Annotated in this window: 50 protein-coding genes, 3 tRNA genes and 1 pseudogene (2 of these 54 cut by a window edge); 32 read left to right on the top strand and 22 right to left on the bottom strand. The window is 70.1% G+C overall.

The features are described from left to right. Positions 1-354 carry the beginning of a hypothetical protein gene (locus GA0070619_RS27455; RefSeq protein ID WP_088950698.1) on the bottom strand. It extends 459 nt beyond the left edge of the window, so 354 of the gene's 813 nt are visible here — the first part of the coding sequence; the start codon lies at positions 352-354; the stop codon falls past the left edge of the window. An 84-nt stretch (positions 355-438) separates the two neighbouring features. On the opposite strand from GA0070619_RS27455, the gene GA0070619_RS27450 reads away from it, so the two are divergent. Together GA0070619_RS27450 and GA0070619_RS27445 are read left to right on the top strand one after the other, a co-directional pair. Next, complete coding sequence (locus GA0070619_RS27450) at positions 439-969, top strand: peptidylprolyl isomerase (RefSeq protein ID WP_088950697.1); 531 nt, start codon at positions 439-441, stop codon at positions 967-969. 100 nt (positions 970-1069) lie between these two features. Then, positions 1070-1981: a rhomboid family intramembrane serine protease gene (locus GA0070619_RS27445; protein ID WP_088950696.1), complete on the top strand. Its 912-nt coding sequence runs from the start codon at positions 1070-1072 to the stop codon at positions 1979-1981. Between the two features lie 4 nt (positions 1982-1985). Here GA0070619_RS27445 and GA0070619_RS27440 read toward each other — a convergent pair whose 3' ends face one another. Then, positions 1986-2450: a PH domain-containing protein gene (locus tag GA0070619_RS27440; RefSeq protein WP_088950695.1), complete on the bottom strand. Its 465-nt coding sequence runs from the start codon at positions 2448-2450 to the stop codon at positions 1986-1988. A 76-nt stretch (positions 2451-2526) separates the two neighbouring features. On the opposite strand from GA0070619_RS27440, the gene GA0070619_RS27435 reads away from it, so the two are divergent. The 6 genes from GA0070619_RS27435 (at position 2527) to GA0070619_RS27410 (ending at position 8286) form a co-directional block, all read left to right on the top strand. After that, positions 2527-3699, top strand: coding sequence for a thiolase family protein (locus GA0070619_RS27435; RefSeq protein ID WP_088950694.1), 1173 nt, complete (start codon positions 2527-2529; stop codon positions 3697-3699). Positions 3700-3755: 56 nt separating this feature from the next. Next, positions 3756-4769, top strand: a complete 1014-nt coding sequence (locus GA0070619_RS27430; RefSeq protein ID WP_088950693.1) for a phosphotransferase — start codon at positions 3756-3758, stop codon at positions 4767-4769. 111 nt (positions 4770-4880) lie between these two features. Further along, complete coding sequence (locus GA0070619_RS27425) at positions 4881-5393, top strand: hypothetical protein (protein ID WP_088950692.1); 513 nt, start codon at positions 4881-4883, stop codon at positions 5391-5393. A gap of 85 nt (positions 5394-5478) precedes the next feature. Next, complete coding sequence (locus GA0070619_RS27420) at positions 5479-6171, top strand: response regulator transcription factor (protein ID WP_088950691.1); 693 nt, start codon at positions 5479-5481, stop codon at positions 6169-6171. Next, positions 6164-7630 (top strand): sensor histidine kinase, encoded by a 1467-nt coding sequence (locus tag GA0070619_RS27415; protein ID WP_088950690.1) that lies wholly within the window; start codon positions 6164-6166, stop codon positions 7628-7630. The genes GA0070619_RS27420 and GA0070619_RS27415 overlap by 8 nt, the downstream gene beginning before the upstream one ends. Before the next feature lie 56 nt (positions 7631-7686). After that, positions 7687-8286: a hypothetical protein gene (locus tag GA0070619_RS27410; protein ID WP_088950689.1), complete on the top strand. Its 600-nt coding sequence runs from the start codon at positions 7687-7689 to the stop codon at positions 8284-8286. Between the two features lie 39 nt (positions 8287-8325). Here the strand turns inward: GA0070619_RS27410 and GA0070619_RS27405 are convergent, their stop codons facing one another. Both GA0070619_RS27405 and GA0070619_RS27400 read right to left on the bottom strand, forming a co-directional pair. Beyond that, positions 8326-9927, bottom strand: coding sequence for a ricin-type beta-trefoil lectin domain protein (locus GA0070619_RS27405; protein WP_088950688.1), 1602 nt, complete (start codon positions 9925-9927; stop codon positions 8326-8328). A gap of 164 nt (positions 9928-10091) precedes the next feature. Continuing rightward, a complete protein-coding gene (locus tag GA0070619_RS27400) occupies positions 10092-12350 on the bottom strand; it encodes an ArnT family glycosyltransferase (protein WP_172862129.1) in 2259 nt (752 codons plus the stop codon). A 125-nt stretch (positions 12351-12475) separates the two neighbouring features. On the opposite strand from GA0070619_RS27400, the gene GA0070619_RS27395 reads away from it, so the two are divergent. After that, positions 12476-13183 carry a glycosyltransferase family 2 protein gene (locus GA0070619_RS27395; RefSeq protein WP_088952086.1) on the top strand — a complete coding sequence of 236 codons (708 nt, stop codon included), beginning with the start codon at positions 12476-12478 and terminating at the stop codon, positions 13181-13183. On the opposite strand, the gene GA0070619_RS27390 is transcribed toward GA0070619_RS27395, so the two are convergent. Beyond that, positions 13169-14062, bottom strand: a complete 894-nt coding sequence (locus GA0070619_RS27390) for a transketolase family protein (RefSeq protein WP_088952087.1) — start codon at positions 14060-14062, stop codon at positions 13169-13171. The genes GA0070619_RS27395 and GA0070619_RS27390 overlap by 15 nt on opposite strands. Before the next feature lie 5 nt (positions 14063-14067). After that, positions 14068-14763, bottom strand: coding sequence for a hypothetical protein (locus GA0070619_RS27385; protein WP_088950687.1), 696 nt, complete (start codon positions 14761-14763; stop codon positions 14068-14070). Between the two features lie 47 nt (positions 14764-14810). On the opposite strand from GA0070619_RS27385, the gene soxR reads away from it, so the two are divergent. Beyond that, positions 14811-15284, top strand: a complete 474-nt coding sequence (gene soxR / locus GA0070619_RS27380; RefSeq protein WP_088950686.1) for a redox-sensitive transcriptional activator SoxR — start codon at positions 14811-14813, stop codon at positions 15282-15284. 12 nt (positions 15285-15296) lie between these two features. Here soxR and GA0070619_RS27375 read toward each other — a convergent pair whose 3' ends face one another. Beyond that, a complete protein-coding gene (locus GA0070619_RS27375) occupies positions 15297-16271 on the bottom strand; it encodes an NAD(P)H-quinone oxidoreductase (RefSeq protein WP_088950685.1) in 975 nt (324 codons plus the stop codon). Between the two features lie 163 nt (positions 16272-16434). Here GA0070619_RS27375 and GA0070619_RS27370 point away from each other — a divergent pair. Beyond that, positions 16435-16524, top strand: a tRNA-Ser gene (locus GA0070619_RS27370). 92 nt (positions 16525-16616) lie between these two features. Here GA0070619_RS27370 and GA0070619_RS27365 read toward each other — a convergent pair. Both GA0070619_RS27365 and GA0070619_RS32585 read right to left on the bottom strand, forming a co-directional pair. Continuing rightward, positions 16617-17801: a low temperature requirement protein A gene (locus GA0070619_RS27365; protein WP_088950684.1), complete on the bottom strand. Its 1185-nt coding sequence runs from the start codon at positions 17799-17801 to the stop codon at positions 16617-16619. A 51-nt stretch (positions 17802-17852) separates the two neighbouring features. Beyond that, positions 17853-18008: a hypothetical protein gene (locus GA0070619_RS32585; RefSeq protein ID WP_157744092.1), complete on the bottom strand. Its 156-nt coding sequence runs from the start codon at positions 18006-18008 to the stop codon at positions 17853-17855. A gap of 143 nt (positions 18009-18151) precedes the next feature. Here GA0070619_RS32585 and GA0070619_RS27360 point away from each other — a divergent pair, with 143 nt between their 5' ends. Next, a complete protein-coding gene (locus GA0070619_RS27360; RefSeq protein WP_088950683.1) occupies positions 18152-18694 on the top strand; it encodes a YbhB/YbcL family Raf kinase inhibitor-like protein in 543 nt (180 codons plus the stop codon). Between the two features lie 62 nt (positions 18695-18756). Here GA0070619_RS27360 and GA0070619_RS27355 read toward each other — a convergent pair whose 3' ends face one another. Next, complete coding sequence (locus GA0070619_RS27355) at positions 18757-19467, bottom strand: class I SAM-dependent methyltransferase (protein ID WP_088950682.1); 711 nt, start codon at positions 19465-19467, stop codon at positions 18757-18759. A 213-nt stretch (positions 19468-19680) separates the two neighbouring features. On the opposite strand from GA0070619_RS27355, the gene GA0070619_RS27350 reads away from it, so the two are divergent. Continuing rightward, entirely contained in the window at positions 19681-21510 is a 1830-nt protein-coding gene (locus tag GA0070619_RS27350; RefSeq protein ID WP_231927172.1) for a glycosyltransferase family protein, read from the top strand. A 174-nt stretch (positions 21511-21684) separates the two neighbouring features. On the opposite strand, the gene GA0070619_RS27345 is transcribed toward GA0070619_RS27350, so the two are convergent. Then, complete coding sequence (locus GA0070619_RS27345; RefSeq protein ID WP_088952084.1) at positions 21685-22461, bottom strand: hypothetical protein; 777 nt, start codon at positions 22459-22461, stop codon at positions 21685-21687. A 331-nt stretch (positions 22462-22792) separates the two neighbouring features. Here GA0070619_RS27345 and GA0070619_RS27340 point away from each other — a divergent pair, with 331 nt between their 5' ends. After that, the gene (locus tag GA0070619_RS27340) at positions 22793-24322 is read left to right on the top strand and encodes a peptide deformylase (protein ID WP_088950681.1); all 1530 of its coding nucleotides are present in this window, start codon (positions 22793-22795) and stop codon (positions 24320-24322) included. Positions 24323-24390: 68 nt separating this feature from the next. On the opposite strand, the gene GA0070619_RS27335 is transcribed toward GA0070619_RS27340, so the two are convergent. Next, on the bottom strand, positions 24391-25506 hold the full coding sequence (locus tag GA0070619_RS27335; protein ID WP_088950680.1) for a globin domain-containing protein: 1116 nt from the start codon (positions 25504-25506) through the stop codon (positions 24391-24393). A 144-nt stretch (positions 25507-25650) separates the two neighbouring features. Between GA0070619_RS27335 and GA0070619_RS27330 the strand changes: the two genes are divergently transcribed. Continuing rightward, positions 25651-26421, top strand: a complete 771-nt coding sequence (locus GA0070619_RS27330; RefSeq protein ID WP_088950679.1) for a CPBP family intramembrane glutamic endopeptidase — start codon at positions 25651-25653, stop codon at positions 26419-26421. A 4-nt stretch (positions 26422-26425) separates the two neighbouring features. Here the strand turns inward: GA0070619_RS27330 and GA0070619_RS33625 are convergent, their stop codons facing one another. Next, the gene (locus GA0070619_RS33625) at positions 26426-27766 is read right to left on the bottom strand and encodes a hypothetical protein (protein WP_231927171.1); all 1341 of its coding nucleotides are present in this window, start codon (positions 27764-27766) and stop codon (positions 26426-26428) included. A gap of 145 nt (positions 27767-27911) precedes the next feature. Between GA0070619_RS33625 and GA0070619_RS27320 the strand changes: the two genes are divergently transcribed. The 5 genes and pseudogenes from GA0070619_RS27320 (at position 27912) to GA0070619_RS27295 (ending at position 31473) form a co-directional block, all read left to right on the top strand. Beyond that, positions 27912-28002, top strand: a tRNA-Ser gene (locus tag GA0070619_RS27320). 36 nt (positions 28003-28038) lie between these two features. After that, positions 28039-28111 (top strand) — tRNA-Arg (locus GA0070619_RS27315). A gap of 412 nt (positions 28112-28523) precedes the next feature. After that, positions 28524-28733, top strand: a pseudogene (locus GA0070619_RS27305) (IS5/IS1182 family transposase); the annotation flags it as partial. 324 nt (positions 28734-29057) lie between these two features. Then, a complete protein-coding gene (locus GA0070619_RS27300) occupies positions 29058-30242 on the top strand; it encodes a glycosyltransferase family 2 protein (protein ID WP_157744091.1) in 1185 nt (394 codons plus the stop codon). Positions 30243-30255: 13 nt separating this feature from the next. Further along, positions 30256-31473, top strand: coding sequence for a glycoside hydrolase family 16 protein (locus GA0070619_RS27295; protein WP_157744090.1), 1218 nt, complete (start codon positions 30256-30258; stop codon positions 31471-31473). Between the two features lie 535 nt (positions 31474-32008). Here GA0070619_RS27295 and GA0070619_RS27290 read toward each other — a convergent pair. From GA0070619_RS27290 to GA0070619_RS27270, 5 genes are all read right to left on the bottom strand, one after another. Next, complete coding sequence (locus GA0070619_RS27290) at positions 32009-34957, bottom strand: DUF4132 domain-containing protein (RefSeq protein WP_088950675.1); 2949 nt, start codon at positions 34955-34957, stop codon at positions 32009-32011. Between the two features lie 691 nt (positions 34958-35648). Next, positions 35649-36308: a dihydrofolate reductase family protein gene (locus GA0070619_RS27285; RefSeq protein WP_088950674.1), complete on the bottom strand. Its 660-nt coding sequence runs from the start codon at positions 36306-36308 to the stop codon at positions 35649-35651. Positions 36309-36366: 58 nt separating this feature from the next. Next, positions 36367-37095 (bottom strand): helix-turn-helix domain-containing protein, encoded by a 729-nt coding sequence (locus GA0070619_RS27280; protein ID WP_088952082.1) that lies wholly within the window; start codon positions 37093-37095, stop codon positions 36367-36369. Positions 37096-37981: 886 nt separating this feature from the next. Next, entirely contained in the window at positions 37982-38452 is a 471-nt protein-coding gene (locus GA0070619_RS27275; RefSeq protein ID WP_088950673.1) for a TspO/MBR family protein, read from the bottom strand. 91 nt (positions 38453-38543) lie between these two features. Beyond that, positions 38544-39482, bottom strand: a complete 939-nt coding sequence (locus tag GA0070619_RS27270; RefSeq protein ID WP_088950672.1) for an AraC family transcriptional regulator — start codon at positions 39480-39482, stop codon at positions 38544-38546. Positions 39483-39554: 72 nt separating this feature from the next. Between GA0070619_RS27270 and GA0070619_RS27265 the strand changes: the two genes are divergently transcribed. The 3 genes from GA0070619_RS27265 (at position 39555) to GA0070619_RS27255 (ending at position 42253) form a co-directional block, all read left to right on the top strand. Next, on the top strand, positions 39555-40394 hold the full coding sequence (locus GA0070619_RS27265) for an NAD(P)H-binding protein (protein WP_088950671.1): 840 nt from the start codon (positions 39555-39557) through the stop codon (positions 40392-40394). A 5-nt stretch (positions 40395-40399) separates the two neighbouring features. Continuing rightward, positions 40400-40900, top strand: coding sequence for an anthrone oxygenase family protein (locus GA0070619_RS27260; RefSeq protein ID WP_088950670.1), 501 nt, complete (start codon positions 40400-40402; stop codon positions 40898-40900). A gap of 117 nt (positions 40901-41017) precedes the next feature. Then, positions 41018-42253, top strand: coding sequence for an MFS transporter (locus tag GA0070619_RS27255; RefSeq protein WP_088950669.1), 1236 nt, complete (start codon positions 41018-41020; stop codon positions 42251-42253). A 9-nt stretch (positions 42254-42262) separates the two neighbouring features. Here the strand turns inward: GA0070619_RS27255 and GA0070619_RS27250 are convergent, their stop codons facing one another. Beyond that, entirely contained in the window at positions 42263-43030 is a 768-nt protein-coding gene (locus tag GA0070619_RS27250) for a class I SAM-dependent methyltransferase (RefSeq protein WP_088950668.1), read from the bottom strand. A gap of 643 nt (positions 43031-43673) precedes the next feature. Here GA0070619_RS27250 and GA0070619_RS27245 point away from each other — a divergent pair. The 7 genes from GA0070619_RS27245 to GA0070619_RS27215 all read left to right on the top strand — a co-directional run bounded on the left by GA0070619_RS27245 (position 43674) and on the right by GA0070619_RS27215 (position 53429). Further along, positions 43674-45215, top strand: a complete 1542-nt coding sequence (locus tag GA0070619_RS27245; protein ID WP_088950667.1) for a non-reducing end alpha-L-arabinofuranosidase family hydrolase — start codon at positions 43674-43676, stop codon at positions 45213-45215. 240 nt (positions 45216-45455) lie between these two features. Further along, positions 45456-45710: a hypothetical protein gene (locus GA0070619_RS27240; protein WP_088950666.1), complete on the top strand. Its 255-nt coding sequence runs from the start codon at positions 45456-45458 to the stop codon at positions 45708-45710. Next, positions 45707-47035 (top strand): type VII secretion integral membrane protein EccD, encoded by a 1329-nt coding sequence (gene eccD / locus GA0070619_RS27235; protein WP_088950665.1) that lies wholly within the window; start codon positions 45707-45709, stop codon positions 47033-47035. Before GA0070619_RS27240 ends, eccD begins: the two co-directional genes overlap by 4 nt. A gap of 295 nt (positions 47036-47330) precedes the next feature. Beyond that, positions 47331-48134: a MinD/ParA family ATP-binding protein gene (locus tag GA0070619_RS27230; RefSeq protein ID WP_197699575.1), complete on the top strand. Its 804-nt coding sequence runs from the start codon at positions 47331-47333 to the stop codon at positions 48132-48134. Between the two features lie 14 nt (positions 48135-48148). Then, on the top strand, positions 48149-52108 hold the full coding sequence (gene eccCa / locus GA0070619_RS27225) for a type VII secretion protein EccCa (protein WP_088950663.1): 3960 nt from the start codon (positions 48149-48151) through the stop codon (positions 52106-52108). Further along, positions 52108-52467: a hypothetical protein gene (locus GA0070619_RS27220; RefSeq protein ID WP_088950662.1), complete on the top strand. Its 360-nt coding sequence runs from the start codon at positions 52108-52110 to the stop codon at positions 52465-52467. Before eccCa ends, GA0070619_RS27220 begins: the two co-directional genes overlap by 1 nt. After that, positions 52464-53429 carry a DUF6177 family protein gene (locus GA0070619_RS27215; RefSeq protein ID WP_197699574.1) on the top strand — a complete coding sequence of 322 codons (966 nt, stop codon included), beginning with the start codon at positions 52464-52466 and terminating at the stop codon, positions 53427-53429. The genes GA0070619_RS27220 and GA0070619_RS27215 overlap by 4 nt, the downstream gene beginning before the upstream one ends. Positions 53430-53513: 84 nt before the next feature. Here GA0070619_RS27215 and GA0070619_RS27210 read toward each other — a convergent pair whose 3' ends face one another. After that, the gene (locus GA0070619_RS27210; protein WP_088950660.1) at positions 53514-54443 is read right to left on the bottom strand and encodes an RNA polymerase subunit sigma-70; all 930 of its coding nucleotides are present in this window, start codon (positions 54441-54443) and stop codon (positions 53514-53516) included. Between the two features lie 136 nt (positions 54444-54579). On the opposite strand from GA0070619_RS27210, the gene GA0070619_RS27205 reads away from it, so the two are divergent. Beyond that, a complete protein-coding gene (locus tag GA0070619_RS27205) occupies positions 54580-55287 on the top strand; it encodes a DUF899 family protein (RefSeq protein WP_088950659.1) in 708 nt (235 codons plus the stop codon). A 112-nt stretch (positions 55288-55399) separates the two neighbouring features. Continuing rightward, entirely contained in the window at positions 55400-55585 is a 186-nt protein-coding gene (locus GA0070619_RS32580) for a hypothetical protein (RefSeq protein ID WP_157744089.1), read from the top strand. Between the two features lie 159 nt (positions 55586-55744). Here the strand turns inward: GA0070619_RS32580 and GA0070619_RS27195 are convergent, their stop codons facing one another. Further along, positions 55745-56080 carry a toxin-antitoxin system YwqK family antitoxin gene (locus GA0070619_RS27195; protein ID WP_088950657.1) on the bottom strand — a complete coding sequence of 112 codons (336 nt, stop codon included), beginning with the start codon at positions 56078-56080 and terminating at the stop codon, positions 55745-55747. 100 nt (positions 56081-56180) lie between these two features. After that, positions 56181-56436 carry the 3' end of a hypothetical protein gene (locus tag GA0070619_RS27190; RefSeq protein ID WP_088950656.1) on the bottom strand. 440 nt of this gene lie beyond the right edge of the window, so only the last 256 of its 696 coding nucleotides appear in the window; its start codon lies beyond the right edge, outside the window — the gene reads right to left on this strand; it ends in the stop codon at positions 56181-56183.

Raw genomic sequence — 56436 nt, 5'->3', positions numbered from 1 at the left:
CTGCTTCTTCTTACCGGTGATCCGCATGGTCTTCGACTTGGCCTTCCTGGTCAGCGGCCCTGCCTGCGCGGCGCCGTCACGGGCCGCCGCGGCCAGCGGTGCCAGCGTGGTGAGTGTCGTCCCCCAGCCGGTCGACGCGCGGTCGCGCACCTTCACTGCGGTCGGTGCCACGTAGCCCCGGGCCACCTGGACCCGCGGACCGACGGTTGCGCCAGCGCCCTTGGCTGCGTGGTTGGCTGCCTGCATCAGGTGGCTGATGCTCTGGTTCAGCTCGGCCTTCGCCAGCTGCCCCTGGGACTTACGCCGCCCGAATCCAAACACGGTCCTACCTCCTGGGAGTTGTTCCTTCGTCATCCTCCACCTTCGGATGCCTCCGCGATGCCAGATCGGGCACATGGGAGGATCCGCATGGAACTGACCAACAAGTGAGGAGTACCCGTGGCCGAGGCTGTCTACGCCACCCTGCACACCAACGCTGGCCCGATCCGGCTGGAGCTCTTCCCGAACCACGCGCCGAAGACGGTCCGCAACTTCATCGACCTGGCTGAGGGCAACCGGGAGTACACCGACCCGCGCACCGGTCAGCCGGGCAGTGGGCCGTACTACGACGGCACCATCTCGCACCGCGTGATCAGCGGATTCATGGTCCAGATGGGCGACCCGACCGGCACCGGCCGGGGCGGACCGGGCTACAAGTTCGCGGACGAGTTCCACCCGGAGCTGCGCTTCGACCGGCCGTACCTGCTGGCGATGGCGAACGCCGGACCGGGCACCAACGGTTCGCAGTTCTTCATCACCGTGTCGCCGACGCCGCACCTCAACAACCGGCACACCATCTTCGGGCAGGTCGCCGACGAGCAGTCGGTGAAGGTCGTCGACTCGATCGCCAGCACCCCGACCGGCCCGAGCGACCGTCCGCTCCAGGACGTCGTCATCGAGCGGGTCGAGATCGAGCGGTCTGCTTCCTGACCAACGGGCGAGGTACCTTTGCTCGCATGATTGAGCGCTCCGGAGCACCGCACCGGCCTGCGCCGGTGGTTCGCGCGGCGGTGGACGGAGGGTCGGCCCGGTGAGCGAGTCTCCGCCGACCACCCCGGTCTGCTACCGGCATCCCGGCCGGGAGACCTATGTCCGGTGCAGCCGCTGCGACCGGCCGATCTGTCCGGACTGCATGCGCGATGCGTCGGTCGGGCACCAGTGCCCGGAGTGCGTCAACGAGGGTCGTCGCAGTGTCCGGCCGGCGCGTACCGCCTTCGGTGGTGGTACGGCCGGCCGGCACGGCTATGTCACGAAGACCCTGATCGCGGTGAACGCGCTGCTCCTGCTGGTCTCCATCGCCTCGGCTCGGGGTGGGGACGCGGCGATGGGGGGCTCCGGTTTCGGCGGCCTCATGGGTGGCAGCACGCCGCTGACCGAGTGGGGTGCGGTGCTCGGCCGGGCGTACCTGTCCGACTACACGCTCGGTGGGATCGCCGAGGGCCAGTGGTACAGGCTGGTCACCGCGATGTTCCTGCACTACGGCGTGCTGCACCTGCTGCTCAACATGTGGGCGTTGTGGGTGCTCGGTCGGTCGCTGGAGGCCAACCTCGGGCGGGTCCGTTTCGCCGCGCTCTACCTGATCGCCGGTCTGGGCGGCAACGTGGCCGCCTATCTGTTCAGCAGCCCGCGGGCCGCCACCGTCGGGGCGTCGACAGCCGTCTTCGGTCTCTTCGCCGCACTGATCATCATCGAACGCAAGCTGGGTCGGGACATCTCCCGGATCATCCCGATCCTGGTGATCAACCTGGTGTTCACGCTGGCGGTGCCGGGCATCTCGATCCCCGGGCACCTCGGTGGGCTGGTCGTCGGCGCGCTGATGGCGTTGGTGCTCGCGTACGCGCCTCGTGGCCGGCGGACGCTGGTGCAGGTCGCCGGCGCGGCGATCATCCTGGTGGTCCTGCTCGCGCTCGTGCTCTTCCGGACCGCCCAACTGCTCGGCTGACAGCTCAGGGGTTCGGGCGGGCGGCACGCAGTGCGGTGGCGACCTCTTCCGGGGTGGCTCCCAGGTCGTAGCGGCCGAAGAGGTGCAGCGAGTTGCCCGCGTCGATCTCCAGGGTCTCGCTGGTCAGCCCCAACCGTGGCCGACGGTCGACGGTGATCGCCTCGACCGTCGACCAGGGCAGCAGCCGCCGGCCCGCGAACCCGTGGATGACGGTGAGCCCCGCCGGGTCCACCGCCAACCGGACCGGCACGACCAGGTCGCGTACCGCCCAGACGGCCACCGTGACCGCGGCCAGGACGGCCACCACCAGGCGGACCGGGTCGCCGTCGGCGAAGAGCAGCCCGAGGGCGACGAGCAGGACGGCGCCGGCCAGCTTCGCCGCTGGCAGACTCGACGGCACTCGCCACTGCCGGGCCCCGGTGATCTCATCCACCCGCCCAGCATGCCAGCGGCCGTCGGATTCCGGCATCTCGTGATGGTGGGGCCGGACGGTCGGTCCTGGGACGACGTAGGATCGGGACAGCCCAAGTTACCGGGGAGTAAACATGAGTGACGCGGTCATCGTCGGCGCGGTACGTACCCCGGTCGGGCGGCGCAAGGGCAGCCTCGCCGGCGTCCACCCGGTCGATCTCTCGGCGCACGTGCTGCGCGCCCTCGCCGAGCGCACCGGGCTCGACCCGGCGCAGGTCGACGACGTCTTCTGGGGCTGCGTGTCCCAGGTCGGCGAGCAGTCGTGGAACATCGCCCGCAACGGCGTGCTCGCCGCCGGCTGGCCCGAGACGGTCCCCGGCACGACGCTGGACCGGCAGTGCGGCTCCAGCCAGCAGGCGCTGCACTTCGCCGCCGCCACGGTGCTCTCCGGCCAGGCTGACCTGGTGGTCGCCGGCGGGGTGGAGTCGATGACCCGGGTGCCGATGGGCTCCAGTGTGGCCGGCGGCATGCCGTTCAGCGACCAGCTCCGGGACCGTTACCGGGGTGTCGAGGGCTTCGCCGACGACGCGCCACTGCCGTTCAACCAGGGCGTCGGTGCCGAGCTGATCGCCCGGCGGTGGCGCCTCTCGCGTACCCAGCTCGACGAGTTCGCGCTGGCCAGCCACGAGAAGGCAGCCGCCGCACAGGACGCTGGCGCGTTCGACCCGGAGCTCACGCCGGTGCCACTCGGCGATGGTGGCAAGTTCGCCGCCGACGAGGGCATCCGCCGGGACACGACCCTGGCCAAGCTCGGCGAGCTGGCCACGCCGTTCCGTGCCGACGGCGTGGTGACCGCCGGGTCCGCGTCCCAGATCTCCGACGGCGCCGCGGCCCTCGCGGTGACGACCTCCGAGTGGGCCAGCCGGCACGGCCTTCGGCCGCTTGCCCGGATCCACACCGCCGTGGTCGCCGCCGACGACCCGGTCACCATGCTCACCGCCCCCATCCCGGCCACCGCGAAGGCGCTGCGCCGCGCGGGGCTGGGCATCGAGGAGATCGGTGTGTACGAGGTGAACGAGGCGTTCGCCCCGGTGCCACTGGCCTGGCTGGCCGAGACCGAGGCGGACCCGGAGCGGCTCAACCCGCGTGGTGGGGCGATCGCACTCGGTCACCCGCTCGGCGGCTCCGGTGCCCGGATCATGACCACGATGCTCCAGCACATGCGGGACAACGGGATCCGCTACGGCCTGCAGACCATGTGCGAGGGCGGCGGAATGGCCAACGCCACCATCGTCGAGCTGGTCTGACACCGCTGGGGGAAAACGCCTCGCCCCGGCCCGGGAGGGCCGCCTAAGGTGCCAGCGTGACGACGATCGCCGGTGAGCGTGCCCCCGACTGGTCCAGTGAGCGGTGGCAGGTGCGGGCCCGGTCCTGGGTCGACGCGCGGCTGAGCCAGGCCGGCCGGCGGGTGACGGGTCTGGTGGAGCCTCGGGTGCGCCCGTGGTCGCTGGTCTGGCGGGTGCCCACCGACGACGGCCCGGTCTGGTTCAAGGCCAACAACCCCGGCACCGTGCACGAGGCCGCCCTGATCGCGACGCTCGCCGAGCTGACACCGGAACGGGTGCTGACACCGATCGCGGTGGACCCGGAGCAGGGCTGGTCACTGCTGCCCGACGGCGGCGAGTCGTTGCGCGACGTGCTGGCGCGCGACCCCGATCTGGCGCACTGGGAGCGGGCACTACCCGGATACGCGGCGCTCCAACTGGCCACCGCGCCGCGCGCCGACGAACTGGTCGCCCTGGGCGTGCCGGACCACCGCCCCGAGGCCCTGGCCGGGCTCCTCGCCGAGCTGCTCGACGATCGCGAGGCGCTGCTGATCGGTGCCGAGGGCGGGCTCAGCCCGGACCTGCACGAGCGGCTGCGGGCGGAGCTGCCGTCGTACGCCGAGCGGTGCCGCCGGCTCGCCGACATCGCCATCCCGGCCACCGTGCAGCACGACGACCTGCACGACGGCAACGTCTTCGCGGGCCCGGACGGCTACCGCTACTTCGACTGGGGCGACGCCTCCGTGGCGCACCCGTTCGGCACGCTGCTGGTGACTTTGCGGTCCATCCGGCACGCGAAGAAGCTGGCGGCCGACGACACGGGGGTGGCGCGGCTGCGCGACGCCTACCTGGAGGCGTGGACCGACCGGTACGACCGCCGAACCCTCGTCGAGGCCGCCGACCTCGCGATCGGCCTGGGGCCGGTGAGCCGGTCGCTGTCCTGGCGGCGAGCCCTGGACACCGCAGACGAGTCCCGTGCCGAGTACGCCGACGCGGTCCCCGGTTGGCTGGAGGAGCTGTTCGCCGCAAGCCCCCTTCAATCGGACTCCTGACCACGATCCGTCCAAGTCGGAAGTCGGACAGGCAGTGCGACCTGCGGCGTGGAACTTCCAAAAAACCCGCGTGACCCACGTCACCCCGCCGAAGACGTCGTTGGGCAGGTCATGGACGTCTTCTCCCGAACGTTCCTTCCGGCCGCCGCCGAGGCTGGCCTGGCCGTGCAGACCGTGAGCCGGCACATGCCGGTCTTCCGGCGCTGCGTCGGCTCCGGTGACGCCACCATCCTGGTCACCCGTTGCAGCCGCCCCGACCGCCCGGTCACCGGCGACTATCTGCTGCTGCTCACCCACCGTCGACTGGTGGTCACCCAGCAGACCCGACTACTGCACCGTCTGCGCCTGCATCTCAACACCGAGTTGCGCGAGCTGAGCAACGTCACCTGGAGCCCGGACCCGCGACTCCAGTCGGTCGAGATGGCGGCCACCGCGATCGACGGGATCCGCGAGCGGTTCCTGATCCGCACGAGTCACCCGAAGCAGGTCTGGCAGCTCGATGCGCTGCTCAACCATGCCTTTCGGACCCGCCTGCGGGTGCCCCGTGAGCGCATCCTCGCCACCATCGGTGACGCGCCGGCCGCCGCGCGGCCCAACGCGTTCCGCCCCGCCGTGGTGAGCTGACGCCCGACCGGGCTTTGCGTCGCCTTTACCTGACTCGAACACGCACCGATCGCGCCGGGTCCACCGGGTCGGCAATCATGGGCCGGTGACCGTCGAACCGCCGCACCGCGGGCTCGTCCTCGTGGTCGAGGACGAGCCGGCCATCGCCGACCTGGTCCGGCTCTATCTCACCCGGGACGGCTTCGGCGTCCACCTGGAACGGGACGGCGCGGCCGGCCTGAGCGCCGCCCGCCGGATCCGCCCGGTGGCCTGCGTCCTGGACATCGCCCTGCCGGGCCTGCCCGGCACCGAGATCTGCCGCCAGCTGCGCGAGGCCGGCGACTGGACCCCGGTCATCTTCCTCACCGCCCGCGACGACGAGGTCGATCGGATCGTCGGCCTGGAGTTGGGCGCCGACGACTACGTGACCAAGCCGTTCAGCCCCCGGGAGCTGGTCGCCCGGGTGCGCGCGGTGCTGCGTCGCTCCGCTGGCGGCCCGGAGGGCGCGGACCGGCAGCGCGTCGTCGGCCCGGTGACGCTCGACCCGGCCCGCCGAACGGTCACCGCCGCTGGCGCACCGGTGCAGCTCACCTCCACCGAGTTCGACCTGCTGGCCCATCTGATGGCCCGGCCCGGCCGGGTCTTCACCCGGGAGGAGCTGCTGGCCGGGGTCTGGGGGTACGCGGCGCACGCCGGCACCCGCACAGTCGACGTGCACGTCGCCCAGGTGCGGGCGAAGCTCGGCCCGGCCAGCGTGATCCGGACTCACCGTGGCGTCGGGTACGCGGTCGATGCCTGACCAATCCGGGCGCGCCGGGTCGCCGACCATGTCGCTGCCGGTGGTTGGCACCTCCCCACCCGCCGCACCTCGACGTGGCGGCCTGGGCCGTACGCTCACCGCCCGTGCGGTGCTGGTCACCTGCGCGGTGGCGCTGGTGTCGGTGCTGGTCACCGCGATCGTGGCGGTGCCGTTGGCGATCCGTGGCGCGGAGAGACGCGACCAGGAGGCGCTCGCCGCGCAGGCCCGGCTCGCGGCCGAGGTGCTGCGCACCCGCCTGGACCGGGGTCGCAGCGCCGACGAGGAGCGGCTCATCCAGCAACTGCGCAATCAGGGCATCGACGCGTACCTGATCCGGCGCGGAGCGGTCGACCGGCCGGGCCTGCCACCTCGGGTGGTGCAGCGGATCGGGCAGGGGCGCAACGTGTCGGTCCGGCGGGTCGTCAACGGCGAACGTGCCCTGGTCGAGGGCCGGGCGCTCCCCAACGGCAACGGGGTGGTGCTGTCCCGCCCCTCGGCGAACGGGTTGTGGGCCCGGGTGCTGCTGAGCCTCTGGTTACCGCTGCTGGCCGGGTTGGCCGCCGGCGTCGTGGCCGGGTTGCTGCTGGCCCGCCGGCTGGCCCGGCCGATCCGCGTCGCGGCCACCGCCGCCGCCCGGCTACGCGCCGGCGACCGCGCCGTCCGGGTGCCGGTCGAGTCACCGGACGAGGTCGCCGACCTGGCCGAGGCGTTGAACGGTCTGGCCGGTGCGCTGGCCACCAGTGAGGGGCGGCAGCGGGAGTTCCTGCTGTCCGTCTCGCACGAGCTGCGCACCCCGCTGACCGCGATCCGGGGGTACGCCGAAGCGCTCGCCGACGGGGTGCTCGGCGCGGACGACACCGTCGACACCGGTCGGACGATGCTGGCTGAGGCCCAACACCTGGACCGGCTGATCGGGGACCTGCTGGCGCTGGCCCGGCTGGAGGCCGCCGACTTCCCGCTCGAACCGGTGCCGGTGGACCTCACCCAGTTGGCCGTGGACGCGGAGCCGACCTGGTCCGGCCGGTGCGCGGCGGTGGGCGTGCCGTTCCGGTTGGAGACGCCAGGTCAGCCGGTGCCCGCGTACACCGATCCGGGGCGAATCAGGCAGGTGCTGGACGGGTTACTGGAGAACGCGCTGCGGGTCGTACCCCCGGGGTCGCCGGTGGTGCTCGCGGTCCGGGCGGCGGGTGCGGACCCGGCCTCCGGCGGTGAGCTGGAGGTCCGGGACGGCGGGCCCGGCTTCACCGACGACGACCTGGCGGTGGCGTTCGAACGCGGGGCACTGCACCAGCGTTACCGGGGTGTGCGCAAGGTGGGCAGCGGGCTGGGGTTGGCGCTGGCCGCCGGCCTGGTCCGCCGGCTGGGCGGAGAGATCGCCGCCGGGCACGCGCCGGAGGGCGGCGCGGCCTTCACGGTCCGACTGCCCGGCGATCCTTACCTGGCTCGAACATCGGCCTGACGCTCCGCTCGTCCTCGACGGAGATGCTGAGGGCTCCACGGACGAGAGGGAACGTCATGCCACGTTGGGGATTCGCCACCGGCACCACGGCACTGCTCGCGGCGGTCACGCTGGGCGTCAGCGGCTGTGGCGCGGCCGAGGTGGCCAGCCAGCCCGCCCGGGAGGCCGCCGTCGAGGTCGCCGCCGCGATGGGCGTGGAGGGTCAGGCGCTGACCGCGATGGGCTTCGACGCCGACGACCTGGACGTGCAGACCGTCGCCGCGCCGGCCACCCCGACGCCGGGTGCCTCCCCCACCGCCAGGGACAAGGCCCGGGAGAAGCGCGGCGAGGAGTGGCGCAAGCGCCGCCAGGCCCGGGTGCAGCTGCGCAGGAACACCCTGCACGGTGAGGCGGTCGTGAAGACGAAGGACGGCGGTACGCAGACCGTCGCCGTGCAGCGCGGCGAGGTGACCGCGATCGACGGCGACTCGATGACCGTCAAGTCCACCGACGGCTTCACCATGACCTGGACCTTCGGCGAGGACCTGCGGGTCGTCGAGCGGCGCGCCACAGTGCAGCCGAGCGAGGTGAAGGTCGGCGCGACGCTCGGCGTCGCCGGCGCGAAGGACGGCGACAAGGGCGTGGCGCGACTCGTCCTCATCCCCCGCACGAAGTGAGCGAGGGGCCCCTGAGTCGACCAGGGGCCCCTCCTTCCGTCAGTAGACGCGGGAGCCGATGAAGTCGTCGTGACCGTAGCCGACCGGGTTGGCGGCGGTACGAGCCTCGAACGACCACTGCTGCCGGGTGCTGGTGGAGCAGGTGGCCAACCGCAGCCGGGGAGCGCCCGACGACGGGCTGTCGAACGCCACGCAGAGGTTGCTGGCGGCGGCCGGCTTGAGCTGGTTGCCGACGAAGGTGAACTGCTGGGCGGCAGTGCCGTTGCAGTCGTAGATGTTGACCGCGGTGCCGGCCGTCATCGATGCGCCGGCGACATCGAGGCAACGGTCGTGGGACAGCTCCGAGTGCAGTGACCGCTTGGCCGAGTCGTACCAGAAGCCCTGGTTGCGCCCGCCGTGGCAGCCGTACGACTGCTGGGCGGTGCCGTTGCGGGAGTCGTAACCCTTACCGTCGACGCAGGTGTTGGTGGCAGGGTTGCGCAACTGCTTGAACTGCATCAGGCCCGGGTAGAGCACGCCAGCGCCGGTGCTGGCCGGGTCGACGCAGGTGGCCTGGTTATGTCCGGAGTTCCAGAACTGGGTGATGCACTGGGCGAACATGCCGTGCCCGCGGGCGTTGGGGTGGAACGACTGCCGGGCGGCGTTCTCGTTCCAGATCCCGATCTCGATGTTGAGGCCGCGGACCGAGGTGTTGTCAGTGCACACCTCGTGGCCGTGGAAGAGCCGGCTGGCGTCCAGGTAGCGGGTGCCGGTCTGGGTGGCCGCCGCGCGCAGCGCCGACTCGAACAGCGGCACCGCCTTGTTGCGGGCGAACGCGGCGTCGGCCAGGTAGAGCAGGCAGCCGCCGGAGTACCAGCCGGGGAAGTTCGGGTTGTCCTCCACGTCCGGGCTGGCCGGGCTCGGGTACGACATGAGCACCAGCTCGTAGTCCGTGCGCAGGTAGCCGGCCCTGGTCATGGTCTGTCGGATGTCGGTGAGGGCGTCCGCAACCGCCCGGCGGCTGCCGTCGGTGCGGATCGTCCACTGGTCGGTGTAGTCGGGGTAGCAGTTGCCCTGGAGGAAGACCCGGCTGACAGCGCAGTCGGTGGCGACCGGGCCGAACTGGATGGTGCCGTCTCCGTTCGCGCCGACCACCACCCAGATCAGTTTCACGTGCGTGTTGCGCGCCTTGATGCCCAGGTAGTCGCCCTGGTTCAGCTCGTTGTGCTGGGTCGGGCCGCCGGCGATGAGGTTCCACGGGGTGGCACCGGAGCAGGCGATGTTGTATCTCGCGTCCGACGGGATGCCGGTGCGGAACACCGCCTGGTCGTACGAGCGGTCGCACCAGTTGCCGTCCTGGTGGGTGCCGGGCACGTAGTTGCCGACTCCCTCACCGGAGATCTGGCTGTCGCCCATGGTGATCAGCGCGGTGCGGCGTTGCTCGATCGGGCGGATCGCGGGGGTGCCGTAGAGGGCGGTGGCCTCGGCGGCCCGGATGGCCTCGAGGTTGGCGGGGAGTGGTTGGACGGTTGGACGGTCGGCGGCGGTGGCGGGGGTGGCCGGTCCGGCGAGCATCGGTAGGACGAGGGCGGCGACGGCCACGGCGACGGTGATGGCCCGTCGTCGGGTCGCGCGTTCGGGCCTGGCGGGGATTGCAGGCATCGACGCACTCCTTTCGGCTCAGTCGCGGGACGTCGACTGAGTTACCAGAAGGTAACGTGCGGATCAATGGATGTGAATGCGTCTCGGATCCTTGCGCGCAGGCTGCAGAACCGCCCGGATCGGACTATCCGGGCGATCGAGATGCGCCGAAGCGGACCGCCGGGTCAGCGGCCCGGCGGCAGGGCGTAGCCGACGTAGCCGCGGAACTCCAGCCGCCAGCCGGCCGGGACCAGCTTCGTGCAGGCCGGACGACTGCCGGTGCAGACGATCGCGTCGACCGAGGCAGGGTCCGCCGGCGGTCGCTCCGGCAGCACCGACTGCAACGCCACCAGGTCCGGCGAACCCCCGTCCGGCTGCCGGAGCAGCAGCCACCACGGGTACTCCCAGTTGTCGTTCTGCTGCACCAGCCCGATCCGTCCGGCACCGCTGTCGCGGACCGCCGTCGCCGCCCAGCGGAACTCGTCGGCCCACTGCGGACGCCGCAGGAACCGGGTGTCCCAGTCCGAGGTGGTGAAGACCGAACCGGCACCGACCAGCCGTCGCGGAAAGCCGTACGACAGCGCGAGCACACCGGCCAGCGCCGCGGTGGCCAGCACGGTGACCGCCGTCAGCGTGGCCACCGACCGGCGGGCTCCCGGCCGACCCGGGTTGCCGCGGCGGCGGCGGAAGAGCGCGTCGAGCCAGAGCCCGGCCAGCGGCACGGCCAGCACCACGGCGTAGAGGATCAGCCGGTTGCCCCACGGCTGCCACTTGATCATCGAGGTGTGCAACAGGACGGCGGCCAACACCACCACCGCGTACGCGCGCAGCGGCCCGGCCTGCTCGGGATCGATCCGGCGCGGGCGGGCGAGTGCGACGACCGCACCGATCAACACCAGCGCCCCGGTCAGGGGGAACGCCACCCGGTCCTCGTCCGGATACCAGGCCGGCTCCGGAAAGATCTCCCGACCGAAGGTGATCGCACGGTCCTGCGGGTCGACCCCGATCGCGCCCGCTCCGTCGATGATCGCCTCGGCTCCGGCCCGGCGCAGGGGCGCCAGCGGCGTGTCGAACGCGGTGTGCCCGATCCGCAGAGCGTTGACCAGGATCGACTGCGGGTCGTGCCGTTCCATCGGGATCGACTCGCGCAGCCGGGGCGGCCCCAACGGGTGCCCGAACTCCGCGGTCACCCGGGCCAGGAACGGGCCGACCACCACGGCCGCGACCAGCAGGATCAACACCGAGGCGCCGACCGTGCGGGCCAGCCCGCCGACCGGCCGAGGCCGCCGATACCCGCCGGCCGCCGTCGGGCCGGGCGATGCCGCGCCGGCCGTCGGGTTGGGTGGTGCCGCGCCGGCCGCCGTCGGGCCGGGCGTCGCCGTGCTCGCGGTCAGCGCCAGCCGGAGCTGGGCCAACCCCCAGAGCAGCAGCAGCGGACCGACCGCGATCAGACCACTGGTCTTGGTCACCGCGGTCAGACCGGTGGCCGCCCCCAACCCGAGCACCGTGCCCCAGCCTGTCCGCCGACGCAGCCCGTCCAGCACGAGGGTCGCCGCGCAGGTCACCCACGCCGCGCAGACCAGGTCGGTCTGCGTGCTGGTCGCCTGGAGCACCACCATCGGCGTGGTCGCCAACACGAACGCGGTGAGCAGCTGGGCCCGTCGGCTGCCGCCGAGCTGCGCGGTGATCCGTGCGACCACCAGGAGGCAGAGCACTCCGGCCGCCCACTGCACCAGGTTGTACAGGTGGTCCCCGCCGGTGAGGAGGCGAAGGTGCAGCAGCAGGTACTCGGCTCCGGGCGGGATGGTCACCTGCCGGTGGATGGCGGTGGGCCAGAAGTCCAGGTCACCCTGAGCCACCCAGTGCTCCACCTTCGGCAGGTGATAGGTCTGTGAGTCGAAGTTGTTCGGCTCGGCCAGCAGCGCGACCAGCAGCTCCAGCAGGACCAGTCCGCCGATCGCGCCGACGAGCAGCCGCTCGCCGCGTCCCGCCGTACGCCAGGCGTCGAGGGCCACGGCGAGCAGGCCGGACGGTGCCCGGACGGCGCGGGTCGGCGTGGGGTCGGGACCGGTCGCACCGCGCTCGACGGCGGCGGGCGGGTCGGCGCTGCCGCCGGACACCACGGCACCGACCGGCACCGGTCGCGGTGCAGCGGTGAGCGTCGGCGCGGTACGGGTCGCGCGTCGCTGCCGCAGACCGGCTGCTGTCGCGGCGGCGGCCAGGAAGAGCAGCCACGCGGCGGCGAAGGCCGGCCGGGTCAGCGCGTGCAACGCGCCGAGAAGTTCGACGACGAGCACCGCGTACACGCCGGTGAGCAGCGCGGCGCGCACCACGGCGAGCCGTAGCGGCGCGACCGCGCCGACCTCGCGCGGCCTCATCGCGACGGTGAGCAGGAGCGCCCCGGCGGCGGGAACCGCCGCGAGCAGAGAGCCGCCAGCCGACATGGCGGGTAGTAAACACCATTCGTCTGCGCTAGCCACGCCGACAGCCCCGATGGTGGCGGCATATCGAAGGTCAACCAGCCAGGCTAGGCTGTGCCCGACGTGTTGCCGCCACCGTGGAGATTCCCTTGAAGCTCTCGATCCTCATGCCGGTCTACAACGAGGAAGAACGCATCGCGGATGCCCTCAAGCAGGCGTTGGCGGTTGACTATCCCTGCGAGATCGAGTTGGTCGTCGTCGACGACGGCAGCCGGGACGGCACCGGCGAGGTCCTCGGCCGCGCCGACGACGCACGTCTGCGTGTCATCACCCACCAGCGCAACGCCGGTAAGGGTGCCGCCATCAAGACGGCGGTCGACAGCGCGGAGGGCGACTACATGGTCATCCTCGACGCCGACCTGGAGTACGACCCGCAGGACATCCCCAAGCTGCTCGACCCGGTGCTCGACGGGCGGGCCACTGTCGTCTACGGCAATCGCACCTTTGGCAGCCACAGCGCCTACAGCTTCTGGTACGTGATGGGCAACAAGGGCGTCACGATGGCGGCCAACGTGCTGTTCAACTCGTACATCGGCGACCTGGAGACCTGCTTCAAGCTGATGCCGGTGGCGCTCTACCGGTCGCTCGAGGTGCGCTCGCGCGGCTTCGGCATGGAGGCCGAGGTGACCGGCAAGCTGCTGCGTCGCCGGATCCGCCCCTACGAGGTGCCGATCAGCTACCGGGCTCGTGGCCGGGAAGAGGGCAAGAAGATCACCTGGAAGGACGGCGTCGAGGCGATCTGGATCCTCGGCCGCGAACGCGCCCGCCGCCGTTCCACCGCGTCACCCGCGCGCTGATCCCAGAAACGCACTGATCGACCGGCGCAGACCGTCGGCATCCAGGCCGTGCCACCGGGCGTGGTCGGCCGGATCTCCGTATCGGCGCAGGTCGGTCTGATCCACCCCGAGGGCGAGCAGCCGATGCGGCACCTCCGCCATGGCCCGGCTGACGACCGCGCTCGACGTTCCTGACAGGTACGGCTCGACCAGCACCACCTCGGTCGCGGCGAGCGCCCGCAGCCCGGACGTGTCGAACGGCCGGGGAGTGTGGGTGTACGCGACCGTCACGGCCATCCCCTCGGTCGCTGCCAGGGTGGGATCGAGCATCGGCCCGACTGCCAGCACGAGCGGCGCGTTCGTCCCACCCTGCCGGATCACCCGCAACCGGTCGGCGTCCGGGTGCGCCCGGGCGTTGCGTTGCTCGCTCAGCCGCAGGTAGACCGGATCGTCGGTGATCGCCGCCTCGCGCAGCAGCGGTGCGACCTCGTCGGGGTGGCCGGGCACCCGCACCGTCCAGCCGTCGCCCAACGAGTCGAAGAGCGCCACGTCGCCGGGCGACTGGTGGGTCCGGCCCTCAGCTGACCCGTCGAACGATGCTCCGATGCTGACCATGACCGCGCCCACGCCCTGGTGGTCCAGATCCAGCTTGATCTGCTCGTACGCCCGGTCCACCAGGAACGTCGCGTAGGAGTGCACGATCGGGCGAAGCCCGGTCAGGGCGAGCCCGCCGGCCACCCCGATCATCAGTTGCTCCCGGATGCCGACATTGAACACCCGGTCCGGGTGGCGGGTGCCGGCCGGCGCGAACTGGGTGGCCGAGATGTCGGCCAGCACGATTGCGGTGCGCGGGTCGTCGTCGAGCAGCGCGGTGGTGGCGTCGATGAAGGCGTCACGCATGGCGGTCATCCCTTGTTCTCGACGTGGGCGACGACGAGGTGCGGCCGTCCCGGCCGGTGCCCGGTCAGCGCCACGTACAGGTCGGTGTGGTTGCGGCCGTCGACGGTGTCGGCGGTCCAGCCGTTGACGGTGAACCGGCTGGCGATGCCGCCCGCCCAGCCGTGGGTGGCCGACGAGTTGTCGACCACGATCGCGGTGAGGTTCGCCAGGCCGGTGGCACCGGCGTACGCGATCGCCTCGTGGTTGGAGCCCTCGTCCAGTTCGGCGTCGCCGAGCAACACGTACACCCGGGGTTTGAGCAGCCCCTGGGCCCGTAGCCCGAGGGCGCTGCCGACGGCCAGCCCGAGCCCGTGCCCGAGCGAGCCGGAACCGATCTCGACTCCGGGGACCAGTAGCCGGTCCGGATGATGGCCGAGTCGGCTCGCCGGCCCGGCCAGGTCGTCGAGCCAGGCTTCCGGGATGAAGCCGTGCGCGGCGAGCACCGCGTAGTAGGCGGCCGGTCCGTGGCCCTTGGAGAGCAGGAACCTGTCGCGTTCCGGGTCGTCGGCGGTGTCGGGGGTGACCCGCAGCACCCGGTCGTAGAGCACCTGGAGCACGTCGATGGTCGAGTGCGCGCTCGGCGCGTGCTTCTCGTCGCCGGTCAGTCGTCGGATCAGCCCGGGAAGCCGGGAGCCGGTGTTGGTGGTCACTGTGGTTGTCATGCCACTACTGTGTAAGTTGAAGTGGACTTCAACTCAAGGACCTGGTGATGCAGGATCTACTGACGATCGGCGAGCTGTCGGTCCGCTCGGGCGTGGCGCCGTCGGCGCTGCGCTACTACGAGCGACTGGGGCTGATCCGCGCCGATCGGACCGGCGGCAATCAGCGCCGGTACGCCCGCGCCGAGTTGCGGCGGGTGGCCTTCATCCGGATCTCCCAGCAGGTCGGCGTCTCCCTCGACGAGATCCGCGCGGCACTGGACTCGCTCCCCGAAGCCCGTACGCCCAGCCCACAGGACTGGGCGCGGCTCTCCGCGAGCTGGCGGAGCCGGCTGGACGAGCGGATCCGGCTGCTCACCAAGCTCCGCGACGACCTGGACGGCTGCATCGGCTGCGGCTGCCTGTCGTTGCAGCGCTGCACGCTCAACAACCCCGGGGACGCGCTGGCCGGCGAGGGCCCGGGCGCCCGGCTGGTGCTGCCCCGACCGGCCGACGACCCGACACCGGCGGGCTCGCCCGCCTGACGGGCCGGCTGCTCACCCGAGGGTGAGCAGCACCTTGCCGAAGTGATCGTTCGACTCGACGAGCCGGTGCGCCTCGGCCGCCTCGGTCATCGGCAGCCGCCGGTCCACCACCGGCCGGACCCGGCCCGCCTCGATCAACGGCCACACCTCGTCCCGTACGCCCTGGACGATCTCCGCCTTCTCCGCGATCGGCCGAGACCGCAGCGAGGTCGCGGCGACGGTCGCCCGCTTCGTCAGCAGTGCGCCGAGATCCAGCTCAGCCTTGCGCCCACCCTGCATGCCGATCACCACCAGCCGACCGCCGGTCGCCAGCGCGGAGACGTTCCGGCCCAGGTAGGACGCGCCCATGATGTCCAGGATCACGTCCGCGCCGCGACCGTCGGTGACCCGCCGGACCTCCTCCACGAAGTCCTGCTCGCGGTAGTCGATCGGGTGCGACGCGCCCAGCTCACGCAGCCGGGAGTGCTTGGCCGCCCGGGCGGTGGTCACGACGGTCGCGCCGAGGGCCGCCCCGAGCTGGACCGCGAAGGTGCCGATCCCACTACCCCCGCCGTGCACCAGCAGCGTGTCGCCCGAGCTGAGCCGACCCACCTGGACCAGGTTCGACCAGACCGTGCAGGCCACCTCGGGCAGCCCTGCGGCGTCCACCGAGTCGCAGGCCGGCACCGGGAGCAACTGCCCGGCGGGGACCGCGACCCGCTCGGCGTACCCGCCGCCGGACAGCAGCGCGCAGACCTGCTGCCCGACCGCCCACCCGGCGACCTCCGAACCGACCTCGGTGATCACCCCAGAGCATTCCAACCCGGGGTACGCGGACGCGCCCGGCGGTGGCGGATAGTGCCCCTGCCGTTGCAGCAGGTCAGCGCGGTTGACCCCGCTGGCCCGCACATCCACGATCACCTCGCCGGGGCCCGGCTCCGGGTCGGGCACCTCGGCCCAGACCAGCGCTTCGGGTCCACCGGGCTGCGGGATGGTAATCGCCTTCATGTAGTCAGTCTTACCCGATCTCGCCCGGCACCGCAGGTGCACCCTCCAGCCCACTGTGGACGCGACGGACCGCCTGGCCGTCGCATTCGGGGAGGGACGCCGGGCCGCCCGACGGGAGCCGTGGCAGACTATGCGTGGCCGTACGCCTGCGGGTGGCGGCCTGGGAGGGTTCGCCTAGTGGCCGATGGCGCTGGTCTTGAAAACCGGTAAGGCAGCGATGTCTTCGTGGGTTCGAATCCCACACCCTCCGCCACGGCGCTCGCGATCGCTGATCGACTCGGTTTCCATGAAATCGGGGTGTCCGGGCTGCCCGGATGCCCCGCTTTCCTGAAAGTCGAGTGCTGGTCAGTCGTTACCAGCGGCACCACGCCTGGTCCACGCCTCGTAGCTGAGAAGCGCGACGAGGAGCGCGGTGAGCAGGCCGAGAGCGGCCAGGCCGGGCAGATAGCGGCCGGCGGGAAGTACCAGCAGCGCCGCGACGGGAGCGACGAACTGCCTCGGTCGTACGCAGCGGACGCTGAGGCCCAGAAACGTCGCCCGGCCCGCGAGGAACAGGGCGGTCCCACCGAACAGCGCGATCGCTGGCATCCACTCCGAGGCGCCGTGGGACTCCTCGTGCGCCAGACCGGCGAGGACCTGCTCGACTCCCAGCGCCACGTAGATGGTCCCGGCGAGCAGCGGGAAGTGGGCGAGGGTGTAGGCGTTGGCGCCGACGTGGGCCCGTTGTAACCCGGACTCCATCGTCAAGGCTTGGCCAGCGGCGATCGCGGTGGAGGAGTACAGCCAGTACAGGCACACCGTGACGGCCAGCGTGAGGATCGCGGCCAACAGGATCGGTCCACGAATCCGCTGTACCCCGACGCCGGCGCCGACCGAGATCAGGGACTCGCCGAGCGCAATGATGACCACGAGACTGTGGCGCTCCGCGAAGTGGCCGGGACTGCGTACCGGCCACCCGCTCAGCACCGAAGACACCACCCCGCCGCCCAGGTCGATCGTGAGGGCCGCCGCCCAGAGCAGGAGCTGTGCGGTGCCGCCGAACACGGCGCCGAGGACGAAGGGGATCCAGGACAGCACGGTCGAGAGGGCATAGACACGGATGGTCCTGCGCAGCTGTCGGTTGCCCGCCGCAGCCCAGTGGAAGAGGGCGAGAGCGATAACCCGAAGTGTGACGTAGGCCAGCACCAGGATCAGTCGTTGACTCGTCGTGCCCGGCCCGGTCGCCCAGGCGTCGGGGATGACCAGGGCGACGAGGAAGACCGCCGCCATCGAGACCGTCACACCGGCACGGATCAACCCGAGGTCGATGCGGACGTGGTTGCCCAACCAGGAGTAGACCACCCAGGAGATCCACAGCAGCAGGAGTACGAGAAACCCCTGCGTGAGGGCCACCGGCGACGGCCGCTCGCTCATGAACGTGGTGACCCGGATGAGCCCGAAGACGAACACCAGATCGAAGAAGATCTCGAACAGGGTGGTTCGGTGTGTCTCCGCGGTCGCCACCGGCCGCGACCGGAGGATCCGCCCCATCAGGTCATCTTCACCGGTTGCCCGGTGGTAGTCCGGCACCCGGTGTCCCGGTCACTCCGGCGGGTCTGTGGGCCGTCGGGCCTCGCGGATCGTCTCCTCGGCCAGCCGCTCCACCGCGCGTCGGCGTTCCTCGGCGATGGCCTGCTCGTCCCGGCGGCGGAACGCGGTGAAGACCGCTGCCACGAAGTCCCGCCAGATGCCGGCCACGGTGTCCCCCTGAGGAACGTTGCCCGACCTCAACGGTAGCTCCGGCAAACCACCCTCGGTGAGCGCGTACTTCCGGTCGTTGGAGGGGCTGCGGCGGGGTAAGAAGGGGCTGGTAACTCCGCACACCGGAAGGACGCGTCCCGATGACCCTGGAACGACCGATTGCCCCGGACCCGTACGAGCTGCTGCCGACGCTGCCCTCGTTCACGCTGACGAGTGACGATGTGCAGAACGGCGAGCCGATGGACGCCCGGCACGCGCATGACAGCACCGGGGGTGACAACGTCTCGCCGCAGCTGACCTGGTCGGATTTCCCCGCCGAGACGAAGAGTTTCGCGGTGACCTGCTACGACCCCGACGCGCCGACCGGCAGCGGTTTCTGGCACTGGGTGCTGGTGAACGTGCCGGTCGACGTCACGCAGTTGCCCAGCGGCGCCGGCGGCGCGGCGGGCACCGACCTCGGCGGGGCGTTCTCGGTCCGCAACGACTACGGCCAGCAGGGCTATGGCGGGGCGGCTCCGCCGGCCGGTGACCGCCCGCACCGGTACGTCTTCGCGGTGCACGCCGTGGACGTCGACCGGCTGGACCTGACCCCGGACGCCACGCCCGCCTACGTCGGCTTCAACCTCACGTTCCACACCCTGGCCCGAGCGGTGATCCGCCCGACGTACCAGATCAAGGAGTGATCCGTACCCCGCGATCTTGCACGTGATGGCGGAACAGAGTGCAAGATCGCGGGGGTGGCGGGTCAGGACGGAACGCGGGCCACCGCGAAGACGGACTGCCCGAACGGGGGCCGGACGAGCTGCTCGGCGGCCTTGGTGGCGGGCAGGACGACGGTGTCGTACACCTTCACCATCGGGCCCTCCTTCGGCATCAGCCGGAAGACCTTGGTGGCCATGAAGTAGCCGATCAGACCCAGCGCGTTGGCGTAGTGGATCTTCTCGACGGTCAGGCCGGCCTCGGTCATCGCCGCCTGGAGCGTCTTCTTCGTGTAGCGGCGGACGTGCCCGGTGGCGATGTCGGCCGGGCCCATCGCGAACTGGAATGCCGGCACGATGATGATCACGGCGCCGCCGGGTCGGACCAGGTCGCGCATGCTGCGCAGCGCGCCCACGTGGTCCTCGATGTGCTCCAGGACGTTGTACGAGACCGCGGAGCTGTAGTCGCCCCCGTCCTCGTGCGGCAGCAGCATCTGCCGGACGTCGATGTTCGGCCGCTCGGCGAGGCGCTCCTTGAGCTGCAGCAGCCGGTCCGGGTCGGCCTCGGTGGCGGTGAACCGGGGCAGCCGCTGCGACCATTCCAGGGCGTAGTCACCGAGGCCGCTGCCGATCTCGATCGGGTCGTCGCCGAGGTACGGCACGGCCAGTTCGATGAACCAGCGACGGTGGTTGACAGCGGTGGCCAGGCCTTCCAGCACCTCGGACTGCACGCGCTGATCCCCAGTGATTTCTGCCATGCGTCGATTCCTCACGATATGAACTCGACCCGTGCCTGGACCGACAGAGTGAATCATCCGCTGGGACGGCAGAAGAATCGGGGCATCGGGGGTGGCCGAATTGTGGTCGGGGGGTGGGTTCGTGATCGGCGGTCGGCGAACCCGGCACATAGTACGGCAGTACCCCGAAACATGTCACGGCAGCGCCAGGCCCTGACTACCCTATGAATTGTCATGACTACTCCCGAACCGGACGTGCCCAGCGACGGTCCGGCCGCCGCGTCGTCGGCGCAGGGGGCCTCTGGTGATGCTCGGCCGTCCCGCAGCGGGAAGTGGGCCGATCTGGCCGCCGTGCTGAGCTTCGTGGTGCTCGGCTTCTGGGTCACCGGTCGCCTCTGGTTGGACCCGGGCAGTGATGTGCGGGACAACCAGTCAGATCAGTCGCAGTTCGAATGGATGATGGCGCACGGTGCGCGGGTCGTGACGCATTTTGCATATCCATTCCATTCCGACCAGATGAACGTCCCGGACGGCGTGAATCTGATGGCTAATACGTCCGTATTATCCATTTCATTGCCGTTGACCCCGATCACTCTGCTGTTCGGGCCTCGGGCGGCATTCCTGGTCTTTCTCACCCTCGGCATGATTGCCACCGCCACAGCCTGGTACTTCCTGCTCTCCCGGGTCCTGATCGGCACCCGGGGGCCCGCGTGGCTGGGCGCCGGCTTCTGCGCGTACGCGCCCGCCATGGTGTCGCACGCCAACGGGCATCCGAACATCGTGTCGCAGTTCGTCGTGCCACTGATCATCTGGCGCACGCTGCGACTCGGTGAACCGGGCCGTTGGCTGCGCAACGGGGTCCTCCTCGCGCTCGTGATCGTCTGGCAGGCCTTCCTCAACCTGGAGATCCTGCTGATGACCGCGATCGGGCTCGGCGTGGTCGTCGGCGTGCTCGCCCTCGGCCGCCCGGAGCTACGATCGCGGATCCGACCCTTCCTCGCCGGCCTTGCCGTCGCCGCCGGGGTCTCCGGGCTGCTGCTCGCGTATCCGCTCTACGTGCAGTTCTTCGGGCCGGGCGCGTACTCCGGGCTGTCCCGCCTGATCCGTGGCTACTCCAGCGACCTCGCCTCGTTCGTCGCGTACTCCCGGGAGTCACTCGCCGGCAGCCCTCGCACCGCCGCCGGCCTGGCCAAGAACCCGACCGAGGAGAACAGCTTCTTCGGTTGGGCGCTGGTGGTGCTGGTGATCGCCCTGGTGTGGTGGATGCGCCGCTCGGTGGTGGTGCTCGCGCTCGCCGCGCTCGGGTTGCTCTTCGCGGTGCTCTCGTTGGGCCGCGAGGTCCGCTTCGACAACCGGGGTACGGGTGTGCCCGGTCCCTGGGCGGCGCTGGAGAACCTGCCCATCCTGCACTCGGTCGTGCCGACGCGGTGGGCGTTGGCGATCACCCCGATCGTCGGCCTGCTGCTCGCCTTCGGTGCGCAACGCGCCCACGAGTTGGCCCGCTCGCACCCGGCCGCCCGCGGGCAGATCCGCTTCGTCACCGCCACGGTGCTCGTGATGGCCCTGTTGCCGATCGTGCCCACTCCGCTGCCCGTGGCCCATCTGGACCCGGTGCCCACCTTCGTGACCAGTGGGGCCTGGCGTCCCTACGTGACCGGTGGGCGCAGTGTGGTGACCCTGCCGTTGCCGGACACCACCTACGCGGAGCCGCTGCGCTGGTCCGCCGAGACCCGGCTGGACATGCCGCTGGCTCGTGGCTACTTCCTGGGCCCGGACACCCGTCCGAACGCCGACCCTCCCAAGGTCGCCCTGTTCGGTGCCACGCCGCGCCCCACCAGCAGCTTCTTCTCCACCATCCGACGTACCGGGGCGGTGCCGCCGATCACCCCGCAGGCCCGGGTCAAGGCGGTCGACGACCTGCGGTTCTGGCGGGCCGGCGTGGTCATCCTCGGCCCGCAGGAGCACGAGGCCGCGCTGCGTCGGGGGATGACCGAGCTGACCGGGATCCAGCCGGTCTTCACCGGCGGTGCATGGGTGTGGGACGTACGGCCGTTGACCGACTGAGTCATCCGCCCAGGGCGTGCTTCGGAAGTGCTGGCCGGCCTGCGCCGGGCCCAGCCGCCGCCCGCGGCGTTGTCGCGGTGTCCGGATACAACACCGGTATCCGGACACCGCTCCGCCTTGCCGGACGACGCCCGGACTCCGGCTCGGCGTCGACCGACACTCCCGAAACACGCCCTAACGGACGCAGCAGCCCTGGCAGACCTTCGGCCGCGGCAGGGTGAAGGCGAGGCAGCAGGTGCGCCGCTGCACGCTCGGCTCACCGGTCGGCCCCGGCACCAGCTCGATCAGGTCGGCCAGGTCGAGTGCGCCGAGCAGGGTGTCGATGCTCTGCACCGTGGAGCCGGGCAGGTTGTCGGCGGCCCGCAGGATGCCGTGTGCGATGCCGGAGGCGACCGAGCCGAGCAGCGTCCGGGTGCCCACCCGCACCTCTGACTGGATCGCCGTGATGAGCGGTGCCAGGTGGGCGTCGAGCAGGGAGGCGCGCAGTGCGCCCAGCAGCTCCGCCTCGTCGGCGACGACCCGCACCTCCGGCAGGCCGGCGAGCGCCAGTGGGTCGTTCGGCAGCACCGCCACGGTGATGCCACGGCGCAGGCCCATGGTGAGCAGCTGCCGGTGGTCCTCGAAGTGGATCAGCACGTCGGCCGGGTCGAGCAACGGCACCCGCCGGGCGGAGGCCCAGCCGAGCACGACCGGCAGTGCGGTCCAGTAGCTGTACGACTTCCAGGCCAACGCGGCGCAGGCGTGCGGGGTGCCACCCCAGCGGACGGCGGCGCCGTTCAGCAGCTCTGGCAGCCGGCTGCCGTCGATCAGGGTGGTGGCGGGTGCCCAGCCGAGCTCGTCTTCGACCACCAGGCCCCGGGCGAGCCCGGGAAGGTCGTCGGTGCCGAACATGGCGCGGAGCGCCGCGGTGACGGGGGCGAGTGGCGTGGCGGTGGCGTCGCGCCTCGGCAGCACCGCTGTCACCTGAGGTCCCCCGTCCGCGTGACCGAGGAGCGAACCTCGGCGGACGACCAGTGCCGTCCTGAGCTAAGGCTAGCCTAACCATGCCCTGTGGTCTAAGGGAAGCCTCACCTTGGCCAAATCGGGAGGCCCAGGTCACGCCGGTTTTCCGGCGGGAACAGCGCTCCGTGCCTCGCGTACTACCCGGCGTCAACACGGGGAAACGCTGCCAGAGGATCGACGTTTGTCGGTGGGTTGTCAAGCAGTGTGTCGGCAAGGTGCCAGATGCGTGTGTGCTCGGGCACAGAACGTGAAACTTATAGCCCCGGCCACGAGGAAGCTGATGACGACCTCACCCCTCGAACGGGCTGCCGACTCCTTCGCGGCCGAGCTCGCCCGGCAACGGACCGGGCGAGGGCTGTCCAAGAAGCAACTGGCCGTCCTGATGGGGTTCGACCCGTCCTACGTGAGTCACGTCGAGGGGCGCCGGCACCGTCCGACCGAGGACTTCGCCCGCCGCGCCGAGGCCGTCCTGGAGGCCAGCGGCGCGATCTGGCAGCGCTTCCGGGAGTACGACGACCTGCGGCACGCCCGCGCCGGTCAACCACACCGGGAGCCGTACCTGCCCGGTCAGTGGCTGCCGCCGGGCACCGGCCTCGTCGTGGAGCGCGAACTCGCCTCCCTCACCCACACCGACGAGGGCTACCGGTGCGTGATCCACCGCGAGCTGTACAACGCCGGCACCGAGCCGGTCACCCGTTATCTGGCCAGGGTCGCCGTCGACCGCTACCCGAACGACCCCGGCCGCTCCAACCGGCACCACCGGGAGCACCCGCTCACGTTCGCCGAGCTGCAACTGCAGGCCCGCAGGGACGACGGCGGCGGCGACCCGGAGCCGATGCACTGGCGGGCCAAACACGATCGGGACGCGTTCAAGGAAATCTGGCTGCTCTTCGAGAACGGGGAGCGGCGCTTCCCGCTCTACCCGGGCGACCGGGCCACCATCGAGTACGCGTACAGCGTCGGGCACGAGAAGTGGGGCCCCTGGTTCCAACGCGCCGTCCGGCTGCCCACCCGGCAGCTCGCCGTACGCCTGGACCTGCCGGTGAGGCTCGACCCGCAGGTCTGGGGCGTGGAAACCTCCCTCTCTGCGGAGGAGGGCCCGCTGCGGACGGCCCCGCAACGGCACGACGAGGGCGACCGGGCGATCTACGACTGGCAGACCGACGACCCGCCGCTGAACGCCCGTTACCGGATGCAGTGGCGCTTCCGCGCCCGACCGGAGACCGACCCCGACAGCGGTCCCGGCGGCGTCCGGGTCCGGCCCAGCGACCGGATGCGCGGGCTCGGCATCGTGCAACGCGGCGCCGACCTGCTCCGCCGACGCGTCCGGCCGTTCGACCTGCCCGTGGAGGAGCCGGTTGCCCGGGACCTGGTCGACCGGCTCGTCACGGCCCTGGCCCGGCTCGACGAGCTGCACCCGTTCAGCAAGGGGGTGGGGGTGGCCGCCCCGCAGCTCGGCATCGACCGGGCGGTGGCCGTGGTCCGGCCGCCGGACCGATCGGCGGAGCCGGTCGTGCTGCTCAACCCCCGGGTGGTCGACGCCGACCCGGACACCGACGAGCAGTACGAGGGCTGCCTCTCCTTCTTCGACTTCCGGGGTCTGGTGCCCCGGCCGCTCCGACTGGACGTGGAGCACGCCCAGTGGGACGGCAGCCGGGTCATCACCTCGTTCGAGTTCGGCATGGCCCGGCTGGTCGCCCACGAGATCGACCACCTGGAGGGGCGGCTCTACGTCGACCGGATGGCGCCCGGCGTGCCGTTGGTGCCGGTGGAGGAATACCGCGAGACCGGGCACCCCTGGCGCTACTGACCGACGAGGGACCGGGGCGCGTGCCCCAGGGGGCAGGGGCACGCGCCCCGGTGTGGGGGGAGGAACGTCTAGAGGTCACCGAAGGTGTCGTAGCGGATCTGCGGCGGCGGCACGTCGTCCGCGGCGAGCACCCGCAGGGTGGACCGGACCATCCGGGCCGAGCCGGAGACGAAGCAGTCGTGCGTGGTCCACGGGCCGTAGCGGGCCACCACGTCCGCGATGTCGCCCTGCTCACCGTCGAAGTCCGGGTCCTCGCTGCACGCCGGGGTGACCGACAACCACGGGTGTACGGCCACCAGCTCCTGCAAGCCGGCCAGGCCGTACAGGTCCCCCGCCTGCCGGGCGCCGTAGAAGACGTGCACCCAGCGGGTCCGGTTGTAGCTGGCCAGCTCCTCCACCAGGGCCTTGATCGGCGCCAGGCCGACCCCGCCGGCGACGCAGAGGATGTCCCGTTCCGAGGAGCGGTCCAGGGTCATCGACCCCATCGGCGCCGCGAGGCGGAGCAGCTCGCCCGGTCGCACCCGACGCACCAGCGCACCGGAAACCCAGCCGGCACCCGGCGACCGCACGTGGAACTCCAGCACGTTGTCGTCGTTCGGGGCGTTCGCCACCGAGTAGTTCCGCCACACCCGGGGGTGGTGGCGCGGCACCTCCAGGCTCACGTACTGACCAGCCTTCCAGCGCAGCGGGTGCTGCAACGCCCGGCAGGTCAGCACGGCGGTGTCCGGGCCGTACCGCTGGTGGGTCAGCACCTCGGCGTGCCAGAACGGCGGGCCGTCGTCGGCCGCCGCCCCGGCCACCATCAGGGCGGCGATCGCGGCGTACGCCTCGCGCCACGCCTGGTCGTACTCCAGGTTCCAGCCGTCGCCGGCGGTGCTGCGCAGCGCGTCCAGCAAGGCGACTCCCATCGTCGCGTAGTGCCGGTCATCGACGTGGTACTTGCGGTGGTCGCGGCCCAGCGCCCGGAGGAACTCGTCGAAGCTCTCCGGGTCGTCGACCGTGTGGATCGCCGCGATGATCGCTTCCAGCAGGCGGTCGCCCTGGCCGCTCATCTGCACCGGGAAGAGTTGCCGCAGCGCGGGGTCGAGCAGGAACACTCGGGCGTAGAAGTGGTCGGTCAGCCGGGCTCGGTCGTCCTCGACCAGGGTCCAGCTCTCCTTCAGCAACCGCGCGAGGTTGTCCACGGGCGCTCCTTCTCCAGACGGCAACGGATCGGGCGCCCATAGAATCTCCACGGAGAGTGTCGACTGGTCGCACAGAATGTGCGATCGGCTCATGCTGGCCGGTCGGCCGTGCCCCGGGCGCCGCCTGTCGGGCAGAGTGGTGCGGTGACCGTTGAGCTGACCCGCCCGGTGTCCCGCCGACTGCTGGGCACCGAGACGCTGCTCGTCCTCGGCCTCTCCCTCGGCCAGTCAGCGGTCTACGCGGTGGTCTCGATCATCGCGAAGCTGACCGCCGAGGGTCCGCTCTCCAAGCAGACCGCCTCGCTGAACACCTCGGCGTCGAGCCGACCCTGGCTGGACCTCACCTACCAGTTGCTCGGCATCGTCTTCGCGCTGCTTCCGGTGCTGCTCGCCGTACACCTGCTCACCCGGGACCCCGGCGACCCGGCACGGGCGCTCGGCCTGGACGCGCGGCGGCCCGGTCAGGACCTGGCCCGTGGTGCCGGCCTGGCGGCGCTGATCGGCCTGCCCGGGCTGGCCCTGTTCTGGGTGGCGGCCCAACTCGGCATCAACGCCACGCTGGTGCCGGCGGCACTCCCGCAGGTCTGGTGGACGGTCCCGGTGCTGATCCTCGCGGCCGTGCAGAACGCCGTCCTGGAGGAGGTGATCGTGGTCGGCTACCTGGTCACCAGGCTTCGCCAGCTCCAGTGGCGGCTCGCCGCGATCATCGCGGCCAGCGCCCTGCTGCGCGGCTCGTACCACCTCTACCAGGGCTTCGGCGCGTTCGTCGGCAACGCGGTGATGGGCGTGGTGTTCAGCCTGTTCTACCTGCGCACCCGGCGCGTGATGCCGCTGATCATCGCGCACACCCTGCTCGACGTGGTCGCCTTCGTCGGCTACGCGCTGCTGCCCCGGGAGTGGTTCGACTGGCTCTGACGACTCAGCGCCGGTCGGGCCGGTAGACGGCCACCGCTCGGGACGCGAGCCGGTCGGCCGCCGCCGCGTCACCCAGCGCCGCCGCCAGCACCGCCGCGCCCGGCAGCAGCCGGGCCACCAGCCGCAACGCGACCCAGCCACCGGCCTGCGCCGTGAGCGGGGCGGCCAGCCGCCAGGCGGCCTCCGCAGCCCGCGGCCAGGCCCCCTCGACCGGGTCGCCCGCCGCCTGCGCGGCAGCCAGGGCCGCCTCCGCGCTCGCCGCGTCCGGGTGCACCTGGGTGAGGACCAGCAGCTCGACGGCCCGGTCGGGATGCGCCGGATCCCTGCCGTACGCCGCGGCCAGGTGCAGCACCAGGTTGGCGTGCGTCCACAGCACCGATGTCAGCTCGGCCAGCGGCGCGAAGAACCCGGCCAGGGCCGCGGTCGCCCCACCCGCGCCCGCCGAGCGGACGAACCGCCGGGTGGCCAACCGGGCCAGGCCGTCCGCCGGCGCGTCCGGATACCGGGCACGCAACCGCCCTGCCCAGTCGGCCGCGCCGGGCCCGAGCGCCCGCACGGCCGCCAGAGCCAACAGCTCCGGCGCGAAGCCCGGGTGGTCGAGCACGCGCGCGGCGACCGCCCGCAGCTCCGATTCCGGGGTACGCGCCGAAGCCGGCTCGATCTGCTGCTCGACGGGAGATGCCAGCGGCGTGTGCTGCTCGGCCGCGGGCTCGGGGACGGCTTTCCTCGGCGTCGTGCTCTTGCGAGGGGATGCCGTGCGTTTGGCGGGACTGGCGACGCGCTTGCGCGGTGCCGGTGTGGTCGGGGTCACCTCGACGGTGGCCTCGGCTGCCTTCTTCGGGGCGGCCTTGCGAACGGAGGTGGTCCGGGCCTTCGGCTCGACAGGTGCTGCTTGTCGTGGCGGGCCGGCGTCCGCCGTGGCGGCCTGCGGGCGTGGCTGCTCGGGGGTCGCCGGGCGTGGCTGCTCGGCGTTTGCCGGGTCTGCCTGCTTGGCGTTCGCCGGGTCTGGCTGGCTGGTGCTCGCGTCGACGCTCGGGGGAGCTGGTCGGTCGCCGTTCGCTTCGCCGGTCGGCGGCTGTGGCTGCTCGGCGCCCGCGTCGCTGGTCGGGGCACGCCTGGGCTGTCGGGGCAGCGGCCGGTCCGGATCCGGTGGTTGGAACAGCACCGCCGGGGCGGGCTTCGCCCGGCGGGGGCGCTGGCTCGCCGGAGCGGCTGGCGGCGGCACCGCCGTCTCGGCGGGCTGCTCGGCGGCAGTCGGCGGCGTGAAGGTGGCCCGCGGGGAGCGCCGACGCGCTCTTTCAGCAGGCTCTCGACGGATCGGCTCGCTGGGCGGCTGCTCCTGCATATCGATGGAGCGTAGTCCCGATCACGCTGCCGCACAGCGGTGAAACACGAGAGCGGGCGGTCCCGGTGGGCGTACCCCGGAAGTCGTTTTGCTCCCGGTGGGTGGCGACCTGTATCCTCGGGCGCGGTGGTCTGCGGGCCACCAGGGAGACTTCGCCTAGTCTGGTCTATGGCGCCGCACTGCTAATGCGGTTGGGGTCTTAAAGCCCCTCCCGGGTTCGAATCCCGGAGTCTCCGCGCGAAAGTCAGGGTGTGTACACTGGCTGAGCACGAGCGCCCGTAGCTCAATGGATAGAGCATCTGACTACGGATCAGAAGGTTAGGGGTTCGAGTCCCTTCGGGCGCACAAGATCAAGAGGGGCCTGGGCTGCGGAAACGCGGCTCAGGCCCTTTCTGCTGTCCGGCTTGTTCGGACGATGGGTGTCACGTGGGTGCCACTCGGGTGTCATCACGCTCCGTGACGACGGGTTCTGTCGGGGGTGTTTACCTGCGGTTCCTCATGCTTGACGGGTGCCTGAGGGTCGGAGTATTAGCCTCTGGTCGGGGTTGCGGGCGGTTGCAGCGGCGGCCGTTCTTGCGGATCTTCGCGCGGGTGCGTTGGGCGGCGGTGAGGACGAGGTGGGCGGTGGCGTCGGCGCAGCGTCGTTGGGCGTGGGGTAGGACGCTGGTGTAGGTGTCGGACGTGACGACGATGCTGGAGTGGCCGAGCATGTCCTGCAGGGTCTTCAGGTCAGTGCCGGCTTCCTGAGCAAGGGACGCGGCGCCGCTTCCGCCCAAAGCTGTCACGCCGGCAGAAGGCCGTGAACCGCACCCACCCGAAAATCCGCGCCCGCGGCGAACGCGTGATCGTCACCCTCAAGACCTGAAAGATCCTGAACAAGCTGCGCTGCTGCCCACGGCGAGCGACCCCCATCGTGCAGGCCATCCTCGTTCTGCACCGCGTCGAAGCCAACCGCTACCCAGGATGAAAAGGCTCATTCTGTTGAAAGAACCTCTCGACCGATGGCTCCACGTCTTTATCCCATGCTGTCCGCCATGGACGTTACGACCCTGTCATCCCGAACCGGGCTCTACGCCTCGCTGAGATCACCTCACTGACTGACATGCTGTATCTCACGATCGACGGTGGCGCCATGCCTCGAATGCCATGCAAGGTGTCCGAATTGGCGTGGAAGGAGGTTAGATGCACTCATATCTGAGCTGCGCAGGGATCTTCTCCTCCTGTGATCATCGGCTACAATCTTGCGCGCACGGGGGATGGCCGTGGTCGGCTACGGCACGGGGGGAAAATCGTGAGCACGTCTGTACGTCACAGCGGGAGTGTGTTCTCCCGCGGCAATCCTGCATACCCCAGGCGACCCGCTCCGAACCCGAGAATCAACCACCGCATTTCCGCGCCGAGCTATAACACGGTCGTCATCGTTCCGGCGCGGAATGAAGAGGCCGGAATCTTGCTCTCCCTCAAGTCGCTGCACAGGCAGACTCGGCGGCCCGATCTCATCGTCGTGGTGGTCAACAACTCGACCGACAACACCGAGCAATACGCCGCCGGGTACGCGGGTGACCCGAGGACCCCACCGACAGTCGTTCTCACGCTGAACGACAATCCGCACAAGAAAGCCGGCGCCCTCAACTACGCCATGGAGTGGCTGCGAGTGCGGGTGGGCGGTCGCCTGGACGCCGTCCGGCACGTCCTCGCCATGGACGCAGACACCGAACTGCATCCCAACTTCCTCGAGCGAGCCATCAACGTGATGGCCTCCGACCAGAAGATCGGTGGGGTCAGTGCCGCCTGCTTCGGCCGTACCGGCCTGTGGGGCAGCCTCTGGCAGCGATACCTGCTCGGCATGCAGATCCTTGAGTACGGCCGTGCGGCGCACGCGCGGTATCGAACCAACGTCCACACCATGTCCGGCGCCGGGTCCTTCTACCGGGGTACCGCCTTGCAGTCCGTGATCGATCGGCGGGGTCAGGTCTTCTGGGAGGACCACCGCAACCTGGTCGAGGACTACGAGACCACTCTGGCGCTCAAGGAAGCCGGCTGGAAAGTGACTGCGAACGAGTTCTGCATCGCATACACCGACCTCATGCCGACCCTGCGCGAACTGGTTGTCCAGCGCGAACGCTGGACCCGCGGCACTGTCGACGCGCTCCGCCTGCGGGGGTGGAGCGCGTTCACCCGGCGCGCCATCGTCACCCTGTTCTTCAACTTCTTCGGTTTCGCGTGCTTTCTGATCTGGGGATCGGCGTACTGGACCTCGCTCGCTGGAGGTAATTTCCAGCACTGGCCGGCCATCTTGCTCCTGACTGCTTTCTGGGCCGTTTATTCGGCAGTGGCGGTCCGTCAGCTCGGTTGGAAAGCGATGCTCGTCCAAGCGTTGCTGATTCCGGGCATGCTGTACACGCTGCTAAACATGTACTGGTCCATCTCCTCGGTCCTAAAGTCGTATTTTACTCCCGTTCCCGCGTGGAAATAGGGACGGTCCGGGGATGAATTCGCTCAAGGGTGCGGGTGTTATCGGGGTGCTCGGCTTGATTGCCGTTGCGGTCAAATTCGCGGCCGACGTCCCTTACCTTGTATTCATCGTGACGGCCATTCTGATGGTTGCCGCAGTGTTCGTCTACCTTGCGTCACGCAAGCGTAACCGTCAGGATTTGGAAACCGCCGAGTTGTCCGGCATTACCCGAATGCTCGGATTGGACGGAATCTCCGAAGCTAGGCGGGGACGCGGCACGCGACGACGTGGCGGGTCGGTGTTCGTGCCGGCGCTGCTCGTGGTCCTTCTCGTAGCCGGAGTAGGTCTCACCGGGTGGAACCTCGTGCGCCCCGAGTTCGAAGGGGCGGATCCCGATTCCGCGTCCGTGAACGGTCCGCTCCCCGGCCAGCGCTCAACGAAAGACAAGAAGCTCCCCAGGCATCCGGACGATACCTTCTTCGACAACTTCCATTACCGCGCCCACAACGACCCCGCGCTCGCCGCGAACGGGTGGCAGGTTCGCACAGAGGGCGGTGGTCCCGGTATTGCCGACTCCTGGACCGCCGACACGCTCAGCTTCCCGGTCGACAAGAGCGCCAAGGGTGGCAAGGCTCTGCAGTTGCAGGCCTCGACGGACGGTACTAAAGCGGGCACGCGCCAGACCGAACTTTTCACCACGGAAAGCGGCTTTTTCCGAGGGACGGTCGCGGCCCGCGTGTTTTTCACCGACAAGCCAGTGACCGGGCGCGATGGAGACCATCTCAACCAGGCGTTCTGTACCATATCGCCCTTGCATACCTCGGCGGACTACAGCGAGCTCGACTTCGAGTACCAGCCGAACGGAGGCTGGGGTACGGCCGGGCCCAAGATTGACATGGTCAGCTGGCGCAGCTCGACGCCGGGCGACCGGGCGACGGACGACTACAAGGGAAGCCTCGCCGGCTGGCGCACCCTGATGATCACCGTCACGGACCAGAAGGTTACCTACTCGGTTGACGGACGCGCGCTGTTCATCAGCACAGGCAAGACCGTCCCACGCGAACCGATGCGGCTCATGTTCAACACCTGGTTCATCGATCTGCCCTTCAAGGGCGGCCGCACCCACAACATGCGAGTCAACTGGGTCTACGCGAAAGCGAACAAGGTGATGTCGGTGGCTCAGGTGCAGAAGGAAGTCGACCAGTTTTACACCAAGGGCGACCACCACATAAACACCCTGACGCCGAGCTGAGCGCAGGGCTACTGCGGCAGCCGCCATTAGCTGTCTGACCAGGGTGGACACTGCGGGTGAGGCGGGTGAGATGGGTGCAGCCGCCCTGATGACCATGTGTGAAGACAACCCATCACCAAGACCGACGGGATGGAAGATGGCACCGGCCGGGTGGGCCAGCCGCTCAGCTCGGGGGCATTGGCTTGCTGTGTGGCTGCTCGGTGGCTGCTCGTACGCCGAGGAACTCGCGCGGACATTCGCGGACGGGCACGGAGTCACCCGCACCAGAGCAGGAGCCTGAGCCATAGAAGTGCGTGACTGAAGCGCCGGACCTGCGGGGATGTTGCCGGATTGGCGCGGACGCAAGGCGGACGCGCGCGGACTTGTGACTCTGCGCAAGATCCTCTGACTACGGATCAGAAGGTTAGAGGTTCGAGTTCCTTCGGGCGCACCACTTAAGCAGGGAATATAGCCAACCGGCCCGGACGAGCCGCGATCGTCACAGCAGTGAGGCGGCGGTGGGTTCTGGGGTCGTTGCCGCGCCCCGAGCCGCGGATCAGCTCGTCAAATAGCCCAGGTCTCGCACCACCTCGCAGAACGCGACGGGGCCCAGGCCATCGCACCCGCGTACGCCAGTCAGGGTCTTGGGTTGGTCCGGGTCATGCCAGTTATATCGAGGCGTATATGTGATCTCGACTGTCTGCGGCCAGTCGCGCAGGACCGAGGTGTGGTCGTCGCCGAAGCGCCAGCCCTTCGAGGTGAGCACGAACAGTTTCCGTGCGTCGACCTTCATACCGGCGAAGGTAGCCAGGTCTACCTCGCCCGGTGTTGCCAGCTCGCGGCCCAGTTGGGGGAACGGCTGGATGATGGCGTAGTCGGCGAAGATCTCCGACCAGGCGGCCCTGTCGTCACCGAGGTGCCACGGGTGCGGCACGGCGACGGTGGCCGTGTCATCGAGCTGCCATGCCTGGTCGTGCAGGTCGGCGAACGTCCGGTCCTCGGCGACCCGGAAGCTGACGGTGCCGTGTTCGCCGGACGCCGCCCACACCAGCCGGTGGGTGAGCTGCCACATCAGCGGGTGATCCAGGAACAGGGCGCGGAACTCGGCCGCACTCCACCGGCGCCCGGTGACCATGGCGTCCTCGATGGCCCGGATCCGGTCGCCGCCGATCTGCTTGACCTCCTTCTTCAGGTCAGCGAACCGCGCGTACGCCGCCGGCGCCAGCACCGGATCGTCGGTGGCCGCAGGGCGCGGCAGCCGGGACAACCGGCGTCCGTCTGAGGCCGCGATCCACGGTTGCAACTGCTCGTCGAGATCCACCGTGAAACGGCGTGGCCCGTAGTCCAGGATCGTTCGGCCGTCGGCGTCAAGACCCAGGTCCGGCACGATCCGGTCGGCGAGTTGCTCGGGGCTCAGGCCGCGGGCGGCGGCTGTGCCGGCGAGTCGTTGGGAGGCGTGCTCGCGCAGACCGGCGGTTGACGCTCTGCGGCTGAGCCGATGCAGCTGGGTCAGGGCGAAGTCGGTGCCGATCGCGGCGAGCACGTCCATCGCGGCGCGGATCCGGGCGCTGGCGGACGACCATTGCGGGAGTACGGCCACCAGGTCGGCGACGGTGGTGTCGTCACCGAGCGCGGCGATGGACACCAGCGCGATGCCGCTCTTCGGCGAGTATTCGGCCGCCCGCCACTGCTCGAGGACGGCCCAGGCGAAAGCGCCCAGCTGTCGTGGCTCGCAGATGTCACGGGCGGCAATGAGCTCCGGTCGCGGCTCGGTGATTGTGGAAAGGGCGAGCAGCACACACAGCCGGTGGACCGCCTCCGCAGCCAGTGTCTCGCCGGTGTCGCGGACGGTGACCTCGGGAAGCTTGGCGGGGATCAGCCATTCCGGCAGGTCCGGTTCCTGCGGCAGCACGCCGGCCAGAACCGGCGGCACCACGCCCTGCGGGCCGGGGGAAGGCAGACCGGCGATCGCGTGGACGCGGGCCCGCCCGTCGTCGTCGAGGGCCGCCACCGACTGGGGGTACGCGAGAACGTGGTCGCGCAGCAACTCGATGACGAGTGGCTCGGTGGCGCTGGTGAGCAGTGCCCGCAGCGCCGTCCCGGGATCGCGCTTGGCCGCCGCCAGCAACGCCGGCCGGAAGTATTGGCGCTCGACCCGGTCCACGACGAGCCCGAACGCCTCTTCGGTCGGGATCGCGGCCAGCGCGGCCACGGCCCGTCTCACATTGTCCGCGCCGTCGATGCCACGGTAGTAGTCCTGCTGGTCCAGCATCGTCGCCCACCCGGCGCCGAGCCCGGCCCCGCCGTTCGCGACGATCTCCTCGGCCCGGGCGCGGCCCGGCCCGGCCAGGTGCGGGATCCAACGCGGCTCGGTGAGTACCATCGCGCCGAACAGGTCACGCGACACCGCGTCGTCGCGCTCGGCGAGGACACGCAGAACCCGCAGCGGGTAGCGGGTCAGCACGCCCGACTTGAGCAGGTTCCCCGGCCGCCACGGCTTCTCGTCCAGGTGGTCGCGGACCAGGATCCGCATCGCGTCGTCGCTGGGTGTGCCGGCGACGAACCGGGCCGCATCCGGGTTGAGCCGTGTCGGCTGGTTCAGGCCGCTCCATTCGTGCAGGTAGAGCAGTTCCAGATAGAATTCGCCAGCCAGAAAGGTGACGGCGGCCGGTCCCACACCGTCCAGCACCGTGAGGGCGTCCCCGGGTTCCTCGAAGCCGAGCAGCGTGGGGCGGATCGCGCCGCGCAGTTGCTCGAGATGCTCGGTGCGGCTCGCGGCCAGCAACAGGATCCCGGACATCGTGCGGTGGTCGGCCTGGATCCACTCCTCCCGGCCGGGCTCGTCGAACCAGGCCGCTGCCGCCGCGCAGTCCTCGTCCACCCAGTCCTGCCGGGTCGGCATCAGGTAGGAGGCCAAGATGCGGCCGGCCGGGAAGCTCCGATGCCCGGCCAGGACGGATTCCGCCTCCCTGTAATCCCGGTCCGACGCGACCGCGAGGTGACGCCGGACCGCCCGGGCCACCGCGTACGTGGCGCCGAGGTCATCGCCGCGCCACCCCTGCTCGTAGGTGTCGCCCTCGGAGGCGCGGGTCCAGAGCTCACCGGTGTGGCAGATCTGGTTCGCCGCCACGACGGCCCGGACCGCGAACAGCAGCCCGGCCCGGGCCACCCACCCGTCCACCAAACCCTGCCCGTCGGCGGGCACATTGCGATAGACGAGCAGCAGTGCCGCCACCGCGGCGGCGATCGGGTCGTCATCTAGTGTCCGCAGATGCCGCTCACCGGCGGCAAGCAGCGCCGTGTCGAAGACGGCGTTGCGGCCCAGCACGCTGGCGCGTTGCTTCGCGGCCTTGTCCGTCGCGAGGAGGTCCCGAAGCCCCTGCTCGGCGCCCGCCGGATCGGCAATTGCTGGCCGCCACCGGCCACCTCGCCGCGGATGGACACGGCCCGACCAATCCTTCGGCATGTGCCAGGCGTCCTCGTCCGGCATGACGAACCTGCGCATAAAGCCTCCTCGTCCACAGTTCGCGGGGAGGGTAGTACATCGGTATGACACAGATCGTCCACAGCGGACGGTGTTCCACGGGGCCGCAGCGCAGCGGAAGTGTGCGAGGGTCTTTCCGTCATCGGACCGGTTTCTGAGGGTGACGGAGCCCCGGACCAGAGTGAGGATCGGGTTGCCTGCCGGGGTGATGTCCTGCGTCGGTTCAGGTCGGCGCCGAGGTTCGTCTCTGCGCGGTTCCAGGCCGGCACCGGTAGAGCCGGCGCGTTACTCAACTACGCCGTCTGGGAGAGCGCGGCCCACTACCGGACGGCTTGCGAGGCTCCGAGCTGGTCTGGGCGATCATGCGCTGGGCGCCGACTCATTCGTCGTTCCCGGACCAACCGCGGGGTAGTTCTTCTCGAGGAATTCGCGGTAGCCAGTGGGCCGGTACCCGATCAGCCGCTCCAGATCGTCGGTGTGCTTGCTGAACGATCCGAGGCCGACATCTGCGACCCAGGCCGTCAGGAACTCGGCGACCGGGCCGGGAACGTCCTTCTGGAGGTAACTTTCGAGGAATTCTTCAACCGGGACGGGCAGGTAAGGCGAACAACTCTCGGCTCAAGCAGGCTTGAACGGCCTCTCAGTCGGTGCTGTTGAGTGCGGCAACCAGCAACCGTTCCCGCGCTCCCTCGAAGCCGGTCGGGCACCGTTGTCAGTCGAGGACCGTCGCCGAGCGCCCTTCGTCGACCGTGTACGCGCCTGCGGAGATCGCGCCGAGGCTCGTGGGGTTGAGGGTCAGCGAGACGACGCCGCCGGGCAGTACGCGCGAGCTCTCTTCGACGGTTGCGAACGTCGCGGGCGTCGATCCGTCCGGGAACAGGCGCTTTCCTGTGCCGACGATGACCGGGAATTGGAGTAGCCGGTAGATATCGACGAGTCCTGCCTGGTGCAGCGTCTGCACGAGTTTCGAGCTTCCGTGAACCTGGAGCTCCTTGCCGGGAAGCTCCTTGAGGCGGCGTATCTCGTCGGCAGGGTCACCGCGTAGGACCGTCGTCGGGTTCCAGTCGGCTTCATCGTCGGTCAGCGTAGAGCTGACGACATACTTTGGCAGCGTGTTGAGCTTGGTGGCAATCAGGCTGTCAGGTTCGGTGACCTTCGGCCAGTACCCGCCGAGCAGGCCGAAGCTGGTGCGGCCGAAGAGGAATGCGTCGGCCTCACGGAACCAGCTCTCGACGACTTCGTTGGTGTGCGTCGAGGCGTGCGGAACGAGCCACCCGCCGCGGTCGAAGCCGCCGGAGCGGTCCTCGTCGGGATTTCCGGGTCCTTGCATGACGCCGTCGAGACTGACGAAGATGTTGACGCTGAGTAGCACGGTTTTCCTTCAAGTTCTGGTTGCGGAAAGCCGGCCAGGGCTGGCTGGCAGACGGACGCTAGCTGCCGGGCCCAGGGCGGGTCTTGTACAGGAACGACATCGCGGCAAAGTGGTCCGCCTGCAGCTCGCGTGCGGTGCACCCGACGTAGCGACGCAGCGCATGCGCGAGGTGGGCTTGGTCGAAGTACCCCAACGTCTCGACGACTGCGCGCCAGTCAAGGCCGTCGCGCAGCATCGTGGCTGCGGCGTTTGCGCGGTCGATCTGCCTTACGGCGGTTTGCGATAGTCCAATGATCGCTCGGTAGCGACGCTGCAGGGTTCGCTCGGTTGGGCTGGCTTCGGGATGCTCGGCGATTTGCTCCTCATCCCCGAGTTGCGATCGCACCAGCAGACCCGCGCCCTGCAATCGCCGGACGAAATGCTCGACGTTCTCGAACGTCGGCGCCTCCCAGCTTTCGCCGCCGATGACGATCCTGCCCGATTCCGTCACTGGGAACGGCACGTACCCATCGACGATCGAGGCTGCAGGATGCGGCCGAAGAACCGCGCCGAATGCGAACCGGACCCCGAGGAACTCGGTGCCCGGCGGGACCGGTGCCGTAGTCGCCCTCGTTTCCGGCCCGCGCAGGCTGGCGAGTAGGCGTCCCTGCGCCCGCGAGAGGATCAGATGCCAGCAGGTGCGTGCTGCGGACGTCATCGTCTCCTCCGCGTCAGAGCGGGTGCACCACACGCGGTCGACGAGGCTCACGTCGATCTCGGTGTCGCGATGCTCGAACCGCAACGCCACGGCCTCCTCCGTCTTCAATCTGCCGAGGTTCCCTCCTGAGGCTAGCGACGTCGACAATCAGGACCGACAACCTCCAGAAGCGCAAGAAGTACGACCGGAGTTCCGTGAGGGAGCCTGTCCGAATCGTCGAGGAGGCGGGGAGACCGGTCGCGCAGATCGCCCGGGACGTAGGGCATGCTCAAGGCTGGGCCGATCAGGTCCGGGCCGGGCGCGAGGGCCCCCTGCGCGACAACACCGCGCGTACCGGCAGCCCCAGAGGGCAGGGAACTGCCGAGTCAGCCCTAGCCGCCAGCCTCCGCCCCCCGCCTCTCACGAACACCTGAGACGATGCGGCATGCGCACACGCCTACGCATGGTCAGAGTGACAACCAGGCCCGTTCAGGTACGAGAGACAGCTGCCGTTGACCTACCACGGAGCGCGGAAGCGGCCTTCTCGTTCATGTGGGACCCGGCATCTTCTCTCAAGCTCTTTGAGGCGGAGGTAGCCGTGGCTCTCCCAGGTCGGGAGGGAGTCGGCGAAATCCAGGCTTTCGTAGAGCGGACCCCAGGTGGCCGATTGGGTGTCCTGCACGAGGTGACTGAGCTTGATCCCGGCCGTCGCGCAGTTACCCGTACCCTTACCTCCTGGTGTCCTAGTTGGAGCGCACTCACCATCGAGGCGCTCGACCCTGACTCATGCCGTCTGACTCAGGAGTTCTGGGCAGATGTTCCGGCGGGTGTACACGCAGCGCAGGAGCAGCAGCTGCGCGACGGGTTCCGACAACGGCTGGAATCGATGACGCGTCGGCTAGCTGAGTGGGCCGCCAGCGGACTCTGATAGTCCCGCCGAAACCGTTCGGCAACTCGATGCCATCCCGCGATGTTGAGGGATCTGCTAACCACGGCCTCACCTGTTGGTGTTGAGACGGACGATGGTTCCGTTGAGGGCGGTAGCGAAGAGCGTCCACGCGGCGTACGGGGCCAGTGCGACGGCCGCAACGCGGTCGGTTTGCGAGGCGCGGCGAAGCAGCACGAAGTTGGAGGCGTTGAGCGCGGCGATTTCGGCCAGCGCGACGGCAGGCTTCTGGGCCTTGAAGAACAGCGCGCTCCACCCGAAGTTGAGGGCCAGGTTGAGTGCGTAGGCGCGGGTGAACGCGGCGCGGTCGGCTTCGCTGGTGCGGTCCAGCACACGGGCGCCGGCCACTGCGATCAGCGCGTAGAGCGGCGTCCATGCCAGCGGGAACGCCACGGGCGGGGGTTGCCAGGTTGGCTTGCGGAGCCGCTGGTACCAGCGCGAGGAAGCGTCGGTGACCGTCGCTCCTGCGGCGGCCGTCACGGTGACCGCCGCTGCGGTCTTGACCAGGGTTGGTAGTCGCATGATGTTCAGCTACCCGGCCTGCGACGGATCAACCGCGCCCGGTTACCGACTCAACATCCGACTGGCAGCGCCGCCTCGATGCCGATGCCCGCTACTGTCCGGCAGCCAGTCGGTGTTCTCGCGGGCTGACACCGCGGTTGCGTTTGAAGGCTGTGCTCAGGGCGAAGGAACTGCCGTAGCCGACGTGCCGGGCGACGGCGCCGACTGTGGCTCCTGGCTCACGGAGCAGGTCGGCTGCCAGGGCCAGTCGCCACTCGGTGAGGTATGACATGGGCGGTTCGCCGACGAGCGCGGTGAAGCGGCGGGCCAGCGCCGCCCGGGAGACCCCGGTCCTGGCGGCCAGCGAGGCGACGGTCCAGGGTTGGGCCGGGTTGTTGTGGAGCATCTGCAGAGCCCGGCCGACGATCGGATCACTGTGCGCTCTGTACCAGCCGGGGGCTTTGGCCGCAGGTCGGGCGAACCACTCGCGCAGCGCGGCGATGAGCAGCAGGTCGAGCAACCGGTCGAGGACCGCTTCCTGCCCCGGGTCGTCCTTGACGATCTCGGCGGCCAGCAGCGGGACCAACGGGGAGTCCCAGGAGTGGCCCGCGACCACCAGCAGCGGTGGCAGTGCGCTCAGGAGTCGCTGGCTGACCTCGCCCCGCATCGTGTAGGTGCCGGTGAGCAGCGTCGTCGGGCCGTCCGGGCTGTTGCCCCAGGTGCGTACGCCCAGCTCCATCATCTCGGGCAGTTCCTGCCCGTCCGGGGTCGTGCAGAGCTGGCCCGGATGAATGATGACCTGCGGTGCCGTGGTCGGGTCGTCGGCGACCGTGTACGGGTCGGGGCCGCGAATGATCGCCAGGTCGCCGGGACCGAGGCGTACGGCGGCAGTCTCGTCGGCGAGGACCCAGGCGTCCCCCTGGACCATGGCCACCAGGGTGAGTGGCGCCTGGTCCTCGATCCGCATCGACCAGGGCGGGGTCAGGACCGAGCGGAGGAGGAAGGCGCCCTGGGCTCGGGGTCCGTTGAGGAGACTGGCGACTGCGTCCACGTAGACGATTACACACAGAGTCGCGAGCTTTGGCTATCCACAGTCTCACCCCGCTGCATTTCAATGATCCCTATGACGAAGGAACGAGAGCGGAAGACGGTCCTGGTACTCGGCGGAACCGGCAAGACCGGCCGCCGCATCGTCGAGCGGCTGCAGGGGAGCGGAGTGCCTGTTCGGGCTGGTTCCCGCTCCGCTGCCGAGCCGTTCGACTGGGCGGACCGGGCGACCTGGGCGCCGGTGCTTCAGGGGGTCGGATCGGTGTATGTGTCCTACTACCCGGACCTGGCGGTGCCGGGCGCGCCCGAGACGGTCGGGGCGTTCACCGAGCTTGCGGTGACGTCCGGGGTCTCCCGGCTGGTGCTGCTGTCCGGTCGCGGTGAGGACGAGGCAGGGGCCAGCGAGAGACTCGTCCAGTCGGCCGGGGTCGAGTGGACGATCCTGCGGTCCAGCTGGTTCAGCCAGAACTTCAGCGAGGACTATCTGCTCGAGCCGGTGCTGGGCGGCGAGGTCGTCCTGCCGGTGGGGAACGTGCCCGAGCCGTTCGTGGACGTCGACGACATCGCCGAGGTGGCCGTGGCGGCCTTGACCGAGGACGGGCACGCGGGGCAGGTCTACGAGCTGACCGGTCCTCGGCTGCTCACCTTCGCTGAGGCGATCGCCGAGATCTCCACAGCGACGGGTTGCCGTATCGATTTCGTTCAGGTGCCCCCCGACGACTACGCGGCGGCGCTCACTGCGGAGGGCACGCCGCCCGGGGTCGTGGAGCTGCTGATGTACCTGTTCACGACCGTGCTGGACGGGCGCAACTCCCATCTGGGCGACGGGGTCCTGCGCGCCCTGGGTCGACCGCCCCGCGACTTCGCCGACTACGCCACCGACACCGCCGCCACCGGCGTCTGGGACAAAGGATAGACATCATGAGAGTTGCGCAGCAGGTGTCACTGATCGCCGCCGCCATCACCAGCGGACTCATGGCGGGGTTGTTCGCCGCCTTCGCCTACGCGGTCATGCCCGCACTCAGAACGGCCGACGACCAGACGTTCGTCGGCGTGATGCAGCGGATCAACGTGGCCATCGTCAACGGCTGGTTCATGCTGAGCTTCCTGGGCGCACTGGTGTTCGCCGCACTCTCGGCTCTCCTGGCCTGGCGCGGAGACGGCCGTCCGGCGCTGCCGTGGATCATCGTCGGGCTCACCCTGTACCTGGCGATGTTCGTCATCACCACCGCCGTCAACGTCCCGCTCAACGACAAGCTGGCGTCGGCCGGCGATCCCGGCCATATCGCTGATCTCGCAGCCGTACGTGCGCACTTCGAATCGAGCTGGGTCACCTGGAACATCGTCCGCGCGCTGGCCAGCACGGCCGCCTTCGGCTGCCTCTCCTGGGCTCTGGTCGTCTATGGCCGCGCCACCGGATGATGCTTCTAAAACGGGGTGAGGGCTTCACAGACCTCGCGGGCGACGTATCGCTTGAGGCAGAGTTCCGAGGGTCGCACCCGCCGCCGACATCTGGCTGACCGGGACGGGAGTAGCCGCATGGCAGCGCCGTCGCAGATGAGCAGACGACTGACGTTCCTGTTCGCGGTGGCGGCGGGAGTGGCCATCGGCAACCTGTACTGGGCGCAGCCACTGCTGGGCTTCATCGCAGGCGACCTGCATACCGCGACCGCGACGGCCGGCTGGCTCGTCACCGCGACGCAGGTCGGGTACGCCGTCGGCGTGCTGCTGCTCGTGCCGCTCGGCGATGTCCTCGACCGTCGTCGGTTCGTCCCGTTGATGCTGTTGGCCTCGGCGACCGCACTGTTGCTGTGCGCGCTGGCGCCGTCGATGGGCGTACTCCTGCTCGCACTCGGCCTGCTCGGCGTGACGACGATTTCCGGGCAGGTCCTCACGCCGCTCGCCGGTGATCTTGCCGGTGCTGCCGACCGCGGCCGGTTGGTCGGCACCGTCGGATCCGGGACGCTCACCGGGATCCTGGCCTCCCGCACCATCAGCGGGTTCGTCGCCGAGGCCGCGGGGTGGCGTGCGATCTTCGTCCTCGCCGCAGCCGTCGCCGTGCTGCTCGCGGTCCTGCTCTACCGCGCGATTCCGCCGCTGGCACCGCGGACGCGCATGCCGTACCCACAGCTTCTCGCCTCGGTCGGCGCGGTGGTCATGCGCGAGCGAACGGCTCGATGGACGCTGGTCCTGGCCGCCACCGGCTTCGCCGCGTTCTCGCTGTTCTGGACGGCGCTGACGTTCCTGCTCAGCGGCCCACCGTTCCGGTATCCGGCGCCGGTGATCGGGTTGTTCGGGTTGGCTGGGCTCGCTGGTGTCCTCTCCGGCCTGCGCGGCGGTCGTCTGCACGACCGCGGCTGGTCGTTGCCGGCCACCGGTGTGGCCTGGGTGCTGGCCCTGTGTGCCTTCGTCGTCGCGGTGTTCGCCGGTCGGTCCGTCGTCCTTCTCATCACCGTGATCGTCATGATCGACGTTGCTCTCCAGACGCAGGCTCTCCTCAATCGGGCGCGGCTGTTCGCCCTCTCCCACGAAGCCCGCAGCCGGCTCAACACTGCGCTGGCCGTCAGCAACTTCATCGGCGCGGCTGTCGGCTCCGCCGTCGCGACCACGCTCTGGTCCGTGGGTGGCTGGGCAGCGGTCACGATCACGGGTACGGCGCTCTGCTGCTTCGCGCTCGCCGTGTGGGCGTTGGGACGTCGCGGTCCGCTCGTGATCCGCTCCGCCCTGCCCGATGGCGCGGCAACGGACCGCAGAGACGCCCCAGCAACCGCCTGACGTGCGCACCTAGTAGTCGTTGGCGGGTTTGAGGGTGAGCAGCGGCTCGGCGAACACGGGTGCCGGCGCGTCGGGGTCCGCGGCGACGGCCTCCTCCAACCGGCGGAAGCCGACCTCCAGGTCGTCGGGGCTGAGCTGCGCGAAGAACGAGAGAGTACGCAGGCGCAGCCGTTCGAGCATGTCGCCGTAGGTGCCGGAGGACGGCTCGGTGACAGTGTCGAAGCTGGCGACGCGCCAGCCGAGGGACGTGAACATCGCGATGACCTCGTGCAGTGGCTGAAACAGGGCAGCGTCCGCCTCGTACCCGTGGGGGAAGTGCGCCAGCCACCACGGCCGGGGATGGTGGTCGCTGAAGTTCGCCCGCAGCAGCAGCCGGCCGCCGGGCCTGATCACCCTGGTCAGCTCCCGGGCTGCCCGGGGCTTGTCCTGGACGTGGTGCCAGGACAGGAACATGAGTGCGTAGTCGACGCTGTCGGACGCCACCGGCAGGTCCTCGGCTGCGCCGGCCAGATACCGCACGTCCGGGTGCTGGGGTTGTGTCTGTGCGACCTCGCGCATCCGGACCGATGGCTCAACACCGGTGACCGGCCCGAACGCCTCCGCCAGCGCGGGTGTGAACCTGCCGGTCCCCGACCCGACGTCGAGCCCCGTGAGCGGACGCCGATCGGGCAGTACCGCTTCGAAGGCCCTGATCCATTCTCGCAGTTGCTGCTGGGCGAGTGCCCGGCCTCGCGCGTAGTCCTGGTGCTGCTCAGTGTCGTAGTCGATCGACCTCATCGCACCTCCCGAAGCAAACGGGCGGCCGAAAAGCGCCGCCTTGATATATCGAGCCGATACATCGGGACGATATTCGACGTCACATCACACCACAAGGTGTCTCCGCGCCTGGGGCCCGGCCGTGCGGGGCTCACGCGCTACCGGTAGCCGGGTGTGCGGGGCAGGCGTCACCGAGCCGAGCCCAGGCGACGCCCGAGGGCTTCGGGTGGTTTTCTGAATCCTGATGCGGGTCTGGCCGACTCGGCCGGCCGCGCTGCGGCGGGCACTCCGCGTCATGGGCAGCCGTCGATGTTAGCGCGCACGAGGGGCCTCGCTCAAGGGTCCGAGTGGCGTCCGGGCCGGAGGCAGGGGGTGGTGTCTGCGGATGGTGATCACGTCCAAGGATCACCGTGCGCCATCGACCGATGTTCCCAGCAAGTTACGACTTGACGAACGCCATGTTATCGCTCACAGTCGATGCTTAAGGGCGACGACACCTCTGGCTTACCGGGCGAGCCTGCTTCGTCGACCTCGAATCAGGCGTGCGCCAGGGCATGCAGAAGTCTTGTTAGCGCTAACTACTACGACGCATGTGCCCGGCCACGCGTCGCGGTGCGCCCATCTTCGGGCAGGCCGCTCGGCTCTTGGTCATTGAAGGAGGATCATGTCTGCCCTTGATAGGTCTCCATCGATCGCGCCGCCGGCGCGGCGGCGATGGTGGTTGCCCCGAGTTCTCGCTGCTGGCGCGATGGCGGTGATGGTCGGCGGTGTCGCCGCAGCAGTGGTGTCGTCACCCGCCGCCGCGGCGACGGTCGACACGACCGCGTGGTACGTGTTGGTCAACCGCAACAGCGGCAAGGCCCTGGACGTCTACAACCTGGCCACGAATGACGGCGCCCGGATCACCCAGTGGGCCCGCAACAACGGCAACCAGCAGCAGTGGCAGTTCGTCGACTCCGGGAGTGGCAACTACCGGTTGAAGTCCCGGCTGTCCGGCAAGGTGCTGGACGTCTCGGGCTTCTCGACGGCCAACGGCGCCAGCATCGTGCAGTGGACTGACAACAACAGCACCAACCAGCAGTTCCGGTTGGCAGACTCGGACAGCGGCTACGTCCGGCTGATCAACCGCAACAGCAACAAGGTGATGGAGGTGCAGGGCGCCTCGACCGCAGACGGCGGAAACATCGTGCAGTACGACGACTGGAACGGCGCGAACCAGCAGTGGCAGCTCGTCCGCGTCGACGGTGGCGGCAACCCCACCACGCCGCCTCCGACGACCCCGCCGCCGGGTGGCACGTGCGACCTTCCCTCGACGTACCGGTGGTCCTCCACCGGGGTGTTGGCCAACCCGAGGTCGGGTTGGGTGTCGCTGAAGGACTTCACTGTTGCTCCGTTCAACGGCCAGCAGCTCGTCTACGCCACCACGCACGACTTCGGGTCCAGCTGGGGTTCGATGAACTTCGGCCTCTTCTCGAACTACTCGCAGATGGCCTCGGCCAGTCAGAACGCGATGAACTCGGGGACTGTGGCGCCGTCGTTGTTCTACTTCGCGCCGAAGAACATCTGGGTGCTCGCCTACCAGTGGGGTGGGCCGGCGTTCTCCTACCGGACCTCCAGTGACCCGACCAACCCGAACGGTTGGTCGTCGCCGCAGACGCTGTTCACCGGAAGCATCACCGGTTCCGGCACCGGCCCGATCGACCAGACTCTCATCGGCGACGGTACGAACATGTACCTGTTCTTCGCCGGGGACAACGGCAAGATCTACCGGGCCAGCATGCCGATCGGGAACTTCCCGGGCAGCTTCGGCAGCAGCTACACGACCATCATGAGCGACACCACGAACAACCTGTTCGAGGCCCCGCAGGTCTACAAGCTCCAGGGTCTGAACAAGTACCTCATGATCGTCGAGGCGATCGGCTCGCAGGGCCGCTACTTCCGCTCGTTCACGGCCACCAGCCTCGGCGGTTCGTGGACGCCGCAGGCCGCCAGCGAGAGCAACCCCTTCGCCGGCAAGGCCAACAGCGGCGCCACCTGGACCAACGACATCAGCCACGGCGAGCTGCTGCGCACCAGTGCCGACCAGACGATGACGGTCAACGCCTGCAACCTGCAACTGCTCTACCAGGGTCGTTCCCCCAGCTCCAACGGCGTCGACTACGGCCTCCTGCCGTACCGGCCGGGTCTGCTGACCCTGCAGCGCTGAGTCATGACGCAGGTCTGACTCGTCGCGGGTTGTCGGCCTCCTGAGATCGTCGTCCTCGGCGGGTTCGGGCAGGCCAGGTAACCGAAGTGGTGGAGAAGGCCCCCGGCGGAGTGATCCGCCGGGGCTCTTTCCACGAAGTGCGAACATGCAGGCGCGTGGATCTTGCTGGCGGCCCGACCTCCGTCGCCGCCCCACGATCGACACCCCCTTCGGATTAGCGGGCGTGGATAGAATCGGCCCGTGGCTCGTGAATACGACACCCAGCTCATCGAGTCGGTCGCGGTCCGCCGCGCCCGGATGCGTGAGCTGCTGCTGTGGGGCCGGCAGCGCCGGGTCCGTGCCACGGGTGACGGGTTCAGGTGGCTGCGGATCGGGCTCGTGTTGGCGGCCGTGGCCTGCGCCGGGTGTGTGGGCTGGTCCTTCCTCAAGGACGTCATCGCCGATCAGCAGAAGGCCCGCAACCCTCCGACGGTCCAGTCGGAGGGCACGCGATGACCCAGGCACAGTCGCCCGCCGCCGCAGGCCAGCTCAGCCGGGTGACCCTGGCCGGCGCGCGTCGACGCATCGACCTGGTGCTGCCGGCCGACGAACCGCTCGGCCTCCTCCTGCCCGAGATCGTCGCCATGGTCGGCCACCGACCGATGGACGATTCACGGGGATACCAGATCAGCACCCTCGACGGCACGGTGCTCGATCCGGCCGGCAGCCTGCGACAGGCGGCCGTCCCGGACGGCGCGATGCTACGGGTCGACCCGATCTCCGAGGCGCCGCCGGCGGCGATCGTGCACGACGTCGCCGACGAGGTCGGCGACGACCTTTCCCGGAGGTACGGCCGCTGGGGCGTTGCCGCCCGGATGTGGACCGCTACCGCCGTGTGCCTGCTCGCCGCGACGATGGCGGCCGTGCTCGCCGCCCCGCGACTGGGGGCCGCGCTGGTGAGCGCGATCGGCGGCGTGATCGCGCTGTCCGGCCTCCTCGTCGGGCTGGTGGCCAAGCGGGCCGTCGGGATGGCGGTGCTGCTCAGCGGTGCAGCGATGGCGATGAGCATGGTGCCCGGGCTGACGAACGGGCAGACCTTGCGCTGGGCGCTCTGGGCTGCCGGCGTCGGCTGCGTCGTGCTCGCCGTGGGCACGGTGACGGGCAACCGTCGCGCCGGCGTCCTCGGTGGCGGGACGGTGCTGGCCCTGGTGGCTGGTTGGGGCGTACCGCTGGCGCTGGACACGCCTGCCGAGCGTGTCGCGGCGGTGCTGGCGATCGTGTCCGTCGGAATGCTGGGGCTCCTGCCCCGGATCGCGATGGTCGCGTCCGGGCTCACCCGCCTCGACGACCGGCGGAGCAACGATGAGCTGGTGAGTCGCGTGACGGTGGAGGCCGCTGTCGACTCCGCGCACCGCGGGCTGGCCGTGGCCGCCGTGGCGACGGCGACGTCGGCGACGCTCGGCGGTCTCGTCCTGGCGGCCGCGGCGGGCCCGTGGGCGCTGGTGCTGGCGGCTCTGGTGGCGAGCGCTCTGCTGCTGCGGATGCGTGCGTTCCCGCTGGCCGTCGAGGTGGTGGGGCTGGTGACCGGTGCTCTGGTGATCGTGGGCGGCCTGTTGACGCGCTGGGTGCGGGACACCCCCGACGCGTGGTGGGGTCCGGCGCTCACGGCGCTGGCCGTCTGCGCGGTGGCCCTCGTGATCCTGGCGTACCGGCCGCCACCGCACGCGCTGGCCCGAGCCCGGCAGTACGCCGACCGCGCCGAGGCGTTGACCGTGATGGCACTGGTGCCCGTTGCGGTCGGGGTGTTCGGGCTCTACTCGCGACTTCTCACCACGTTCTGATTGAGGCGGTGGCATGAGCGCTCCACCGGTGCCCGGCCCGACCCACTCCGGGGGGCACGGACCGTACCCACCACAGCGGCGGGTGCAGGACGGCTCGACCACCCCCGCTGCCGCTCCTCGCCAGCCGGCGTCGGCACCGCAGGCACCGCCGCAGCCCGCGCAGGCACCCCGACCGGCACCGACGCCCCGGGCACCTGGCGATCCTGCGGGGTCGGAGCCGAACGACCTGTCAATCGTCCGGCGGATCCGTGCCGGCGATCCGCCACTGCGGCGAATGTGGCGCAGCGCCAGCAGAATGTTCACCAGCAGCCGGGCGACCCGGGCGCTCGCCGACCTCGCCGCCGAGGTGCAGGTGCCGGTGCACACCGGCCGGCGGATCGCGGTGGCCTCCGTGCATGGTGGGGCAGGAAAGACCACGGTGGCGGCGGTGCTGGCATCGGTCTTCGCGGCGCGCCGGTCCGATCCGGTGCTCGCCGCCGACGCCGACCCGTACGAGGGCTCGCTGACCTGGCGGCTCGGCGTGCCGAGCGAACCGCCCCTGGACCGGCTGGCACCCGACCTGATCGGGGCACGGGGCGGTGATCTCCGCGCGCTCGAACCGTTCCTTCCGCGCACCGGCACGGGCCTGTGGGTGCTGCCGAGCGGCACCGCGAACCCGACCCTGTGCAGCGAGGTGACGCGGTCACTGTCGCGCCTCTTCGCTGTCGCCGTCGTCGACTGCCCGCCTGGCCTGGAGTCGCGTACCGCGGCGGCGGCCATGTCCGACGCGCACTCGGTGGTGCTCGTCGCCGCGGCGACGCCGGATGGGGTCCGGGCCACCTACCAGGCACTGCGGCGGATCATCGACAGCGGGTACGGGTCGTGGCTGGCACGTGTGGTGGTCGTCCTGAACTCCAGCAACCCCGATGGCCGGGCCGCCCTCGTCGACGACGCCGCGCGCGAGCTGATCGAGCAGACAGCCGTACCGGTGGTGGTGTTGCCCTACGACCGTCACCTGGCTGCCGGCGCGCTCATCACGCCGTCGCGGATCGGTGAGGCGACGCTCGTCGAGGCGACCCGCGCGGCCGCGTTCGCCCTGGCTGCGGCCAGGCGGATGTAAGCGGAGGACGCCCGATGTCGACGCGCATGGTGCACCGCCCCACCCGGATGGCCCGCCCGGCATCCACCATGGACCCGCTCGTGCTGGACGCACCACCGCAGCTGCCCGACGGCCGATCCGCGGTGGGGCTCCAGGCGCTGCTGCCGATGGCCGGGGCGGGGGTGGCGATGAGCATGATGATGTTCATGCGCGGCTCCGGCTTCGCGGCGTTGGGTGCGGTGGTCATGGTCGTCGCGCTGGCCGCTGCCGGGGCGATGTACCTCACCCAGCTCGGCAAGGCCGGTCGGCAGCGCCGGGTCCAGCGCGAGCGGTACCAGGACTACCTGGAAGAGCTACGCGAGCAACTGCGCGAGGACGAGCAGCGCCTCCAGGAGCAGGCGACAGTGCTCGACCCGCCGGTCAGTCGACTGCTCGACGTCGTGCGCAGCCCGGCGCGGTTGTGGGAGCGCCGCCGCGCCGACATCGACTTCCTGCGGGTACGGGTCGGCATGGGCGCGCTGCCCGTCCGGCCGATCCAACTGCGCGAGCAGAGCACACCGACCAACCCCCTAGACCCGTTCATGCGCCACGAGGCCCACTCGCTGATGCGCCGCTTCGAACTGACGCCGGGGCTGCCGCTGCGGGTCGACCTGGACTGCGCCGGCGATGTCAGCGTGATCTCACCGGACCACCAGGAGGTGGTCGCCCTCGCCAGCGCCATCCTCGTCCAGGTCGCCGCGTTCCACGCCCCCGACGACGTGACGCTCGCGATCGTCACCACCCCGGAGCGGGCGGTGACCTGGCAATGGGCGCGCTGGCTGCCGCACCTGCTCGACCGGACGTCGATCGGCCCGAGTGGCCCGACCCCGCTGCTGGTCACCGCCCCCGAGACGCTCGCCGAGCTGCTCGCCGTGGACCTGGAGGAGCGGGCCACCAACGCGCTCAAGTCCTTCCGCCACAACGCAGGGCGCGCCGAGGCCCGTACGCGCTCGAGGTTGCTGGTCATCGACGATGCCCACGGCGAGGTCGCACGCGGGTTGGCGAGCCCCGACCAGTTCGTGAGCCTCGGGAGCCTCGGTGTCACAGTCGTGCACCTGCTCGCCGACCGGCTGCACGAGCCCGGCGACATCTCCCGGCGGATCACCATCGACGGCAGCTCACTCGTCCTGGAGGACCTCACCGCGTCGCCGCCGATGACCGTGACCGGCACTGTCGACGAGGTGCCGGTGCCGCTCGTCGAGGGCCTCGCCCGGGGGATCGCACCGCTGCGGCTGTCGGCCGACTCCTACGACGACGGCACGGGCACCCCGCCGGCGGACTTCCAGGATCTGCTGGGGCTGTCCGATCCCACGAACCTGGACCTCGCCACGCTGTGGCGGCCGCGGGGCGAGCGCGACTTCCTGCGCGTACCGATCGGGGTCGACCCGGTGGGACGCCCGGTGCTGCTCGACCTGAAGGAGTCCGCGCAGCTCGGGATGGGTCCGCACGGGTTGTGCGTCGGTGCCACCGGGTCGGGCAAGAGTGAGCTGTTGCGGACGCTCGTGCTCGCCCTGGCGGCGAGCCACCCGCCCGACCGGTTGGCGATGGTGCTCGTCGACTACAAGGGTGGCGCGACGTTCGCACCGTTCGCCGAGATGCCGCACGTCTCCGGGCTGATCACCAACCTGGTCGCCGACGCCGCGCTGGTGGAACGGATGTACACCAGCCTCGACGGCGAGGTGCAGCGCCGCCAGCAGTTGCTCGCCGACGCGGGCAAGGTCACCGACATCGTCGAGTACCACCTGCTCCGCGCGGTGCAGGGCGAACGCAGCACCCTCCCACCGCTGCCGCATCTGCTCGTGCTCATCGACGAGTTCGGCGAGCTGCTCGCCGCCAAGTCGGAGTTCATCGACCTGTTCCTCCGGATCGGGCGGATCGGCCGGTCCATCGGGGTGCACCTGCTGCTGTCCAGTCAGCGGGTCGAGCAGGGCAAGATGCGCGGCCTGGAAAACTACCTGGCCTACCGCCTCGGGCTGCGCACGCTCACCGAGATGGAGTCGCGCACCGTTCTCGACACGGTCGACGCGTTCCAGTTGCCGCCGTTGCCCGGCAACGGGTATTTGAAGGTCGACGTCTCGATCTACCAGCGGTTCAAGGCCGCCTACGTGTCCGGCCCGCTCACCGACGGCGCCGAAGCCGAGTTCGCCCCGATCGTCGGCCCGTTGGCGAAGCCGATGCCGGTGTTCGGCACCGTCCGCCGGGACACCGATGACGACGCACCCGAGGAGCCGAAGGCGACCAGACGCACCACCGGCCCGACGCTGCTGTCGACAGTGGTGGAGCAGATGTCGATGAGCGACCAGCGTGTCCAGGCGATCTGGCTACCGCCGCTGCCGGCCGCGCTCACCCTCGACCAGGCGGTCGGTGGGATCCGCAGCACCCCGGACGGGCTCCGCCTGGACATCGCCGAGCAGGCTGCCACCGGGCTGCCGGTGCCGCTGGGCCGCCTCGACGACCCGGCCCGCCAGTGGCAGGGCCCCTGGCTGATCGACCTGGCCGTGGGCGGGGGCAACGCCCTCGTACTCGGTGGACCCGGCACCGGCAAGACGACAGCGCTGCGCACCCTGGCGCTGGGCCTGGCCACCACCTACCGTCCGACCGACGTCGGGATCTACGGCATCGACCTGCTGGGCAACGGATTGGCCGGCCTGGCCGAGCTGCCCCACGTCGGCGGCGTCGCCAGTCGAGAGGACCGCGAGCGCATTCGACGCACCGTCGACGAGGTGCACGCGATGCTCGCGCAACGTCAGCGCATCTATACCCAGCACCAGTTCGACACGATCAACGACCTGCGTGCCGCCGACGAGCGCGTACGCGCGGAGGTCGGCTGCGTCGACGTGGTGCTGTTGATCGACGGGTACGGCCAGCTCAACGCCGAGTTCGAGAGCCTCGAACCCAAGGTGCACGACCTGCTCGCCCGGGGTGGCCGCTACGGCATCCACGTCATCGGCACCGCCCGGCGGTGGAACGAGGTGCGCGCCGCGCAGCAGGTCGCCTTCGCCAACCGGATCGAGCTGCGGCTCACCGAGCCCGCCGAGTCCAGCATTGACGGCAGGCTGGCCCGGGGTATCCCGGCGGACCAGGCCGGCCGGGCGCTGACCAGCGGCAAGCTGTTCGCCCAGGTTGCCCTTCCGCGCCTGGACGGCCAGCCCGACCCGTCGAACGCCGGCCTGGTCGCGGCCGTGCAGTCGGTACGAGGATCGTGGTCGGGGCCCGTGCCGCCGCCCGTCCGGGTGCTGCCCGCGGTGCTGCCGGTGGCCGACCTCGCCGGCACGCCGGCCGGGCACGGGGTGGTGCCGTTCGGCCGGTTCGAGAGCGACTTCACCCCTGCCGTGCTCGACCTCTTCGGCCGCGACCAGCACCTCCTCGTCCTCGGCGATCCGCGGACCGGCAAGACGAACCTGCTGCGGCTGGTGGCCGAGGAGTTGATGGGGCAGTTCACCTCCGACGAGCTGGTGTTCGCCGTGTTCGATCCGCGTCGGGGGCTCGCCGACGTGGTGCCGGAGTCCTACCTCGGTGGTTACGCCACCAACGCGACACTCGCCCAGCAGTTGTCTGCGGCGGTGTGCAAGGAGCTGGCGAAGAGGCAGCCGTCCGAGGCGGCACGTCCACGGATCGTGCTGCTCATCGACGACTACGACATCCTCGCCGCGTCGGCCAGCCAACCGCTCGGCGCGTTCGTCCCGTACGTGGCGGCCGGGCGCGACACCGGGCTGCACGTCGTGATGACCCGCCGGGTGTCCGGCGCCTCACGTGGCCTGTTCGAGCCGTTCCCGCTGGCCGTGCGCGAGGCCGGCTGCCTGGGCCTGCTCATGTCCGGTGACCGGACGGAGGGGCAACTGTTCACTGGCGTACGGCCGATGGTCCTACCGGCGGGGCGCGGGCAGCTCATCCGCCCCGGGCACCCCCCACGCATGACCCAGACCGCGTACCTCGGCGAGACCAAGGAGCACTGATGACGTACGACACGGTGGCCCTGTGCCGCGCCGAGCCCGACGCTGCCGCGATGCTCGGCGCCCTGCTCGCGGTCGGGTCCGACCTCAAGATGGACACTGTCGACTCGGCCGGGCTGGTGCAGTTGTTCGACCCCGGCGACGGGCGGCTGCTGCTGACCGTCGAGACCGCGCGACTGGTCCAGGTGCCAGGGGAGGCGGAGCGGCTGCTCGGGGTCACGCTCGACGACTCCTTCGGCGGCCGCGTCTGGTGGGTGGAGAGCCGGGCACCCGACGGCGACCCGCAGGCCGCCGAGGTGACCCGCCGCTTCACCGCCGCGCTCGTATCGATAACGGGAGGGCTGACATGGGCGGACCGATGACGGGGACGACCGACACGATCAGCGACAAGGCCATCGTCCTGCACCAGCACCGTACGGTGGTCGGCCTGTCGCCCTGGCTCGCCGAAGCCGCTGTCGACGCGGTCCGCAACGGGCTGATGCTCCAGCTCGTCACTCCGGCCGACGGCTTCATCACGTACCCGGTCGAGGTGATGCTCGCGCAGGCACAGGGGCAGTGGGTGGTGCGCGCCGACGACCAGTACCGCGACGGGCTCACCGGCCTGCCGCTGCAGTGGGACGGCCACCGCTTCTCGTCCGCCAACGGCTCCCAGGGCGCCGGGGCGCTGCCGGCCTCCGACCCGTGGACCGGCGGCCTGGAGATCCAGATCGTCACGCTGCACCCGGCCACCGAGGCCCTGGACCTCGGCGCCAGCACCGAGGCCGCCGTGCGCGCTCTCACCGGCAACGATCCGGCCGGGTGGGGCGTCGCCGAGCCGGTGACCGAGACGTGGTCGCGCCGCGACCTCACGTCCTTCTGTCGTACGCGCGCACCGGCACCGACCAGCGTGGCGGTCGTCGGCGGCGACAACCGGTCGGCGCTGCTCGGTGTCCTCACTGTCGAGCGGGTCGACGTCGGCGTCCGCGAACAACTCCGGCTGGCCGGCCCCCCACTGTCGGCTGTTGACGAGGCGACGATCGAGGCACTCGCCGAGAAGCTGGCGTCGACCGTCCGCAGCATGATCGTGGCCGTGCACCCGGGCCGGTCCGGCGGAGTGCGGTCCAGCACGCCGAGCCTTCCCGCGCTGCCGTGGGGCATCCTGGTCGGCCGTCAGGAACAGGCGCTCGACTCCGAGCCCGAGGTGATTCCGGGCCGGGCGCTCGGCCGGGGGGCGCGGCGAGCCTGGTGGTACAGAGTGGACACCGGGCCGGGCGCCCCGTACGAGAACCTTGCGGCAGTGCTGCGCAGGTACGGCCTGCGTGCCGACCGCCAAGGCACCGGCTGAGGGATCAACGAGCCGTTGCGCGAGATTCTTCGCCGACCGCTTGTCAGCATCACCTGCTCAGCTCCGCCGCCTAGTACTCCAACGTCACTTGGCTTCGGCGTTGAGCGTGGCGGGCATGCTGAAGGCGGCGACGTGACGGGCACCGATGAAGGCGTTGCTCTCTACGATCTTCCCGTTCTCGATCCGGAGTACGTCGACGACCAACGCCTCGTAGTGCGGGCTGCCGGGCCGGCGGAGATAGTTGATCAGTGCCGGGCGCCCGTTGGCCGACGTGGGGAACGTACGCCAGTCGAGCGGTCGGCCGAGGAACTCCGCGGCCGCGTCGATCCCGACGACCGGCGGCTCGGGCGGCATCGTGATCCGTACGTCCTCGGCGAGCAGTGCCCGGAAAGTCTCCGGGTCCTTCGCGTTGGCGTAGCGGCGCAGGATCTCTTCGTCCTCACTGGTGAGCTGCGGGCGGCGCCAGTCCTTCGGGTCCGACGGAGCGCGCCGCCGGAGGGTGTGGCGGGCCCGCTGGAGGAGGCTGTTGACGGCCGCTACGGCGGTGTCGAGCGCGGCGGCGATCTCCTGCGGCGTCCAGCCGTAGACGTCGCGCAGCACGAAGGCCGCCCGCTGCCGCGGCGGCAGGTACATGAGCGCTGCGATCACGGCCAGCTCGACGGTCTCCCGGGCGGCGAGACCGGTCTGCGGATCGTCGGCCAGCAGGGCGTCGGGATAGGGACCGAGCTCGGTGGACCACTCCAGCGGATCACCGTACGGTACCGTCCGGTGACCGGCCGCCTTGCGGCTGTCGAGGAAGACGTTCGTGGCGATCCGGTAGAACCAGGTGCGCGCCGACGCCCGACCCTCGAAGCGGTCGCGAGCCCGCCAGGCGCGCAGGAAGGTCTCCTGCACCAGGTCCTCCGCGTCGGTGACGTTCCCGGCGAGGCGGTAGCAGTGGACGTGTAGCTCACGCCGGTGCTCGTCGAAGGCGCGCTGCAGCCAGACCGCCTGCTCATCAGGCGAGTCGGACATGTGATCTCCCCGGGGCTGACTGGTCCTCACAACCGTACTGACGACCGCGGACCCATCCGTCATCGGTCACCGATGACGATCGCCGACTCGGTCGTCTGTATCTGTGACCGATCCCCACTCCACGAAGGAGATAGCCATGACGGCAACCCCCGCGTCCAGCGCCGCCGCGCCCCCGGTCGTCGACCGGGAGACCTGGCTGCGCGAGCGCGACGAACTGCTGGTCCGGGAGAAGGCCCATACCCGCGAAGGAGACGCGATCGCAGCCGCTCGTCGTCAGCTGCCGATGACCTTGATGCCGACGGTGACGGTGCGGGGCCCAGGCGGGGACACCCCGCTGGTGGAGGTGTTCGAGGGCCGCCGGATGCTCATCGCCTACTTCCACATGTGGCACGACGGTAAACCGCACGAGCATCAGTGTGAGGGGTGCACCTTCTCGACCTGTCACATGCAGATGCTGGACTACCTGCACGCTCGGGACGTCACCTACGCCGTGTTCTGCGAGGGTCCCTACGACGAAAGTGCCCCGTTCGCGGAGTTCATGGGCTACAGGTTCCCCTGGTATTCGGCGAAAGACTCCGACCCGGCTCTGGCCGACGGTCGTGACTTCGGGTTCATCGCGTGCTACCTGCGCGACGGCGACAAGGTCTACGAGACCTACTGGACCACCGGGCGGGGCGTGGAGGCATTGATGACCACCTACCACGCCCTGGACCTCACGGTGTACGGCCGGCAGGAGAACTGGGAAAACTCGCCTGAAGGCTGGCCGCGGGTCACCGGGCACCCGTGGCGTCTCAACGGCCGCCCCACCGCGCAATGGTCACGCCCCGGCGTCGCACCGCGATGACGTCCTGATGATCGCGATGATCATGCTCGGGTCGGCCGCGGTGTCAGCCTGCTGCTGCGTCGTGCCGCGGGCGGGCGCTTCCCGCAGAGCCCGAATACTTGCGGGTGCGACAGTGGCTGTCGTGGCCGCGGTGACCCTCGACGCCGCACCAGTTGTGCAGCACGCGGGCACGCTGCTGCTCCTGGCCTTGGCGGTGGCAATCGTCGTCGGCGGTCCGACCGAGCGCGGCCCGGAGCTGGAGTGGCACCGTATGGCCGGGGGCCGTGCTCATGGCGCTCGCGCCGCCACGGCGGCTTAATTCTGCTGGATGACGACCGTACTCGTCCGGCTGCGCAATCGACCGATCACGGACCTGCTCCGTTGGGAGCACCTGGCCATGGGGGCAAGCCTCGCGGCCATGATCTTCTTCATGAGCTAGCCGAGCAAGCCAGTCGGCAGATCAGATGACGTTGGAGTACTAGTTCTTGATCGGGGTGCCGTCCTCGGCCCAGCGCTGGCGGCTGAGCAGCTTGCCCTGGTCGTCGAACTCGACACGGGCAGCGGGGTTGCCGTTGCGGTGCCACTCCTCGTGGACGCCGACAGCTATGCCATAGCGCACACTGCCCTCCGCCTTGCGCTCGCCACTCGGGTACCACTCGGCGGAGGGGCCGTCCTCCATGCCCTTGAAGTACGTGGTGAGGGCGATGACCTGACCCTGCGGTGAGCGTTCGACCACCTCGCCGGTGAAGAGTTCGCCCTGGTGGGTCACCCGCAGGTCGTCCTCGATTTCAACGTCGTCGTACTCGACTCGCATGTGCCTACTCCGGGGGGTGACGGATCCCGAGTCGTCGTGACCACGGCACAGGACCAGGGCCGACACCGCCTCGAGGGTGGCCGCCGCACTCGCGACGGCCCTAGATCGGCTCGTGTGCGTGGTCGATGAACGAGCTCACACTCTCCGCCTCGGCGCGGGTCTTCTCGTGCAGGCCCTGGTCGTTGGCCAGTCGATCGAAGTAGCTCTTCTGGTCGGGGCCCCCGAGATCAAGAATCGTCGGGATGGTGATGATCGTCAGACGCCACTGCAGACGAGGAGTGGCTTCCTTGAGCAGGTCGACCACTCGGGCCCGCTCCCAATCGTCCAGATGCTCAGGCCCAACGCCGCGGAGCCAT

This window comes from Micromonospora zamorensis (assembly GCF_900090275.1).
In the GTDB taxonomy this organism is placed as follows: domain Bacteria; phylum Actinomycetota; class Actinomycetes; order Mycobacteriales; family Micromonosporaceae; genus Micromonospora; species Micromonospora zamorensis.
Note: the sequence above shows the minus strand (reverse complement) of the source record. Positions and strands in the feature narration are given on the sequence as shown.

Bases quoted from the DNA above. Each gene is read 5' to 3' on its own strand.
- GA0070619_RS27260 (WP_088950670.1), top strand. From the start codon at position 40,400: ATGAGAGTTGCGCAGCAGGTGTCACTGATCGCCGCCGCCATCACCAGC.
- GA0070619_RS27425 (WP_088950692.1), top strand. From the start codon at position 4,881: ATGGACGTCTTCTCCCGAACGTTCCTTCCGGCCGCCGCCGAGGCTGGC.
- GA0070619_RS27290 (WP_088950675.1), bottom strand. From the start codon at position 34,957: ATGCGCAGGTTCGTCATGCCGGACGAGGACGCCTGGCACATGCCGAAG.
- GA0070619_RS27230 (WP_197699575.1), top strand. From the start codon at position 47,331: ATGTTCACCAGCAGCCGGGCGACCCGGGCGCTCGCCGACCTCGCCGCC.
- GA0070619_RS27295 (WP_157744090.1), top strand. From the start codon at position 30,256: ATGAATTCGCTCAAGGGTGCGGGTGTTATCGGGGTGCTCGGCTTGATT.
- GA0070619_RS33625 (WP_231927171.1), bottom strand. From the start codon at position 27,766: ATGCAGGAGCAGCCGCCCAGCGAGCCGATCCGTCGAGAGCCTGCTGAA.
- GA0070619_RS27390 (WP_088952087.1), bottom strand. From the start codon at position 14,062: ATGCGTGACGCCTTCATCGACGCCACCACCGCGCTGCTCGACGACGAC.
- GA0070619_RS27210 (WP_088950660.1), bottom strand. From the start codon at position 54,443: ATGTCCGACTCGCCTGATGAGCAGGCGGTCTGGCTGCAGCGCGCCTTC.
- GA0070619_RS27355 (WP_088950682.1), bottom strand. From the start codon at position 19,467: ATGGCAGAAATCACTGGGGATCAGCGCGTGCAGTCCGAGGTGCTGGAA.
- GA0070619_RS27255 (WP_088950669.1), top strand. From the start codon at position 41,018: ATGGCAGCGCCGTCGCAGATGAGCAGACGACTGACGTTCCTGTTCGCG.
- GA0070619_RS27250 (WP_088950668.1), bottom strand. From the start codon at position 43,030: ATGAGGTCGATCGACTACGACACTGAGCAGCACCAGGACTACGCGCGA.
- GA0070619_RS27340 (WP_088950681.1), top strand. From the start codon at position 22,793: ATGACGACCTCACCCCTCGAACGGGCTGCCGACTCCTTCGCGGCCGAG.
- GA0070619_RS27220 (WP_088950662.1), top strand. From the start codon at position 52,108: ATGACGTACGACACGGTGGCCCTGTGCCGCGCCGAGCCCGACGCTGCC.
- GA0070619_RS27360 (WP_088950683.1), top strand. From the start codon at position 18,152: ATGACCCTGGAACGACCGATTGCCCCGGACCCGTACGAGCTGCTGCCG.
- GA0070619_RS27410 (WP_088950689.1), top strand. From the start codon at position 7,687: ATGCCACGTTGGGGATTCGCCACCGGCACCACGGCACTGCTCGCGGCG.
- eccD (WP_088950665.1), top strand. From the start codon at position 45,707: ATGACCCAGGCACAGTCGCCCGCCGCCGCAGGCCAGCTCAGCCGGGTG.
- GA0070619_RS27245 (WP_088950667.1), top strand. From the start codon at position 43,674: ATGTCTGCCCTTGATAGGTCTCCATCGATCGCGCCGCCGGCGCGGCGG.
- GA0070619_RS27215 (WP_197699574.1), top strand. From the start codon at position 52,464: ATGACGGGGACGACCGACACGATCAGCGACAAGGCCATCGTCCTGCAC.
- GA0070619_RS27265 (WP_088950671.1), top strand. From the start codon at position 39,555: ATGACGAAGGAACGAGAGCGGAAGACGGTCCTGGTACTCGGCGGAACC.
- GA0070619_RS27435 (WP_088950694.1), top strand. From the start codon at position 2,527: ATGAGTGACGCGGTCATCGTCGGCGCGGTACGTACCCCGGTCGGGCGG.
- GA0070619_RS27195 (WP_088950657.1), bottom strand. From the start codon at position 56,080: ATGCGAGTCGAGTACGACGACGTTGAAATCGAGGACGACCTGCGGGTG.
- GA0070619_RS27275 (WP_088950673.1), bottom strand. From the start codon at position 38,452: ATGCGACTACCAACCCTGGTCAAGACCGCAGCGGCGGTCACCGTGACG.
- eccCa (WP_088950663.1), top strand. From the start codon at position 48,149: ATGTCGACGCGCATGGTGCACCGCCCCACCCGGATGGCCCGCCCGGCA.
- GA0070619_RS27400 (WP_172862129.1), bottom strand. From the start codon at position 12,350: ATGTCGGCTGGCGGCTCTCTGCTCGCGGCGGTTCCCGCCGCCGGGGCG.
- soxR (WP_088950686.1), top strand. From the start codon at position 14,811: ATGCAGGATCTACTGACGATCGGCGAGCTGTCGGTCCGCTCGGGCGTG.
- GA0070619_RS27405 (WP_088950688.1), bottom strand. From the start codon at position 9,927: ATGCCTGCAATCCCCGCCAGGCCCGAACGCGCGACCCGACGACGGGCC.
- GA0070619_RS27385 (WP_088950687.1), bottom strand. From the start codon at position 14,763: ATGACAACCACAGTGACCACCAACACCGGCTCCCGGCTTCCCGGGCTG.
- GA0070619_RS27205 (WP_088950659.1), top strand. From the start codon at position 54,580: ATGACGGCAACCCCCGCGTCCAGCGCCGCCGCGCCCCCGGTCGTCGAC.
- GA0070619_RS27415 (WP_088950690.1), top strand. From the start codon at position 6,164: ATGCCTGACCAATCCGGGCGCGCCGGGTCGCCGACCATGTCGCTGCCG.
- GA0070619_RS27365 (WP_088950684.1), bottom strand. From the start codon at position 17,801: ATGGGGCGGATCCTCCGGTCGCGGCCGGTGGCGACCGCGGAGACACAC.
- GA0070619_RS27375 (WP_088950685.1), bottom strand. From the start codon at position 16,271: ATGAAGGCGATTACCATCCCGCAGCCCGGTGGACCCGAAGCGCTGGTC.
- GA0070619_RS27440 (WP_088950695.1), bottom strand. From the start codon at position 2,450: ATGCCGGAATCCGACGGCCGCTGGCATGCTGGGCGGGTGGATGAGATC.
- GA0070619_RS27350 (WP_231927172.1), top strand. From the start codon at position 19,681: ATGACTACTCCCGAACCGGACGTGCCCAGCGACGGTCCGGCCGCCGCG.